48 protein-coding genes (1 of these 48 only partly in view) are annotated in these 56,347 nt (G+C 73.3%); 22 read left to right on the top strand and 26 right to left on the bottom strand.

Annotated elements, in window-relative coordinates; genetic code table 11:
• Positions 1-306: 306 nt before the first annotated feature.
• Entirely contained in the window at positions 307-1,110 is an 804-nt protein-coding gene (locus DCW30_RS31860) for an alpha/beta fold hydrolase (RefSeq protein WP_076686639.1), read from the bottom strand.
• The gene (locus DCW30_RS31855; protein ID WP_076689401.1) at positions 1,107-1,802 is read right to left on the bottom strand and encodes a DUF998 domain-containing protein; all 696 of its coding nucleotides are present in this window, start codon (positions 1,800-1,802) and stop codon (positions 1,107-1,109) included. Before DCW30_RS31855 ends, DCW30_RS31860 begins: the two co-directional genes overlap by 4 nt.
• A 218-nt stretch (positions 1,803-2,020) precedes the next feature.
• Between DCW30_RS31855 and DCW30_RS31850 the strand changes: the two genes are divergently transcribed.
• Positions 2,021-3,787: an NAD+ synthase gene (locus DCW30_RS31850; RefSeq protein ID WP_076686638.1), complete on the top strand. Its 1,767-nt coding sequence runs from the start codon at positions 2,021-2,023 to the stop codon at positions 3,785-3,787.
• An 87-nt stretch (positions 3,788-3,874) separates the two neighbouring features.
• Here DCW30_RS31850 and DCW30_RS31845 read toward each other — a convergent pair whose 3' ends face one another.
• From DCW30_RS31845 to DCW30_RS31830, 4 genes are all read right to left on the bottom strand, one after another.
• Positions 3,875-5,089, bottom strand: coding sequence for an MFS transporter (locus tag DCW30_RS31845; protein ID WP_076686637.1), 1,215 nt, complete (start codon positions 5,087-5,089; stop codon positions 3,875-3,877).
• 351 nt (positions 5,090-5,440) lie between these two features.
• A complete protein-coding gene (locus tag DCW30_RS31840; protein WP_076686636.1) occupies positions 5,441-6,472 on the bottom strand; it encodes an endonuclease/exonuclease/phosphatase family protein in 1,032 nt (343 codons plus the stop codon).
• Positions 6,473-6,880: 408 nt separating this feature from the next.
• Positions 6,881-7,426, bottom strand: a complete 546-nt coding sequence (locus DCW30_RS31835; RefSeq protein WP_079107423.1) for a TetR/AcrR family transcriptional regulator — start codon at positions 7,424-7,426, stop codon at positions 6,881-6,883.
• A 126-nt stretch (positions 7,427-7,552) separates the two neighbouring features.
• Positions 7,553-9,148 carry an MFS transporter gene (locus DCW30_RS31830; protein ID WP_076686635.1) on the bottom strand — a complete coding sequence of 532 codons (1,596 nt, stop codon included), beginning with the start codon at positions 9,146-9,148 and terminating at the stop codon, positions 7,553-7,555.
• Positions 9,149-9,488: 340 nt separating this feature from the next.
• On the opposite strand from DCW30_RS31830, the gene panB reads away from it, so the two are divergent.
• From panB to DCW30_RS31815, 3 genes are all read left to right on the top strand, one after another.
• Complete coding sequence (panB, locus tag DCW30_RS31825; RefSeq protein ID WP_076686634.1) at positions 9,489-10,370, top strand: 3-methyl-2-oxobutanoate hydroxymethyltransferase; 882 nt, start codon at positions 9,489-9,491, stop codon at positions 10,368-10,370.
• Positions 10,371-11,499: 1,129 nt separating this feature from the next.
• Positions 11,500-12,519 carry an ATP-binding cassette domain-containing protein gene (locus DCW30_RS31820; RefSeq protein WP_076686633.1) on the top strand — a complete coding sequence of 340 codons (1,020 nt, stop codon included), beginning with the start codon at positions 11,500-11,502 and terminating at the stop codon, positions 12,517-12,519.
• Positions 12,516-13,343, top strand: coding sequence for an ABC transporter permease (locus tag DCW30_RS31815; protein WP_062777041.1), 828 nt, complete (start codon positions 12,516-12,518; stop codon positions 13,341-13,343). Before DCW30_RS31820 ends, DCW30_RS31815 begins: the two co-directional genes overlap by 4 nt.
• 144 nt (positions 13,344-13,487) lie before the next feature.
• Here DCW30_RS31815 and DCW30_RS31810 read toward each other — a convergent pair whose 3' ends face one another.
• Positions 13,488-16,826: an AfsR/SARP family transcriptional regulator gene (locus DCW30_RS31810; RefSeq protein ID WP_076689399.1), complete on the bottom strand. Its 3,339-nt coding sequence runs from the start codon at positions 16,824-16,826 to the stop codon at positions 13,488-13,490.
• A 91-nt stretch (positions 16,827-16,917) separates the two neighbouring features.
• Positions 16,918-17,640 (bottom strand): DUF6578 domain-containing protein, encoded by a 723-nt coding sequence (locus DCW30_RS31805; protein WP_076686632.1) that lies wholly within the window; start codon positions 17,638-17,640, stop codon positions 16,918-16,920.
• 104 nt (positions 17,641-17,744) lie between these two features.
• Here DCW30_RS31805 and DCW30_RS31800 point away from each other — a divergent pair, with 104 nt between their 5' ends.
• On the top strand, positions 17,745-18,548 hold the full coding sequence (locus DCW30_RS31800) for a site-2 protease family protein (RefSeq protein ID WP_076686631.1): 804 nt from the start codon (positions 17,745-17,747) through the stop codon (positions 18,546-18,548).
• Here the strand turns inward: DCW30_RS31800 and DCW30_RS31795 are convergent.
• The 3 genes from DCW30_RS31795 to DCW30_RS31785 all read right to left on the bottom strand — a co-directional run bounded on the left by DCW30_RS31795 (position 18,545) and on the right by DCW30_RS31785 (position 20,722).
• Positions 18,545-18,742: a hypothetical protein gene (locus DCW30_RS31795; protein WP_062777047.1), complete on the bottom strand. Its 198-nt coding sequence runs from the start codon at positions 18,740-18,742 to the stop codon at positions 18,545-18,547. The genes DCW30_RS31800 and DCW30_RS31795 overlap by 4 nt on opposite strands.
• 133 nt (positions 18,743-18,875) lie before the next feature.
• A complete protein-coding gene (npdG, locus tag DCW30_RS31790; RefSeq protein ID WP_076686630.1) occupies positions 18,876-19,592 on the bottom strand; it encodes an NADPH-dependent F420 reductase in 717 nt (238 codons plus the stop codon).
• 38 nt (positions 19,593-19,630) lie between these two features.
• Positions 19,631-20,722: a sialidase family protein gene (locus DCW30_RS31785; RefSeq protein WP_076686629.1), complete on the bottom strand. Its 1,092-nt coding sequence runs from the start codon at positions 20,720-20,722 to the stop codon at positions 19,631-19,633.
• Positions 20,723-20,801: 79 nt separating this feature from the next.
• On the opposite strand from DCW30_RS31785, the gene DCW30_RS31780 reads away from it, so the two are divergent.
• Together DCW30_RS31780 and DCW30_RS31775 are read left to right on the top strand one after the other, a co-directional pair.
• Complete coding sequence (locus DCW30_RS31780; protein ID WP_062777054.1) at positions 20,802-21,404, top strand: hypothetical protein; 603 nt, start codon at positions 20,802-20,804, stop codon at positions 21,402-21,404.
• Positions 21,405-21,455: 51 nt separating this feature from the next.
• Complete coding sequence (locus tag DCW30_RS31775) at positions 21,456-22,742, top strand: MFS transporter (RefSeq protein ID WP_076686628.1); 1,287 nt, start codon at positions 21,456-21,458, stop codon at positions 22,740-22,742.
• 45 nt (positions 22,743-22,787) lie between these two features.
• Here DCW30_RS31775 and DCW30_RS31770 read toward each other — a convergent pair whose 3' ends face one another.
• Positions 22,788-23,009 carry a hypothetical protein gene (locus tag DCW30_RS31770; protein WP_062777058.1) on the bottom strand — a complete coding sequence of 74 codons (222 nt, stop codon included), beginning with the start codon at positions 23,007-23,009 and terminating at the stop codon, positions 22,788-22,790.
• Between the two features lie 74 nt (positions 23,010-23,083).
• Here DCW30_RS31770 and map point away from each other — a divergent pair, with 74 nt between their 5' ends.
• The gene (gene map / locus DCW30_RS31765; protein WP_062777059.1) at positions 23,084-23,941 is read left to right on the top strand and encodes a type I methionyl aminopeptidase; all 858 of its coding nucleotides are present in this window, start codon (positions 23,084-23,086) and stop codon (positions 23,939-23,941) included.
• 140 nt (positions 23,942-24,081) lie between these two features.
• Positions 24,082-25,068: an SCO2278 family lipoprotein gene (locus DCW30_RS31760; RefSeq protein ID WP_076686627.1), complete on the top strand. Its 987-nt coding sequence runs from the start codon at positions 24,082-24,084 to the stop codon at positions 25,066-25,068.
• 22 nt (positions 25,069-25,090) lie between these two features.
• On the opposite strand, the gene DCW30_RS31755 is transcribed toward DCW30_RS31760, so the two are convergent.
• Together DCW30_RS31755 and DCW30_RS31750 are read right to left on the bottom strand one after the other, a co-directional pair.
• Entirely contained in the window at positions 25,091-25,816 is a 726-nt protein-coding gene (locus DCW30_RS31755) for a bifunctional DNA primase/polymerase (protein WP_062777063.1), read from the bottom strand.
• A gap of 127 nt (positions 25,817-25,943) precedes the next feature.
• Positions 25,944-26,582, bottom strand: coding sequence for a TetR/AcrR family transcriptional regulator (locus DCW30_RS31750; RefSeq protein ID WP_076686626.1), 639 nt, complete (start codon positions 26,580-26,582; stop codon positions 25,944-25,946).
• 219 nt (positions 26,583-26,801) lie between these two features.
• On the opposite strand from DCW30_RS31750, the gene ddaH reads away from it, so the two are divergent.
• Both ddaH and DCW30_RS31740 read left to right on the top strand, forming a co-directional pair.
• Positions 26,802-27,635, top strand: a complete 834-nt coding sequence (gene ddaH / locus DCW30_RS31745; RefSeq protein ID WP_335755788.1) for a dimethylargininase — start codon at positions 26,802-26,804, stop codon at positions 27,633-27,635.
• A 118-nt stretch (positions 27,636-27,753) separates the two neighbouring features.
• The gene (locus DCW30_RS31740; RefSeq protein ID WP_232626666.1) at positions 27,754-28,260 is read left to right on the top strand and encodes a hypothetical protein; all 507 of its coding nucleotides are present in this window, start codon (positions 27,754-27,756) and stop codon (positions 28,258-28,260) included.
• Positions 28,261-28,270: 10 nt separating this feature from the next.
• On the opposite strand, the gene DCW30_RS31735 is transcribed toward DCW30_RS31740, so the two are convergent.
• The 4 genes from DCW30_RS31735 to DCW30_RS31720 all read right to left on the bottom strand — a co-directional run bounded on the left by DCW30_RS31735 (position 28,271) and on the right by DCW30_RS31720 (position 33,759).
• Positions 28,271-29,275 carry a small ribosomal subunit Rsm22 family protein gene (locus DCW30_RS31735; protein ID WP_076686623.1) on the bottom strand — a complete coding sequence of 335 codons (1,005 nt, stop codon included), beginning with the start codon at positions 29,273-29,275 and terminating at the stop codon, positions 28,271-28,273.
• A 180-nt stretch (positions 29,276-29,455) separates the two neighbouring features.
• Entirely contained in the window at positions 29,456-30,628 is a 1,173-nt protein-coding gene (locus tag DCW30_RS31730) for a serine hydrolase domain-containing protein (RefSeq protein ID WP_076686622.1), read from the bottom strand.
• Positions 30,583-31,872: a multidrug effflux MFS transporter gene (locus tag DCW30_RS31725; RefSeq protein ID WP_103557499.1), complete on the bottom strand. Its 1,290-nt coding sequence runs from the start codon at positions 31,870-31,872 to the stop codon at positions 30,583-30,585. Before DCW30_RS31725 ends, DCW30_RS31730 begins: the two co-directional genes overlap by 46 nt.
• 252 nt (positions 31,873-32,124) lie before the next feature.
• On the bottom strand, positions 32,125-33,759 hold the full coding sequence (locus DCW30_RS31720) for an alkaline phosphatase D family protein (RefSeq protein ID WP_076686621.1): 1,635 nt from the start codon (positions 33,757-33,759) through the stop codon (positions 32,125-32,127).
• Positions 33,760-33,892: 133 nt separating this feature from the next.
• Between DCW30_RS31720 and DCW30_RS31715 the strand changes: the two genes are divergently transcribed.
• The 3 genes from DCW30_RS31715 (at position 33,893) to DCW30_RS31705 (ending at position 36,333) form a co-directional block, all read left to right on the top strand.
• Complete coding sequence (locus DCW30_RS31715; protein ID WP_076686620.1) at positions 33,893-34,699, top strand: SDR family oxidoreductase; 807 nt, start codon at positions 33,893-33,895, stop codon at positions 34,697-34,699.
• 172 nt (positions 34,700-34,871) lie between these two features.
• The gene (locus tag DCW30_RS31710; protein ID WP_062777169.1) at positions 34,872-35,336 is read left to right on the top strand and encodes a lamin tail domain-containing protein; all 465 of its coding nucleotides are present in this window, start codon (positions 34,872-34,874) and stop codon (positions 35,334-35,336) included.
• A gap of 103 nt (positions 35,337-35,439) precedes the next feature.
• Complete coding sequence (locus DCW30_RS31705; RefSeq protein ID WP_076686619.1) at positions 35,440-36,333, top strand: PhzF family phenazine biosynthesis protein; 894 nt, start codon at positions 35,440-35,442, stop codon at positions 36,331-36,333.
• 40 nt (positions 36,334-36,373) lie between these two features.
• Here the strand turns inward: DCW30_RS31705 and DCW30_RS31700 are convergent, their stop codons facing one another.
• Positions 36,374-36,700, bottom strand: a complete 327-nt coding sequence (locus tag DCW30_RS31700; protein WP_076686618.1) for a hypothetical protein — start codon at positions 36,698-36,700, stop codon at positions 36,374-36,376.
• 150 nt (positions 36,701-36,850) lie between these two features.
• Between DCW30_RS31700 and DCW30_RS31695 the strand changes: the two genes are divergently transcribed.
• Genes DCW30_RS31695 through DCW30_RS31680 form a run of 4 tightly spaced genes read left to right on the top strand, consistent with a single transcriptional unit; the run spans position 36,851 to position 39,229 of the window.
• Entirely contained in the window at positions 36,851-37,384 is a 534-nt protein-coding gene (locus tag DCW30_RS31695) for a DoxX family membrane protein (protein WP_062777090.1), read from the top strand.
• Positions 37,385-37,406: 22 nt separating this feature from the next.
• Positions 37,407-37,847, top strand: coding sequence for a MazG-like family protein (locus DCW30_RS31690; protein WP_237283445.1), 441 nt, complete (start codon positions 37,407-37,409; stop codon positions 37,845-37,847).
• Between the two features lie 19 nt (positions 37,848-37,866).
• On the top strand, positions 37,867-38,634 hold the full coding sequence (locus tag DCW30_RS31685; RefSeq protein ID WP_076686617.1) for an SAM-dependent methyltransferase: 768 nt from the start codon (positions 37,867-37,869) through the stop codon (positions 38,632-38,634).
• Positions 38,635-38,686: 52 nt separating this feature from the next.
• A complete protein-coding gene (locus DCW30_RS31680; RefSeq protein ID WP_076686616.1) occupies positions 38,687-39,229 on the top strand; it encodes an MOSC domain-containing protein in 543 nt (180 codons plus the stop codon).
• Positions 39,230-39,260: 31 nt separating this feature from the next.
• Here DCW30_RS31680 and DCW30_RS31675 read toward each other — a convergent pair whose 3' ends face one another.
• Positions 39,261-40,190: an aminoglycoside phosphotransferase family protein gene (locus tag DCW30_RS31675; RefSeq protein ID WP_076686615.1), complete on the bottom strand. Its 930-nt coding sequence runs from the start codon at positions 40,188-40,190 to the stop codon at positions 39,261-39,263.
• Positions 40,191-40,332: 142 nt separating this feature from the next.
• Here DCW30_RS31675 and DCW30_RS31670 point away from each other — a divergent pair, with 142 nt between their 5' ends.
• Complete coding sequence (locus tag DCW30_RS31670; RefSeq protein ID WP_076686614.1) at positions 40,333-41,061, top strand: YqeB family protein; 729 nt, start codon at positions 40,333-40,335, stop codon at positions 41,059-41,061.
• A gap of 36 nt (positions 41,062-41,097) precedes the next feature.
• Here the strand turns inward: DCW30_RS31670 and DCW30_RS31665 are convergent, their stop codons facing one another.
• From DCW30_RS31665 to DCW30_RS31650, 4 genes are all read right to left on the bottom strand, one after another.
• Complete coding sequence (locus DCW30_RS31665) at positions 41,098-41,562, bottom strand: SIMPL domain-containing protein (RefSeq protein WP_062777111.1); 465 nt, start codon at positions 41,560-41,562, stop codon at positions 41,098-41,100.
• Positions 41,563-41,739: 177 nt separating this feature from the next.
• Positions 41,740-49,080 (bottom strand): non-ribosomal peptide synthetase, encoded by a 7,341-nt coding sequence (locus tag DCW30_RS31660; RefSeq protein ID WP_076686613.1) that lies wholly within the window; start codon positions 49,078-49,080, stop codon positions 41,740-41,742.
• Positions 49,077-52,400 (bottom strand): type I polyketide synthase, encoded by a 3,324-nt coding sequence (locus DCW30_RS31655; protein ID WP_076686612.1) that lies wholly within the window; start codon positions 52,398-52,400, stop codon positions 49,077-49,079. Before DCW30_RS31655 ends, DCW30_RS31660 begins: the two co-directional genes overlap by 4 nt.
• Positions 52,397-53,740, bottom strand: coding sequence for an MFS transporter (locus DCW30_RS31650; protein ID WP_079250164.1), 1,344 nt, complete (start codon positions 53,738-53,740; stop codon positions 52,397-52,399). The genes DCW30_RS31655 and DCW30_RS31650 overlap by 4 nt, the downstream gene beginning before the upstream one ends.
• Before the next feature lie 294 nt (positions 53,741-54,034).
• On the opposite strand from DCW30_RS31650, the gene DCW30_RS31645 reads away from it, so the two are divergent.
• Positions 54,035-54,274, top strand: coding sequence for a response regulator transcription factor (locus tag DCW30_RS31645; RefSeq protein WP_062777120.1), 240 nt, complete (start codon positions 54,035-54,037; stop codon positions 54,272-54,274).
• A gap of 85 nt (positions 54,275-54,359) precedes the next feature.
• Positions 54,360-55,046, top strand: a complete 687-nt coding sequence (locus DCW30_RS31640) for a GNAT family N-acetyltransferase (RefSeq protein ID WP_079250163.1) — start codon at positions 54,360-54,362, stop codon at positions 55,044-55,046.
• A 27-nt stretch (positions 55,047-55,073) separates the two neighbouring features.
• On the opposite strand, the gene DCW30_RS31635 is transcribed toward DCW30_RS31640, so the two are convergent.
• Together DCW30_RS31635 and DCW30_RS31630 are read right to left on the bottom strand one after the other, a co-directional pair.
• The gene (locus tag DCW30_RS31635; protein WP_076686611.1) at positions 55,074-55,280 is read right to left on the bottom strand and encodes a DUF397 domain-containing protein; all 207 of its coding nucleotides are present in this window, start codon (positions 55,278-55,280) and stop codon (positions 55,074-55,076) included.
• Positions 55,277-56,062, bottom strand: a complete 786-nt coding sequence (locus tag DCW30_RS31630; protein WP_076689394.1) for a helix-turn-helix domain-containing protein — start codon at positions 56,060-56,062, stop codon at positions 55,277-55,279. Before DCW30_RS31630 ends, DCW30_RS31635 begins: the two co-directional genes overlap by 4 nt.
• Before the next feature lie 227 nt (positions 56,063-56,289).
• Between DCW30_RS31630 and DCW30_RS31625 the strand changes: the two genes are divergently transcribed.
• Positions 56,290-56,347 carry the start of an ATP-binding protein gene (locus DCW30_RS31625; RefSeq protein WP_079250162.1) on the top strand. Its footprint extends 446 nt past the window's final position, so the window shows 58 of its 504 coding nt (coding positions 1-58); the start codon lies at positions 56,290-56,292; its stop codon lies beyond the right edge, outside the window.

Here is a 56,347-nt window from a genome sequence, read left to right as displayed (position 1 = left end):
GGGCGGGGTCGCGACGGGGCGGGGCGGGCCGCGACGGGTCGTGATGGGGGCGGGGCCGCGACGGTATGTCCGTCCTCGCTATCACGGTGTCGGCGAATTGCCGCTTCGGCGCCCTGGGCCGTGCCACTGTGCTCCGGGCGGACATACCGACACGTCCCCCTTCGGTCTCGATCGCGTCTGCGGGACGGCCCTCCCACTCGCCCCCCTTCCCGGTCCCTGCGCCCACCGCTCGCGCGGGGTGAACGGGTGGGCCGGGTGTTAGGCATACGCCGCGGAGCGGCGGTCCAGGGCAGGCCGCGGAGCGGACTAGAAGCACCCGCCTTCGAGGATCGCCTTCGCCACCTCAGCGGGGCGGTCCCGCATCGCCAGGTGGCCGCTGGGGTGGAGTACCCGCAGGGTTCCTCCCAGGTCAGAGGCCAGGTCTCGCTGGCGGGCGACCCATTTCCGGTCCCGTCGCCCCGCGGCAGCCGCCAGCACCGTCACCGGCAGCCCTGGCTCCAGGGGGGTGTCGCGCCGGAGGCGGGCGAGTTCCGTGGCCACGTCGCCGTACGTCACGTACTCCATGAGCGAGGCCCGCCACACCCGCCGGCTGCCGTACAGCGAGGCCCAGGGAGTGGGCGCCAGGCGTCGGCGCAGCGCGGGTCCGAGCGCCCGTGGGACGCCCGCCGCGCCCAGCAGTGCCCCGCACATCCGCGCGCCCCCGGTCCTCATCCCGCGCGGCACGAGCACCCGTGGCCGTTCCTCCACGCTGGAGTCGACCAGTACGAGCCCGGCCGTCTGCTCCGGGTACAGCCGCGCGAACGCCTCCGCGTGGAATCCCGCGAGCGAGTGCCCGACGACGGTCGCCCGTGGCGTTCCGCCGAGCGCGGCGGCGAGGACTCGTGAGATCCGTCCCGCCTCCGCCCGCAGGGAGGGCGCCACGCGCGCGTGGCCGCTGAGCCCGAGGCCCGGCCGGTCGAAGCGGACGACGGTGCGGCGGGGCGCGAGCAGCGGTACCACCGGGTCCCAGTCGAACCAGCCGAGGCCGAGCCCCGCGCTCAGGACGCACACCGGGCCGCTGCCCGTCACCCGGACGTGGTGCGGTACTCCCCCGATCCGCACGAAGGTCACGTCCGCCGCTCCCGCGCGGTCATCAGCGACCAGGCGAGGACCGCGATCCACACCGCGACGACCAGCACCTGGAGCCGCTGCCCCGCCCCGAGCCCCCACGTCCCCCGCCCGGCGGAGAAGGCGGCGACCGCTGCCAGCGTCCAGGCCGTGGCCACCGCCTGCGCGACGAGCAGGGCAGGGCCCGCCGACGCGAGGACCAGCCAGCGGTCGGCGCTCCGCCGCGCGGCGAGCGTGCAGGCCGCCATGGCGAGCAGCGCCCCCGCGACCGCCAGGCCGCTGCTGAACGCGTGGGCGGCGTGCGTCCACGGCACGTCGCCCGCCGCCTCCCTCGCCGCGCACCCGGCGGACGCGGTCGGCGCGCAGCTCAGCGGCAGCCGCGAGTCCGCGGCGGTGGCCGCCCCGAACAGGGCGAGTCCGGCCCAGCCCGCCAAGGCCCACCCCCGCGGCGCTTGCCGCAGGAGTGCCGTCAGCGCGCCCGCGAGGAAGAGCAGCCCCGCGAGGAGGTCCGCCGTGCGGAAGAACGCCCCGTACGGCTCCCCCTCGGCGGCGAGTTCACTCACGTACGAATCGAGGGGGGAGAGCCCGGTGGGCAGGACCGCCTCGGCCGTCCAGCTGGTGTAGAGGAGCGCGCCGAGCAGCAGGAGGACGGGCGCGGTGCGCGCGGCGGCGCGGGGCTCCTGCTGAGGGGGCATGGACACCGTCGGGGCCGGGGAATCGGGCAGGCCCATGCTATGCGGCCGCCGTCCGGGACGGCAGGCCGCCGGTGGCGTTCCGCGCCGGTTCGTCCGTGGTCGTCATGCGTTCATGATCGGCGTCGTGGCGGGCGCCCGCATGTCGGCCCTGACACGCGCGGCAGCCGCCTCACCCGCCCGGCCAGGCATCGCGTCGCTCTGACGATTACACTGGGCGCGTGCCTCAACTACGCCTCGCCTTGAATCAGATCGACTCGACCGTCGGCGATCTCGCCGGGAACGCCGAGGCGATCGTCCGCTGGACCCGGCACTCCGCCGAGCAGGGAGCGCACTTGGTGGCGTTCCCCGAGATGGCGCTGACCGGGTATCCCGTCGAGGACCTCGCTCTGCGGTCGTCCTTCGTCCACGCCTCGCGCGCGGCGCTGCACGCGCTCGCCGCCCGGCTGCGGGACGAGGGCTTCGGCGAGCTGCCGGTCGTCGTCGGGTATCTCGACCGCACCGAGGAGGCCAAGCCCCGCTACGGCCAGCCCGCGGGCGCGCCGCGCAACGCCGCGGCCGTGCTGCACCGCGGCGAGGTCGTGCTGACGTTCTCCAAGCACCACCTGCCCAACTACGGCGTCTTCGACGAGTTCCGCTACTTCGTGCCGGGCGAGACCCTGCCGATGGTGCGGGTGCACGGCGTCGACGTCGCCCTCGCCATCTGCGAGGACCTCTGGCAGGACGGCGGCCGCGTCCCCGCCACGCGTACGGCGGGTGCGGGTCTGCTGCTCTCCATCAACGCCTCGCCCTACGAGCAGAACAAGGACGACCAGCGGCTCGAACTGGTCCGCAAGCGCGCCCAAGAGGCCGGCTGCGTCACCGCGTATCTTGCGATGATCGGCGGGCAGGACGAGCTGGTCTTCGACGGCGACTCGATCGTCGTGGACCGGGACGGCGAAGTCATCGCGCGCGCCCCGCAGTTCGCCGAGGGCTGTGTCGTCCTGGACCTGGAGCTGCCCGCCGCCGCCCCGACGCCGCCGTCCGGCGTCGTGGACGACGGCCTGCGCGTCGAGCACGTCACGCTGTCCGAGGAGCCCCTGCCCCGTTACGAGGCCGAGCTGACCGGCGGGTACGCCGAGCGGCTCGACGACGACGAGGAGGTGTACTCGGCGCTGGTGGTGGGCCTGCGGGCGTATGCCGCGAAGAACGGTTTCAGCAGTGTCCTGATCGGCCTCTCCGGCGGCATCGACTCGGCGCTCACGGCCGCGATCGCCTGCGACGCGCTGGGCGCGCAGAACGTGTACGGGGTCGCGATGCCGTCCCGCTACTCCTCCGAGCACTCCATCGGCGACGCGGAGGAGCTTGCGCGCCGCACCGGCTGCAACTTCCGCACGGTGCCGATCGCGCCGATGTTCGACGCCTACATGGGCTCACTCGGGCTGACCGGCCTCGCCGAGGAGAACCTCCAGTCGCGGCTGCGCGGCACGATGCTGATGGCGCTCTCCAACCAGGAGGGCCACATCGTCCTCGCGCCGGGCAACAAGTCCGAGCTGGCGGTGGGCTACTCGACGCTGTACGGCGACTCGGTGGGCGCGTACGGGCCCATCAAGGACGTCTACAAGACGGCGATCTTCCGGCTCGCCCGGTGGCGCAACCGCGCCGCCGAGGAGCGCGGGCAGACGCCGCCGATCCCGGAGAACTCCATCAGCAAGCCGCCGAGCGCGGAGCTCCGTCCCGACCAGGTCGACACGGACTCCCTGCCCGACTACCCGGTCCTCGACGGCATCCTGGAGATGTACGTCGACAAGGACCAGGGCGCCGACGCGATCGTGGCCGCCGGTTACGACCGGGAGCTGGTCACGAAGACGCTGCGGATGGTGGACACCGCCGAGTACAAGCGGCGCCAGTACCCGCCGGGCACGAAGATCTCCGCGAAGGGCTTCGGCAAGGACCGGCGTCTGCCGATCACCAACCGCTGGCGCGAGAGCGCCGACACCGAGGGCTGAGCCGAGGGCTCTCCCGCGACGGACCGGCCCGTGGGCCCGTCCCGCTTCGACGCCTCGGCGCCGCGGTGGGGCGGGCCCACTCGGCTCTCAGCGGCCGGACGGCTCGTAGGCGCGGGTCGAGCCGGAGGCGACCAGGCGCTCGGTGCCGTGGGCCGGGGCCTTGCGGTCCACGAGGTACGCCGCCGCGGCGACCGCGAGGCCGAGGACCGCGAGGATCGCGCCCGTGACCGCGGGCGAGGTCACGCCGAATCCGGCCGCGAGGGCGAGCCCGCCGATCCAGGCGCCGCCGGCGTTGGCGAGGTTGAACGCCGCCTGGTTGGCGGACGAGGCCAGCGACGGGGCCGCCGACGCCTTCTCCATGACCATGAGCTGCAGCGGCGAGCCCGTCGTGAACGCCGCCATGCCGAGCAGCGCCACCGCGAGGGCCGCGCTCCACCCGGCGCTCATCAGGAGCGGGAAGAGGGCGAGCACGACGGCCAGCGCGATGAGGCCGCCGAAGAGTGTGCCGCGCAGGGAGTGGTCGGCGAGCCGGCCGCCGAGCAGATTGCCCGCGGTGGCGCCCACGCCGAACAGCGCGAGCAGCACGGTGACGCTCGACTCCGCGTAACCGGCGGCGTCGGTGAGCATCGGCGTGATGTAGCTGTACGCGGCGAAGAGCGCGCCGAAGCCGGCGACGGTCGTGCCGAGGGCCAGCCACACCGGGCCGCTGGCGAGCGCCCGCAGCTCACCGCGGACGCCGACCGCGTCGCCGTGGCCGTGGTCGGCGGGGACGAGCAGGGCGAGCGCGGCGATGGCGACGAGCCCGATGGCGCTGACCGCGAGGAACGTGGCGCGCCAGCCGAGCTGCTGCCCCATCGCGGTGGCGACGGGCACGCCGACGATGTTGGCGACGGTCAGGCCGAGGAACATCAGGGAGACCGAGCGGGCCTTGCGTTCCGGGCCGACGAGCCCGGTGGCGACGACCGCGCCGACGCCGAAGAAGGCGCCGTGCGGCAGGCCGCTGACGAAGCGGGCGGCCAGCAGCGAGGTGTTGTCGGGGGCGACCGCGGAGAGCGCGTTGCCGACGACGAAGAGCGCCATGAGGCCGATCAGGACGCGGCGGCGCGGCAGCTTCGCGGTGACGGCGGCGAGCAGCGGGGCGCCGATGACGACGCCCAGCGCGTACGCGGACACGAGGTGACCGGCGGTGGGGATGGATATGTGCAGGTCGTCGGCGACGTTGGGCAGCAGGCCCATCATCACGAACTCGGTCGTGCCGATGCCGAAGGCGCCCACGGCGAGGGCGAGCAGGGCCAGGGGCATGAAGAAGTACCTCTCACGGAAGCGGGGGGAGCGGGCCGAGGGCCGGGGGTGACCGGCGCGGGCCGCGCGGGGCGGGGACGGAGGAGCGGACGCGCATCTATAAGTTTACGTACGGAACAAACTCGCGCGCACCCAGTATTCCGTGCGGTCTCAGTGCGGTGCCCCGACCGGCGTGCGGTATTCCGTGCGGCGTGGTGTCCCGACCGGTGCGCGGCGTCCCGTGCGGTGTGCGGTAGTCCGTGCGGTGTCGGCGGGTCGTCGGCCGACACCGCCTCCCCCTGGACCGGCCCTCGCTCACGAGGAGAGGTCGCGTCTGCGACGAGAGCCCGCGTCTACGTCGGAGAGCCCGGTCTACGAGGAGAGGTCGACGCGCGCCGCGATCGGCAGATGGTCGCTGCCCGTCTCCGGCAGCGACCAGGAGGAGACCGGCTCGACGCCCTTGACCATGATCTGGTCGATGCGCGCCATCGGGAACGACGCGGGCCAGCTGAAGCCGAAGCCGTCGCCCGCCGCGCCCTGCGTGGAGCGCATCTGGGAGGTGACGGCGTTCAGGGCGCGGTCGTTCATCGTGCCGTTCAGGTCGCCGAGCAGGACGACCTTGTCGAGCGGCTCGTCGGCGATGGCCTCGCCGAGCGCGTCGGCGCTCTCGTCACGCTGGTTGGCGGTGAAGCCCGCGTCGAGCTTCACGCGCACCGAGGGCAGGTGGGCGACGTACACCCCGACCTCGCCCTTGGGGGTGTCGACCGTCGCGCGCATCGCGCGCACCCAGCCCAGCTTGATGTCCACGGGCCTGCTGTCGGTCAGCGGATACTTGCTCCACAGGCCGACCGTGCCCTTCACCGAGTGGTACTTGTACTGCCCCGCGAGAGCCTTCTCGTACGTGGGGACGGCGGCCGGGGTGAGCTCCTCCAGCGCGATCACGTCGGCGCCGGACGAGGCGACGTCCTGGGCGGTGCCCGTCGGGTCGGGATTGTCCGCGTTCACGTTGTGCGTGGCCACGGTGAGGTCGCCGCCGGCGCCGGACTTGTCGCTGATCAGGCCGCCGAAGGAGTTGAACCAGATGATGGTCGGCAGCAGCAGGGCGATCAGCGCGGTCGCCGACTTGCGGACCACGGCGACCACGAGCAGCACCGGCACGAAGACGCCGAGCCACGGCAGGAACGTCTCGGTCAGGCTGCCGAGGTTCCCCACGTCGTTGGGGATCTGCGCGTGGAACAGCATCACCAGGGCGATGAGGACCGCGGCGCCCGCCGTGACCAGGCCTCGCCGCCAGATGCCCGGGTCACCGCGCCAGCCGTCGAGCGCGCGCCGCAGCCGGGAACCCGGGCGCTCGGGCGCCGGGCCGCCGCTGTCCGTCTCCGTCACATACGCCTGCTGCGCCATGCCTAGTCGCCTCACTGACTGCCGTGCACACCGTCACTCCCGCCCCGGGAAACCCTAGGCGATGATCGGCGCCGTTCCTGCCGTCCGCGACGGCCCTACTGGCACAAGGACGAGCGGGGCGACGCGCGAGGTTCCTGAACCGTACGCGGGACCGCCTCCTGTGACGAAACGCGCACACTCGCCGCACGCTCTCCCCTGACGCAGGGGCCCGGCCCTTCCGGGTTTTGGGGGCGCAGCTCTCCCCGGGTTCGGGGGCGGCTCTCCCGGATCGCGGGACGCGGCCCTCCCCGGGCTCGGGGGCGCAGCCCTCCCGGATCCAGGGAAGCAGCCCTCCCCGGGTTCGGGGGCGCAGTCCTCCCGGATCCGGGGAAGCAGTCCTCCCGGTTCAGGGACTCAGCCCTCCCCGGTTCAGGGACGCAGTCCTTCCAGGACGGTGTCCACGATGCGCTCGGCGAGATCGTCGTCGAGCGGCGCCTCGGGCCGCATGACCGTGCGCAGCAGCATGGGGCCCACGAGCAGGTCGTTCGCCATCTCCAGGTCGACGTCCGTGCGCAGCTCACCGTTGGCCGCGCCCCGCCGCAGCACGTCCAGGGTGAGGCGGCGGCGGGGGTCGATGACGGTGGTGTGGTACGCCTCCCAGAGCTTGGGGAGCGCCTTCATCTGCGCGAAGACGTTGTGCAGCAGGGCCGAGGAGCGCATGGTCAGGCCGCGGCGGCGCAGCCCCTCCAGGAGGCAGACGAGGTCGTCCCGCATCGAGACGCCGGGCAGCTCCTGGTCGGGCTCCTCGAAGGCGCGCAGGACGTCCACGAAGAGGGCCTCGCGGCCGTCCCAGCGCCGGTAGATGGTCGCCTTGCCGACCCCGGCGGTGCGGGCGATCCGCTCGATGGACAGCTCGGTGAGCGGAACGCCCTCGTCCACGAGCCGCAGGACTCCCTCGATGATCGCCTGCTGCACGGCCTCGCTCCTGGGGCGCCCGGGGCCCCCCTTGGGCACCGGGGCCCCTTCCGCGGGATGTGCGCCCTTGGCGATGTGGACCACGTCGTCTCCGTCTCTCCCGGCACTGCGGCCGGGCTGATTCTCTCAGTGTCCGGCGCCCACGGGCTCCGCCTCCTTCTCCCGCGGCTCCGGCTCCTGCGGCACGCGGCCCGGCAGGAAGAGGAAGACGACCACGGCGCCGATCACGGCGACACCCGCGCCCCACAGCGCCGTCACGTGCATGGCGTGCAGGAACGAGTCGTTGGCCGCGGTCACCAGGTGCTCGCCCCGGGGCCCGAGCTTCGCCGCGACGCCGAGGGTCGCCTCGATGGACTCGCCCGCGGTGTGCCGGGCCCCCTCGGGCAGCAGGGTCAGCTCGTCCTCGACGCCCTTGCGGTACGCGGTGGAGAGCACCGAGCCGAGGACCGCGATGCCGAGGGCGCCGCCGACCTGCCGGAAGGTGTTGCTGAGCGCGGAGGCGGAGCCCGCCTTCTCGCGCGGCAGGGCCTGCATGATCACGACACTGGTCGGCGTCATGATGTGCGCCATGCCCGTGCCCATCAGGAAGAAGATGACCTCGAGGATCCAGATCGGCGTATCGGCGTCCAGGATCGTGAAGAACGCGAGGGTGGCCATCACCAGGAGCAGCCCGCCGGTGCAGACCGCGCGGACGCCGAAGCGGTCGACGACGAGCCGCGCGCGCGGCGCGAAGATGAGCTGGGCGACGGCGAGCGGCAGCATCAGCAGACCGGTCTGGAGCGGCGAGTAGCCGCGCACGCTCTGGGTGTAGAAGACCGCGAAGAAGGTGACGCCCATCAGCGCGAAGAAGACGAGCGCGATGGCGCTGATCGCCGCCGAGAAGACCTTGTTCTTGAAGTACGTGACGTCGACGGACGGGTGGTCGCTGCGCTTCTCGTAGAACACGAAGGCGACGAGGACGGCGAGGCCGCCGAGGGCGGTGCCGAGGACGGCGGGGTCGGTGAAGTCGGCGAGCTGGCCGCCCTTGATGATGCCGTACACCAGCAGGACGAGGCCGACCACGGAGAGCACGACGCCCACGAGGTCGATCCGGCCCGGCTTCGGGTCCCGCGAGTCGGGCACGAGCCAGATCATCAGCGCGACGGCGACGACCACGATCGGCACGTTGATCAGGAAGACCGAGCCCCACCAGAAGTGGTCGAGCAGCACACCGCCGGTGATCGGGCCGATGGCGATGGCGAGGCCGACGCCGCCGGCCCAGATGCCGATGGCCTTGGGCTGCTCCTCGCGTTCGAAGACGTGCATCAGGACGGCGAGCGTCGCCGGCATCACGAAGGCGGCGCCCAGGCCCATCACCGCGCGGAAGGCGATGAGCTCCACGGGCGAACCGGACTGCGCGGCGAGCGCGGAGCCGATGCCGAAGACGACGAGCCCGGCGAGCAGGACCTTCTTCCTGCCGAGGCGGTCGCCGAGCAGGCCCGCCGTGAAGAGCAGCCCCGCGAAGACGAGCGTGTAGGAGTTGATCGCCCACTCCAGCTCGCTCTGGGTGGCGCCGAGTCCGGTCGGCTCGGGGGTGGAGATCGTCTTGATGGCGACGTTCAGGATCGAGTTGTCGAGCACCACGATCAGCAGGCTGAGCATGAGCACCCCGAGGATCGCCCAGCGGCGCCGGTGCACGGCTTCGGGGATGCGGGGTGGGGTGGGCAGGGCTGAGGTTGACATGTGGCGAGCGTAACCCTATTTCGATACGAGACCGTCTCGTATTGGAACGACTTTACTCAGTGGTCCGGTGGCCTTTACCCGGTGGTCTGCCCAGGTAGGTGTGGGGTGCGGGACGTTTGCCGCCGCACGGCTTTCGGGTGGACGGTTTGCGTCGGACGGCTGCGGACGGCGTCGTTCCGTCGGACGGTTTGCGTCGGACGGCTGCGGACGACGTCGTTCCGTCGGACGGTTCGCACGGGATGTCGGACGCACTAGCCCCGGGGTGGTTGCTGGTGCCACCATGGAAGTGGTCCGGGGACGCCGTCAGGGCGCCTCGAGATGACATGAAGGAGCCGTTGCGATGACGCAGCTTTCGGCTGCCCAGACGAGCGCCGACGCCCCGCGGAACCCCGACAGCAGCAAGGCGCTGTACGGCGGCAAGGGCACCCGGCGCATCACTGTGCGCGACATCACCGCCGCCAAGGAGCGCGGCGAGAAGTGGCCCATGCTCACCGCCTACGACGCGATGACCGCGTCCGTCTTCGACGAGGCGGGCATCCCCGTCATGCTCGTCGGCGACTCGGCGGGCAACTGCCACCTCGGGTACGAGACGACCGTGCCCGTCACCCTCGACGAGATGACCATGCTGTCGGCGGCCGTCGTACGGGGCACGAGCCGTGCCCTGATCGTCGGCGACCTGCCGTTCGGCTCGTACCAGGAGGGCGCGGTCCAGGCGCTGCGCTCGGCGACCCGGCTGGTGAAGGGGGCGGGCGTCGGGGCGGTGAAGCTGGAGGGCGGCGAGCGTTCCCTCGCCCAGACCGAACTCCTCGTCCAGTCCGGCATCCCCGTCATGTCGCACCTCGGCCTGACCCCGCAGTCCGTGAACACCATGGGCTACCGGGTGCAGGGCCGCGGCGACGAGGCGGCGCACCGGTTGCTGCGGGACGCCAAGGCGGCGCAGGACGCGGGCGCGTTCGCGGTCGTCCTGGAGCTGGTCCCCGCGGAGCTCGCCGCCGAGGTCACCCGCTCCCTGCACATCCCGACCGTCGGGATCGGCGCGGGCTCCGAGTGCGACGCGCAGGTCCTGGTCTGGACGGACATGATGGGCCTGACCGGCGGCAGGATGCCGCGCTTCGTGAAGCAGTACGCGGAGCTGCGGAACGTCATGGCCGGGGCGGCGAAGGCGTTCGCGGAGGATGTCGTGGGCGGGGCGTTCCCGGCGGCGGAACACGCGGTCCACTAGGCCTCCACGTCGACCTGCCGGTGCCGGCAGCCTGGCCTGGGTCCCGCCGGGGCCTCGCGTGGGGTTCCGCCGGGGCCTCGGCGATGGCCTTGCCCGGGGCCCGTCGGCCTGGCGCTGGCAGGGGCCTTGCCTGGGGTCAGATCGCGCCGGCCTGGCCTGGCGGCAGCCTTGCCCCGGGTTACGCCGCCGCCGTGTGAACCATCGCGGCACCATGGCAGCCCGCCGATTTCCCCCGTCGGCGGGCTGCCCGCGACGTCCCTCGGGGTGCTCGCCCTGCCCCGATAGCCCTCGGGGGCCTCTCCTGTCCCGCCGCTCCGCGGCGGATCCTCTCCCACCCACCCGCCCGATACTCCGCAGCGGAACGGCTGGGTAGGGACGGAACGGGAGACAGCGGACGGGCGAACGGAGACACCCGCCGCGAAGCGACGGGCCAGGGAACAGCCGCCGAGAAACGGGCGGGCGGGCGGGAAACACCCGACGCATCGCCACGGACCAGCGGCAGCACACGAGCAGCCGCGGCGAGCGGGAGACCGCCGACGCGAAGCGGCGGAACAGGGAACGGCCGCCGAGATACGGGCGGGTGGGCGGGAGACATCCGGCGCGAAGCGACGGGCCAGGGGGCAGCCGCCGACAAACGGGCAGGCGGGAGACACCCGACGCGAAGCGACGGGCCAGGGAACAGCCGCCGAGAAACGGGCGGGCGGGCGGGAAACACCCGACGCATCGCCACGGACCAGCGGCAGCACACGAGCAGCCGCGGCGAGCGGGAGACACCCGACGCGAAGCGGCGGAACAGCGAACAGCCGTCCAGGCACGGCACGGGCGGGCCTCGGGGAGACACCCGGCGCGAAGCGGCGGGACCAAGGGCAGCCGCCGCGAAACAAGCAGACGGACGGACGGCACTCGGCGAAGCCGCGGGGCGGGAAACAGCCACCGGGCGACACAGGAACCCGCCGCACAACAGCGCACGGCCAGCTCCGAGGCCCCACCGAGGAACGGCCCCGCCGCAAGGAGGCCAGGTCCCTGCCGAGGCGGAATCCACCCGAGGCACGGCCCCGCCCGGGGCGGGACGCCGGCCTGTCGGTGGGATGTCGGCCAATTGTCGGTGCCGCATGGCATCTTGTGCGACATGACACGAATCGACAAGAACCCCGGCAGCGCAGGGAGCGCGGTCACCGTAAGGGGACTGGTCAAGCACTACGGCGAGACCAAGGCACTGGACGGCGTGGACGTCGACGTACGCGAGGGCACCGTCCTCGGCGTGCTCGGTCCGAACGGCGCCGGCAAGACCACCCTCGTACGCTGCCTGTCCACCCTGGTGAAACCGGACGCCGGCACGGCCGTCGTCGCCGGTTACGACGTGGTGAGGCAGCCCCGCCAGCTCCGCCGCGCGATCGGCCTCACCGGGCAGTACGCGGCGGTGGACGAGAAGCTCTCCGGCCGCGAGAACCTGTACATGATCGGGCGCCTGCTCGACCTGTCCCGCAAGGAGGCCAGGGCGCGGGCCGACGGCCTGCTCGAAAGGTTCTCCCTGACCGAGGCGGCCAAGCGCCCCGCGAGCACGTACTCCGGCGGTATGCGCCGCCGCCTCGACCTGGCCGCCTCGATGATCGGCAGCCCGGCCGTGCTCTATCTGGACGAGCCGACGACCGGCCTCGACCCCCGCACGCGCAACGAGGTGTGGGCCGAGGTCAAGCGCATGGTCGGCGACGGCGTGACCGTGCTGCTCACCACGCAGTACATGGAGGAGGCCGAGCAGCTGGCCTCCGAGCTGACGGTCATCGACCGCGGCAAGGTCATCGCCAAGGGCGGCATCGAGGAGCTCAAGGCCAAGGTCGGCGGCCGGACGCTGCGGATCCGCCCGGCCGACCCGCTGGAGCTCAGCCCGCTGGCGGACGCCCTGGACGACCTGGGCCTGACCGGCATTGCCACGTCCACGGTGGACACCGAGACCGGCACGGTCCTGGTGCCGATCCTCAGCGACGAGCAGCTGACCGCGGTGGTCGGCGCGGTCACCGCGCGCGGCATCACGATCGGCTCGATAGGCACCGAACTGCCCAGCCTGGACGAGGTGTTCCTCTCCATCACCGGCCAGAAGGCCAGCGCACCGCAGGAAGTCCGTCCCGAACTGGAGGAGGTCGCCGTATGAGCACCACCACTCTCACGCCGCCCCTCGCCAAGGGGGACGCGGACGCCCGTATCGGCCTGCGCGGCCATGTCCGCCACACCAGCGCGCTGGTCCGCCGCAACCTGCTCTGGATCCGCCAGGACCCGGAGTCGATGTTCGACGCGGTCCTGATGCCGATCGTCTTCACGCTCCTGTTCGTGTACGTCTTCGGCGGCTCCATCGGGCAGGCGCTCGGCGGCGGTCAGGACCAGTACGTGCAGTACGTGGTGCCGGGCATGATGGCGATGATGAGCATGAACATCGCGATGGCGGTCGGCACGGGGTTCAACCAGGACTTCCAGACCGGCATCATGGACCGCTTCCGCACCCTGCCGATCGGCCAGGGCTCGGTCCTCTTCGCCAAGATCGTGGTCGAGCTGATGCGGATGCTCATCGCGACGACGATCATGATGATCGTCGGTGTCCTGGTCGGCTTCGACATCACGAACTGGGGCGGTCTGATCGCCGCCGTGGCCCTGTCGGCGCTCTTCGGCTCGTCGATCATGTGGATCTTCCTGGTCCTCGGCGTCACCATGAAGAGCGCCCAGTCGGTGCAGGCGATGGGCTTCCTGGTCCTGATGCCGCTGCAGTTCGGCTCGTCGATCTTCGCTCCGACCCAGTCCATGCCGGGCTGGCTCCAGGCCTTCACGGACTACAACCCGCTGTCCTCGCTCGCGGACTCCGCGCGCGGCCTGATGGTCGGCGGCCCCGTGGCGCACGACGTGTGGGTGACGGTCGGCTGGTCGGTGGTGCTCACGCTGGTGATGGCGCCGATCGCGATCCACAAGTTCCGCACCAAGAGCTGACCCCGGCACGCACCGCGCGCCCCCGTGGCTGCGCCCCGGTGCGGAGCCCTGGTCCTGTGCACGGAGCATGGACGGCTGCGCACGGGGTCAGCCCCGGCGCCCAGGGTTGGCCCCTGTGCGCCGGACCAGCCCCTGTGCGCAGGTCTACGGCCCGGTGCACAGGACCACGGCGTCCTCCACCGACAGCCCGGCGCCCTCCGCGTACGCGGCCTCGTACCGCGCGGTGCCCAGTGCCGCGCGGGCGAGGCGTTCCGCGGAACCGCGGATGTCCCGCTCGGTGGCGTTGGAGGAGTGTCCCGGCGGCAGCTCCCGTGCGGCGGCCGCCAGGAGACGCGCGGCGTCCTCGGCCCGGGCGCCGTCGTCCAGGCTCGCCATGGCGAACGCGGCGATCCACAGGTGGACGGCGGCGCCCTGCGGGGCGATGATCCGGGCCAGCGACTCGCGGCTGCCCGCGAGGGCCTCGGCCGCCATGGCGAGCCCCTGCGCGGGCCGGCCGTCGAGGGTGGCTATCCAGGACTCGATGCCGAGGACGAAGCTGTCGAAGACCCCGTAGCCGATCAGGCTGAACTCATCGCGCAGCAGCGCGAGCTGTTCGCGCGCCTCGGCGATCCGGCGGGCCCTCCCGAGGCCGCTGATGAGGAAGAGCCTGGCCGCGGGGAGCGCCTCGCCGGTGATCGTCCGGCCGCTGTTGTCCAGGATCTCCCGCAGCATCGCCTCGCCGCGCGCGAAATCCTCCGTCTCCATGAGGGCCGAGCCGAGGCGGGCCTTGAGGACGGCGACCTGCGCCTGGGCGCCGATCCGGGCGGAGTACTCGGCCGCGGCCTCGAAGTCCGCGGCGGCCAGGGCGAACTCTCCCCGCTGCTCGTGCGATTCGCCGCGCGCCGAGAGCGCCTCGGCGATGCCCCACATGTCCCCCAGCTCCTCGAAGCCCCGCAGCGCCTCGTCCGCGTCGCGCCGGGCGTCGCCCGCCCAGTCACCGCGGTTGGCGAGGAGGTTGGCGCGGGTCTGCAGGGCGGCGGCCAGCTCCCACCGGTAGCCGAGGACGCGGCAGGCGGCGACGGTCTCGTCGAGGGTGACGCGCAGCAGGTCCGGGTCGCCGCCGAGGAGCACCGCGAAGAACCAGAGGTTGCCCGGTGTGCGGCAGGTCTGCGGCAGGCCGGGGCGGTACACCGTCCTGATGCCGCGCAGTTTCTCCTCGGCCTCCGGCGTCTGCCAGTCGTCCATGTCCAGGTCCATGCAGGACAGCCGGAGCAGATGGGCCCCGCGGCGCGCCTCCCGCAGGACTTCGGGGAGCATCGGCGGCGGGGCGGCCGTGCACGGCTCGTACAGGGGCGGCGCGGGGACATGGGGCGGCGCGAAGGGGTCGGGGCCGAGGGCGGTGACGTCGCGGGACCAGTTGCGCGTCTCCATGCGCAGGCCGCGGATCTGCCAGTACCAGGAGAGGGAGAGCACGAGGCAGAGCGCCTCCTGTTCGTCCTCGGCGGCCACGGCGTGCCGCAGGGCGGTGCGGACGTTCTCGTACTCGGTCTCCAGGCGTTCGACGGCGGCGTGCTGCCCGTGCCCGCGCAGTTCGGGGTCGGTGGTCCTCGCCACCTCGCGGTAGTGCGTGAGGTGGGCGCGTTCGGCCCCGGTCCGGTCGCCGGCCTCGTCGAGCCGCTCGCCGGCGTACTCGGCGACGGTCTCCAGGAGGCGGTAGCGCATGCCGGCGTCGGACAGGGGTGAGGGGGCGGCGACGACGAGGGACCTGTCGACGAGGGAGCCGAGCACGTCGGCGACGTCGTAGGCGCCGTCGGCCGTGGCGCAGACCGCCTCGGCGGCCGGCAGGTCGCAGCCGCCGGCGAAGACGGAGAGGCGGCGCAGCACGGTCCGCTCGGCGGCGTCGAGCAGTCCCCACGACCAGTCGACGACCGCCCGCAGGGTCTGCTGGCGGGGCAGGACCGTGCGGGCGCCGCTGGTCAGGAGCCGGAAGCGGTCGTCGAGGCGGTCGGCGATCTGCCGGGGGGTGAGCAGCCGCAGGCGTGCGGCGGCCAGCTCGATGGCGAGCGGGAGGCCGTCGAGGCGCCGGCAGATCTCGGCGGCGGCCTCCGGGTCGTCGTCGACGGTGAACCCGGGGCTGGCGGCGGCGCCGCGCTCGGCGAGCAGGCGCAGCGCGACCGGCTCGGGCAGCGGCTCGACGGGGCGCAGCGATTCGCCGGGGACGCCGAGGGGTTCGCGGCTGGTGGCGAGGATCCGCAGGTCGGGACAGCGGGCGAGGAGTTCGTCGGCGAGGCGGGCGGCGGCTTCGACGACGTGCTCGCAGTTGTCCAGGATGATCAGCATGCGGCGCCCCGCGCAGTGCTCGACGAGGCGGACCACGGGGTCCTCGCCGTGCCGCTCGGAAAGGGCCCGCATCTCCTCGGCGCCGGCGCCGCGCAGCACGGTCTCGCGGGCGCCGAGCGCGGTGAGCAGGGTCTCGGGTACGTCGGCGGGGTCCTCGACGGGGGCGAGTTCGGCCAGCCACACGCCGTCCGGCAGGTTCTCCGCGACGACTTCGGCCGCTTCCTGCGAGAGCCGCGTCTTCCCGGCCCCGCCGGGGCCGAGGAGCGTGACGAGCCGGGCCCGCGCGAGGTCGCCCCGCAGCGCGTCGATGTCGGCCTCGCGTCCGACGAAGGAGGTCAGGCGGGCGCGGAGGTTGCCGGGCCGCCGCGGGCCGCGGGCCGTGCCGGGCCGCCGGGGGTCCCGTCCCGTGCCGGGAGGTTCGGGTGCGCGGTCCGGCGGCGGGCCGGGGCCGCGGAGCAACTCCTCGTGCAGTGCGCGCAGTTCGGGGCCCGGGTCGGTGCCGAGCCGGTCCGCGAGGAGGCGTCGCACGCCGTCGTACGCGGCCAGTGCCTCCGCCGCGCGTCCGGCGTCCCTGAGCGCGCGCAGCCGCAGGGCCTGCAGCGGCTCGTCGAGCGGATGGGTGTCGCACAGCGCGCCCAGCTCGGGCAGCACCTGTTCCGCCCGTCCCAGGGCGAGGGCGGCGGCGGTCCGGGTGCGCAGGGCGTCGAGGCGCCGCGCCTTCCAGCGGGCGGCTTCCGCGGTGCGGTCGGGCAGATCGGCGAGGGGTTCGCCGCCCCACAGGGCGAGCGCGTCGTCCAGGAGCGCGGCCGCTTTCGTCGCGTCCCCGTCGGCCAGCGCGCCCGCGCCCTCGCCCACCAGCCGCTCGAAGCGGAACACGTCCACGTCGTCGGGGTCCGCGCTGAGCCGGTACCCGCCGTCCACGGAGGCGATGACGCCCGCGCCCAGCGCCCTGCGGAGCCTGCCGACCAGCGCCTGCAGCGCGCCGGGCGCGTCGGCGGGGGGCTCGGCGGCCCAGACCTCGTCGACCAGGGCGGCGACGGGCACCGCGCGGCCCGCCCGCAGGGCGAGCACCGTCAGGAGGGCGCGCAGGCGGGGGCCGCCGACCGCGACGGGGGAACCGTCGGGGCCAAGGGCCTGGGTGGAGCCGAGAAGCCGGTAGCGCACGGCCCCATTGTCACCTCCGCGCGCCGCGCCGCCGTCACGCACCCGTCCGCCCACCCGCGGCCCTCCCCCGTACCTGCCGCCGCCTCGCCCTCTACACCTCCGCGACCTCCAGCTCCACCAGGACGCCCGTCTCCCCGCGGCGGCTCCCCGGGTGGGCCGAATCCTCCCACCGGAACCACTTGGGGCACTGCTCGACGGGGCGCAGCTCGCGCTCGCCGGGCACCACCTCGTACGCGTCCGCGGAGGTTTCGGCGAACCGTCGCGTCACGACGTGGATGGCGCGGACCCGGCCGGCCGTGTCCGGCCGGCGGTCGCCGTGCCGCTCGACGGTGAGCAGCCCGGTGAGCCGCGCCCGCTCGGGCCACGGCTCGGGGCGGCCGTAGGGGACGGTCACGCCGCGGTCCCGCACGACGGAGGGCTCGAAGGGCTCCTCGAAGTCTTCTCCGCCGTCCTCGAAGCCCTCCCCGTCGTCCTCGAAGTCGCCCCCGTCGTCACCCCCGTCCTCGGCTTCGAAGTCCTCCCCGTCGTCGTCGAAGTCCTCCGCATCGTGCGCGAAGTCACCCCCGTCCTCGGCCTCGATGTCACCCCCGCCGTCGGCCTCGAAGTCCTCTCCGTCGGACCGGTCCCCCTCGATACCGGCCAGCGCCTCCACCGGCCCTTCGAGGTCGCTGAGGTCGGCCGCCCAGGCCGGGTCGCGGCACTCCTCGTCGAGCCGCAGCGGCCACGCCACCTCGTCGCCCACCGCGAACGGAGTGCCGCAGCACTCCATCTGCCAGTCCTCGTACAGCACCTTCCACACCGTGCTCCGCGTCATGGGTCCAGGCTCCCCGGAACTCGCCGCACGGCGCGAGACGTTTTCGCCGTACGAGCCGGTACGGTCGGGCTCGCCCGGCCGTCAGACCCCTGGAGCACCGCCCCATGACCACCGCACCTGCCCGCAGCAGTGACCGGCGGATCAGCCCCGTCTTCCTGGGGATCGCCGCCGTCACGGCGGTCTCCGGCTGGGCCGCCTGGACAGGATTCGCGGACAATGCCGGGCTCGCCGTCTTCCTCTTCGTGACGGCCGCCTGGATCGTCTCGCTCTGCCTGCACGAGTACGCGCACGCCCGCACGGCCCTGCACAGCGGCGACATCTCGATCGGCGCGAAGGGCTATCTCACCCTCGACCCGCTGAAGTACACGCACGCGCTGCTCAGCATCGTGCTGCCCGTGCTGTTCGTGATCATGGGCGGCATCGGCCTGCCGGGCGGCGCGGTCTTCATCGAGCGCGGGCGCATCCGGGGCCGCTGGCGGCACAGCCTGATCTCGGCGGCGGGCCCGCTGACGAACGTGGCGTTCGCCGTGGTCTGCACGGCGCCGTTCTGGCTGGACGCGCTGGACGGCGTCCCCGACGCGTTCCGCTACGCGCTCGCGTTCCTCGCGCTCCTCCAGGTGACCGCCGCGATCCTGAACTTCCTGCCCATCCCCGGCCTCGACGGGTACGGCGTGATCGAACCCTGGCTCTCGCGCGGAATCCGGCGGCAGGTGGAGCCGTTCGCGCCGTTCGGGCTTCTCGCGGTCTTCGCCGTCCTGTGGATCCCGTCCGTCAACGCCGTCTTCTTCGACGCGATCGACGCGGTCCTCGGGGCCCTCGGCGTGGAGGAGTGGGACACGTACTGGGGCCGGGAGCTGTATCAGTTCTGGGAGGGTTCCCAGGAGGCGCCGCCGCGGCCGGCCTCCTAGGAGGTGGCGCCCGCGGCCCGCTGCGCGTCACGGCCGGCCTTGGCCCGGCGCAGGTAGAACCACGCCATGTTCGACGAGAGCCCCGCGAGCAGCACCCAGACGACGCCGAGCCAGCTGCCCCGCGCGAAGGAGATCACGGCCGCGGTGACGGCGAGCGCACAGACCACGAGGGCGTAGAGGGCGAGGCGGGGCATGGGGGTCGGCTCCTGTCGGGTGCGGCGCGGGCGCCTGGGCGTGGTGCGGACGTACCCGTCCAGTGTCCCCCATGCCCGCCCGCGCCCCGCACGGCCCCGCGCCGACCCCGCGCCCACGGGGACCGGCCCCGTCCTACACGTCCGTGACCCGCAGCCCCGCGTGCGCCTTGTAGCGGCGGTTGACGGAGATCAGGTTGGCGACCAGGGACTCGACCTGGTGGGCGTTGCGCAGCCGTCCGGCGAAGACGCCGCGCATGCCGGGGACGCGGGCGGCGAGCGCCTGCACCACGTCGGTGTCGGCGCGCTTCTCGCCGAGCACCATGACGTCGGTGTCGATCTCCTCGATGTCGGGGTTCTGGAGCAGCACCGCCGACAGGTGGTGGAAGGCGGCCGTGACGCGGGAGTCCGGCAGCAGCGCGGCGGCCTGCTCGGCGGCGCTGCCCTCCTCGGGCTTGAGCGCGTAGGCGCCCTGCTTGTCGAAGCCGAGCGGGTTCACGCAGTCGATGACGAGCTTGCCGCTCAGCTCCTCGCGCAGCGCTTCGAGGGTCTTGCCGTGGCCCTCCCACGGCACGGCGACGATCACGACGTCGCTGCGCCGCGCGCACTCCGCGTTCTCGGCGCCCTCGACTCCGAGGCCCAGCTCGTCGGCGGCCGTCCGCGCCCGGTCCGCCGCGCGGGAGCCGATGATCACCTTCTGTCCGGCGCGGGCGAACCGGTAGGCGAGGCCGCGCCCCTGGTCGCCGGTGCCGCCGAGGACACCGACGATCAGCCCGGAGACGTCGGGCAGCTCCCAGGGGTCCTTGGCCGGGGTCTTCGCGGGGGCGTTCTGCGCACTGTCTGTAGAGGTCATGGGGCGACCTTACTCACCGGTCACGGCCGGTCACGGGGTTACGTCAGTTCCCCGAGCGGAATCCGCCGGAACGTGATCGTCTCGTACGCGCCGAAGTCCCCCGTCTCGTAGAGCAGTCCGACGGTGTCCGCGTCGAGGCGTACGAGGTCGGAGTAGGCGGCGGGCAGTCCGTCGACGGTGTGGGCGCTCTGCCAGGTGGTGCCGGAGTCGGTGCTGCGGCGCACGGTCATCAGGGCCCGGAAGCCGGGGTCGGCGGGTCCGGAGAAGAGGAGGACGTCGGGGTCGCGGAGCTGAAGGACGCTGCACTCCACGACGGGGCCGGTGAGGGAGGCCTGCGGGCGGAACGGTCTGACGAGGGTCTGGCCGCCGTCCCGCGAGTGGGCGTCGGCGCGGTTGCCGGGGGCCGGGGAGTCGTTGCGGGTGTTGAGGTAGAGGCGGCCGTCGGGGAGTTCGGCGGCGGTGGTCTCGTTGACGTTGATGTAGCCGTTGGTGTTGTCGTCGACGTAGCCGATGCGCCAGGTCGCGCCCGCGTCGTCGCTGAGCAGGCAGTGGCCGCCGTTGTACTTGCCCTCGGTGCCGTTGTCCGTGCCGGTGGGCGGCAGGGAGTGGTTGGCGGGGACGACGACGCGGCCGGGGTGGCCGGAGGCCTCGGTGAGCTGGATGGCGTGGCCCGGCGTGGTGGCGTACCAGCGCCAGTTCGGCTTCTTCACCTGGCCGGTGATCTCGCGCGGGGCCGACCAGGTGAGGCCGTCGTCGTCACTGTGCTGCACCCAGACGCGCCGTCCGGCGGCGGCGGAGACTTCGCCGCGGCGGATGGCGTCCTCGGTGGCCGCGGCGGCGTTCCGCACCTGCACGAGCAGGACGCGGCCGGTGTCGAGGACGACGGGGGCGGGGTTGCCGGCGAGGTCGGCGCCGTTCCGGCCGACGGCCTGGAGCGGGCCCCAGGTGCGCCCGCCGTCGGTGGAGCGCTTGAGGACGACGTCGATGTCGCCGAAGTCCTCCTGCGAGCCGACGCGGCCCTCGCAGAAGGCGAGGACGGCGCCGGACGCGGTGGTGACGACGGCGGGGATGCGGAAGCTCGCATAGCCCTCGCGGCCGGCCCGGAAGGGAACGGATGTCTCAACAGTCATCCCCCGGCCTTCCCCGTCCCGGGGGAATTCCGGGTGAACTCCGGGTCACGAGTGTCCCGCTCGGGCAGGATGCGACGCCATGGACGCCGTACGGGTCGCGCTGCTGCGCGAAGTGCTCGCCGGGACCGAGTGGCTGGGCGCCACCCGGCGCTTCGCGGGCTCGCTGCGCTCCAGCGTGGTGCCGCACGGCGGCGGGCTGCTCCTCGTGGGCACGGAGGCGTACGAACCGTGGCACCTCGCCGCGCACCTGGTGGACGAGGCGGCCTGGTCCGGTACGCCGGAGCTGACCCCCACGCTGGTGCGCCACCGGGTCCTCGCCTCCGACCCGGCGCACCTGTCGACCGGGCTCGGCAGGATCGAGGCGGCGCGGCGCGGCGAGACGCTGCTCGTCGTAGCGCCGGACGCGCCGGACGGTGAGCTGCTCACGCGCGTGCACGACGCGCGGCGGGCCGGCGCGACGGTCCTCGCCCTCGGTTCGGGCGACCGTGACCTGGCCGCCCTCTCGCACGAGGCCCTCGCCGTCCCCGAGGGGCCCGACCTGGACCTGGACACGGTGCAGCACCTGGTGAGCGCGGCGGCCGGCGAGAACGCGCTGCCCGAGGCGCGGGGGCGCCGACGCCTGCGGGACCGGCTCTCGCGCCTCGCGGACCAGCTGACGTCGCCGCCGCCGACGCGGTGGTAGCGGGGAAATTCGGTTGCCGGGGGTACCCGGCGGCGCTGAGCATGGGCTTTCGTGTCTCTCTCCGCGATCCTGCCCGATCTCTCCCCCTGGCGCTCGACCCGTGACTTCCGGCTGCTGTGGGTGCAGGGCCTCGTCACCTATTTCGGCAGCTTCATGGCGATGGTCGCGCTGCCGCTCCAGATCAAGGAGCTGACCGACTCACCGCTGGCGGTCGGGGCGATGGGCGCGGTGGAGCTGGTGCCGCTGGTCGTCTTCGGGCTCTACGGAGGTGCGCTCGCCGACGCGGCCGACCGCCGCAAGGTGATCCTCCTGAGCGAGGCGGCGCTCGGCCTGCTGGCGGCGATCCTGCTGGTCAACGCGTTGCTGCCGGAGCCGATGCTCTGGCCGCTGTATGTCGTCGCGGCCGGTGTCGCCGCGCTCTTTGGGCTGCAGCGCCCCGCCCTCGACTCGCTGATGGCGCGGATCGTGCCGCACGACCAGCTGACGGCGGCCGCCGCGCTGAACTCCCTGCGCTGGAACGTGGGCGCCATCGCGGGGCCCTCGCTCGCGGGCCTGGTCGTCGCGTACGCCGGGCACGCGTCCGCGTACGCCGTGACGGTCGTCGGCTTCGCGGTCTCGGTCCTGCTGTGCACCCGGCTCTCGCCCGCGCCCGCCGCGCGTCAGGCGGAGAAGCCGTCGCTGCGCGGCATAGCGGAAGGCGCGCGGTACGCGTGGTCGCGTCCCGTCCTGCTCGGCACGTACGCGGTCGACATGGCGGCGATGTTCTTCGCCTTCCCGAACACGATCTTCCCGTTCCTCGCGGACGACCTCGACGCGGAGTGGGCCCTCGGTCTGATGTACGCGGCGGGGGCCGTCGGCTCGCTGGCGCTCAGCCTCACCAGTGGGTGGACGTCGCGGGTGCGCAGGCACGGGCTGCTCGTGGTGTTCGGCGCGGCCGGGTGGGGCCTGGCGATCACGGCGGCCGGCTGGTCCGGCGACGTGTGGGTGGTCCTCGGCTGCCTGGCGCTCGCGGGCGCCGGCGACATGCTGAGCGGACTGGGCCGCTCCACGATCTGGAACCAGACCATCCCCGACGAGTTGCGGGGACGCCTGGCCGGCATCGAGGTCCTCTCGTACAGCGTGGGCCCGCAGCTCGGCCAGATGCGGGCGGGCGCGGCGGCGGGCTGGACCGGCACACGCCCCGCCATCTGGTCGGGCGGGCTGGCCTGCGTGGCCTCGGTGGCCGTGCTGGCGGCGGCCCTGCCGCGCCTGGTCTCCTACGACGCGACGACGGACCCCGACGCGCGGCTCCGCCGCGAACGGGAGGGGACGACCGCGGCGCCCGAGGCCCGGCCGTAGCCGGCCCCCGCGGCTCAGGAGGCCGCCCCCGCCGGTCCCGGGCGGCTACTGGCCGGGCCCGGCGGGGTCGTGCCACCGGGGGTCGTTCTCCCACTCCAGGTTGCGTTCCGCGGCGGTCCGCATCGCCTGTTCCGCATCCGCCCGCGACGCGTAGGGGCCCATGCGGTCCTTGCCGGGGCAGTCGGGGCCCTCCTCGACCTTCTTGTGCTCCAGGCAGTAGAACCACTCACCGGGCTTGCCGACCGTGCGCTTCTTGAACAGTGCCATGACTCACGTCCTCCTCGTCCCGCCACGTCCTCTGCCGCCATGCTGCCCCACCGGGGCTGGCTAGACTCGCTGGCATGTCTGGCCAGTCACTGCTCGTACCCGGGGAGCTCTCCCCCATCCGTTCCGTACCCGGCAACATCCGGCGCCCGGAGTACGTGGGGAAACCCGCCCCCACCCCCTACACGGGGCCGGAGGTGCAGACCCCCGCGACCATTGAGCTGATGCGCACCGCGGGTCGCATCGCCGCCCGTGCCATGGAAGAGGCCGCGAAGCACATCGCACCCGGTGTCACCACCGACGAGCTGGACCGTGTGGCGCACGAGTACATGTGCGACCACGGCGCCTACCCCTCCACGCTCGGCTACCGCGGCTTCCCGAAGTCGCTGTGCAGCTCGATCAACGAGGTCATCTGCCACGGCATCCCCGACTCCACCGTCCTGCGGGACGGCGACATCATCAACCTCGACGTCACGGCGTACATCGGCGGCGTGCACGGCGACAACAACGCCACCTACCTCGTCGGCGACGTCGACGAGGAGTCCCGGCTGCTCGTCGAGCGGACCCGCGAATCGCTCGCCCGCGCCATCAAGGCCGTCAAGCCCGGCCGCCAGATCAACATCATCGGCCGGGTCATCGAGTCGTACGCCAAGCGCTTCGGCTACGGCGTGGTGCGTGACTTCACCGGCCACGGCATCAACTCGGCCTTCCACTCCGGTCTGATCGTGCCGCACTACGACAGCCCGCACGCCACGACCACCATCCAGCCCGGCATGACGTTCACGATCGAGCCGATGCTGACGCTCGGCACGCACGAGTACGACATGTGGGAGGACGGCTGGACCGTCGTCACCAAGGACCGGAAGCGGACGGCGCAGTTCGAGCACACGCTGGTCGTCACGGACACCGGGGCGGAGATCCTCACGCTGCCCTGAAGCCGGTGTCGTGGCCCCGCTCGGACCCCGCTCCGGCGGCCGAGCGGGGCGTCGTGGCACGGGAGTTGCGACCCGGCGCCGACGCCCGCGCGGGCCCCGGTAGGGTTCGGGCCCGGGAAGGGCGAAGGTGAAGGGACCCCATGAGTAAGGTGCGCAGGCCGCACGGCCTCAGCCGTCCGCTCGCGACGGCGGCCGCGGCGACCGCCCTGGCGGTGACGGTGACGGGTTGCGTGACGGTGCACGGCGAGCGGGAGATCGTCCCCGCGGCGACGAAGGCCGAGGCACGCCGCGCGCTGAAGGACTTCCTGACCGCGTACAACAAGGCGGACGAGGAGCTGGACCCGGCGCTCGACGCGGGCCGGATCACGGGTCCGCTGGGCGCCATCAACCAGGCGGGCCTGCAGGCACGGCGCGTGCAGAACCCGGACGGCAACAAGAACCACGTGCCGCTCGAACTCACCGACGCGAAGTACGCGATACCGAAGAAGGCGGGCTGGCCCCGCTGGTTCGTCGCCGACACGCGCGCCAACCGCCGCGAGGACATGCGCTGGCTCCTGGTCTTCACCAAGGGCGGCCCGGACCAGCTCTGGGAGGCGTCCTACCTGAACCTCGTGGCGCCCGACGACGTGCCGCGGCTGAAGAAGGACGAGGACGGCTGGGCCGAGCCGGTGACGGCGGGCGAGGCGGCTCTCGCGATGGCGCCGAAGGACCTCGGCGAGAAGTACACGGCGTTCCTGAAGTCGGGCGGACCCGGCTTCGAGCCGGGACCGCACACCACGAAGTGGAAGGCGTTCCGCGACCGCAACACCAAGCGGCTCGGGGTGGGCGTGCAGTACCTCGACTACCCGATGAACGAGGGAACGTTCGCGCCCGTGGGCCTGCGCACCGAGGACGGGGGCGCGATGGTCTTCTTCTCCACGCACCACTACGAGAAGCAGACGGCGGCCAAGGGGACCGACCTCAAGCTCGACCCGGACGTGAAGGCCCTCCTCAAGGGCGACGCCAAGCAGGCGGTGACCCTGGAGCGCGTGTCGAACCAGGTCGTCGTCGACCCCGCGGAGTCCGACGGGGGCAAGGTCGCCTTCATCGGCCGCATCCAGGGCCTCACCGGGGCCAAGGGCGAGTAGCCCCGCCGGGCCGCCGGCGCGGTCAGCCCCGCAGCGGCCAGGCCGCGGAGTCCTGCTGCGGCTCGCCCGCGACCCGGGCGCACTCGTCGGTGAGCGTCTCCAGGAGCGTCAGCGGGTCCGGCAGCGGGTGCTCGGGGCCGCGCACCCAGCGCATCCCCAGGTCGCCGGGGAGCGCGGCGGGCGGCACGAGGACGTACGAGCCGCGGCAGTGCCAGCGCAGGCCCGGGTGCTCGTCCATCGTCTCGGGGTGGCAGTCCAGCTCGCAGGGCCACCACTCGTCCTCGTCCTCGGGGGTGCCGCGGGTCGCGGTGTAGAAGAGCAGGCGGCCGTCGTCGGACTCGGCGACCGGGCCGACCTCGATGCCCGCGGCGAGGAGCCGCTGGAGGGCCTCGCGGCCGGCGTCCAGGGGCACGTCGAGGACGTCGTGGATCATGCCGGTCGCGGTGATGAAGTTGGCCTGGGGCTGGTGGCGGGCCCAGCGCTCGATCTGGCCGGGGTCGGTCGTGGACTGCGTCTGCCAGGCGAAGGAGACCGGATGCCGGGCGGGTGTGGGGCAGCCGATGCGGTCGCACGAACATCGGTACCCCGAGGGATACGCGGCCGGGGCGAGCGGGAATCCGGCCGCCGCGGCGGCGAGCAGCAGGTCCTCGCGGGCCCGGTCATCCCCCGCCGTGTCCTTGGGGCGCCGGCGCAGCCACTGGGAAAACCTGCCCTGTCCACCGGACCGGCTGCCGAACTCCGCGCCCATCTAGCCCCTCACCTCGCCGTTGTGCCGAAAGCATGACCCATGGTCCCACCATCCTGCGCTTCAGGGGGCCGTAGCTCACAACCGGGGTGACCGGGACGACACCAACGTCGGGTGACATTCCGCCGCATTACGGACGAGAGCGGGTGATGCCGTACAGCGCGTACTCGACGATCTTGTCCACGTACTCGTGGGTGAGGGGGCCCGAGCGCATCAACCAGCGCTGGGCCAGCGGGCTCGCCCACAGCTCCAGGGCGATGCGGGGGTCGACGTCGGGCAGGACGTGCCCGGCCTCCTGCGCCTTGCGGATGCGCCTGACGAAGAGCTGGAGCTGCGGTTCGAGCAGCTTCTCCACGAATTCGGCGCCCACCTCGGGGTTGAGGAGCCCCTCGGCGGCGAGCGCGCGGTAGGGCGCGTCGTACTTGGGGTCGTTGAACTCGTCGACGGTGGCGCGCATCACGTGCTTGAGGTCCGCCTCCAGGTCGCCGGAGTCGGTGATCTCGGTCTGGACCACGTCGTGGCCCGCCTTCTCGCTGGCCTCGGCACTGGCCTGGTCGGCGAGGTCGAGGAAGGCGTCGAGCAGGACGGCGCCCTTCGACGGCCACCAGCGGTAGATCGTCTGCTTGCCGACGCCCGCGCGGGCCGCGATGGCCTCGATCGTCAGCTTGGCGTATCCGGTCTCGTGGACGAGGGCGAGGGCGGCGTCGTAGATGGCGCGGCGCGAGCGTTCGCTGCGGCGCGTGGAGTCGGGAACGGTCTTCTGGGCCATGTCCTCGAATGTAGCAGCGCCGAGCCGAGACGTACCGTCTTGACAATACGTGGCGTCTCGTTCGAGGTGGCGCAACCACCCGTTCGGTGCACAGCGCGGAGACTTCTCACACCCCACTATGGGCAGCAACTGCCCCGCGACGGGCGGCTCCTGCCTCACCATGGGCAGAGCTGACCCAACCCGGGCAGCACCTGACCCTGCGGTCGTGAGGAGCCTTCCTTGTCCCGTAGTCCTCGCTCTCCTCGGCGCGCCACACCCAGGCGCTATCTGATGTGCCCACCGGCACACTTCAAGGTCACGTACTCCATCAACCCCTGGATGGACCCCGCCAAGCCCGTCGACGTACCGCTGGCCGTCGCCCAGTGGGAGGACCTGCGCGACCGCTACCGCGCGCTCGGCCACACCGTCGAGGAACTGACCCCCCGGCGGGAACTGCCGGACATGGTCTACGCGGCGAACGGCGCGACCGTCGTCGACGGCCGGGTCCTCGGCGCCCGCTTCGCCCACCGCGAGCGCGAGGCGGAGGCCGCGGCCCACCTGGAGTGGTTCCGCGCGCACGGCTTCACCGAGGTGCACGAGCCCGTCCACATCAACGAGGGCGAGGGCGACTTCGCCGTCACCTCCTCCTACGTCCTGGCCGGGCGCGGCTTCCGGGCCAGCCCGCTCTCGCACGGCGAGGCACAGGAGTTCTTCGGCCGCCCGGTCATCGGGCTCGACCTGATCGACCCCCGGTACTACCACCTGGACACCGCGCTCGCCGTCCTGGACGACGCGGCGGACGAGGTCATGTACTACCCGGCGGCCTTCTCGCCGGGCAGCCGGGCGGTCCTGCGGCGGCTCTTCCCCGACGCGCTGATCGCCGAGGAGCCGGACGCCGAGGCGCTGGGGCTCAACGCCGTCTCCGACGGCCGCCACGTGCTGCTCCCCCAGGCCGCCGTGGGGCTCTACGAACCGCTGCGGGCCCGCGGCTTCGAGCCCATCGGGATGGACCTGAGCGAACTGCTCAAGGGCGGCGGCAGCGTGAAGTGCTGCACACAGGAGCTGCGGGCGTGATACCAATACGGGCGCACGGCCGCACGGACCCATTTGTGAGGCCGTGTCACGACAACCAAACAGTCGGGCCCGGCGCCGGCCGGGTCCAGGGGGAAGAGGTATCAGCGCAGTGAACCGTATGCGCACGTCCGCAGCGATACTGGCGACCGCGGGGGCACTGACCGCCGCACAGCTCGGCGTGGCGGGGGCCGCGTCCGCGTCGGAGAAGCCGACCGCGCGGACCGAGTCGGCCGCTCCGAGCGCCGCGCCGCGGAGCTCGGGCTGCCCGATCGACATCGTCTACACCTCCCGCTTCCAGATCGACCGGAACGGGTGGGTGACCAACGGGGGCCTGTACTTCGGGCTGAAGAGCAAGAGCACCAAGACCTTCAAGAAGGTCAGCTTCACCGTCACCAACGTCAAGAACATCCGCTTCGGCAGGGCGACGCCGACCGGGGGCAAGGTGACCCGCAAGACGTCGCAGACCGTCAAGGTCTACGACAAGAGCCTCGCGCCCAAGGCCAAGCTCGGCGTCAAGGTGCGCACGCACCTGCTCAACACCCGCACGTACCGGGTGAAGTTCACCGTGCGCGGCGAGGGCTGGAGCTGCGCCGTCAACCAGGGCACGTGGGGCGCGGGCTCCTAGCGGCCCGGCGTCACCCGGCGGACCGGGGCGGCCACGCGTCGCCCCAGTCCGTGTCGCGCGCCGCGCGGTAGAGGGGGCCGTGGCGCTTGGTCACGGTCTCCCTGCGCAGCTGCTCCTCGGCCGCACACAGGTCGAGGAGCACCTGGCCCTTGCGGATCTGGGGCCGCCGCACCACGCGTGCCGCCGGCGGCACGGGATCCAGGCGGGTCGCCGCCACGTAACCGAACTTCTCGTCCTCGTACGCGAGCGAGCCGCCCTTGACCTGGCGGTGCAGCGACGACCTGCTGACCCGCGCCGAGAAGTGGCACCAGTCGGCGCCGGGCTCTATGGGGCAGGGCGCGCTGTGCGGGCAGGGCGCGGCGACGCGGAACCCGGCGGCGATCAGCCGGTCCCTGGCCTCGATGATCCGGGCGTAGCCGTCCGGGGTGCCGGGCTCCACGACGACGACGGCTCCGGTGGCCGCCTTCGCCGCGGCTTCGACGACGGAGCGCCGGTCGGCCTCCGTCAGCTCCTTCAGCACGTACGACACGGTGACGAGGTCGGCGTCCTCGATCGCGAGCGAGCCGCCGATCCTGGCGCGCTCCCACCGCACGGACCCCAACTGCGGGATGCTCCCGGCGAGTTCACGCCCCAGGGCGAGTGCGGGCTCGGCCCAGTCGAGCACGGTGACGGGCCGCTCGCCCGGCCAGGTCTCGGCGACCGCCCAGGTGGCGGCGCCGGTGCCACCGCCGACGTCCACGTGGCTGCCGGGCGCCCACCCCTCGGGCACGGCGCCCGCGAGCGCGTCGAGCGCGGAGCACACGGCCTCGAAGGTCGCGGGCATCCGGTACGCGGCGTAGGCGGCGACGTCGGCGCGGTCCCGCAGGATGGGCGCGTCGGTGGGCGTCTGCCCCCGGTAACTGGCGATGAGCCGGTCGACGGCCCGCGCGGCCTGCGTGGGCGGCAGCCCGTCGAGCAACCCGGCGAGCGCGGCACGCAGGGCATCGGCGGGACGGACGGAGATCGGCACGTTCACCCCGAGAGTCTACCGGGACCGACGCCTCCGGATGTGGCACGAGAACGGCACCCCGCAGGGGACGCGGAGAACCACGAGAGCGCTCAAGGCCGCCCCACGGGCGCGGGGAACTGCGCGAGCGACCGCACACGGCCCGCGCCCGCGCAGACAACCGGAGGTGGGCAGACGCGTGGGCGGGGCCTACCCCGCGGCGGCCCGCGCCAGCCGCGTGGCCGCCCGCGCCCGCGGGGAACTGTCCAAAGCCCCACGCCGCGGATGCACCGCATTGCTCAGGAGCACGAGAAACGTGTCGGTGGCCGGATCGAGGACGAGGGACGTCCCGGTGAACCCGGTGTGCCCGGCAGCACCCCGCCCGGCCAGCTCCCCCATGAACCACGGCTGGTCGATCCCGAACCCGAGCCCGCCCCCCATCAGCATCAGCTCGACGAAGTCGGGCCCGAGGACGCGGGCCCTGCCGTACGCTCCCCCGCAGAGGATCGTCCGGCAGAAGACCGCCAGGTCACGCCCGGTGGAGAAGAGACCGGCGTGCCCGGCCACGCCCCCCAGCGCCCAGGCGTTCTCGTCGTGGACGACGCCCCGCAGCATCCCCCGGTCGGCCTTGGCCCACGGTCTGCGCTGGTCCTCCGTGGCGGCGGCGTCCGGACGCGGCCCGAAGCCGGTGCCGCTCATGCCGAGCGGCCGGGTGATGCCCTCGCGCACGAGGTCGGCCAGGGAACGCCGGGTCAGGCGCTCCAGGATGTGCTGGAGCAGGAGCATGTTCAGGTCGGAGTAGACGTACTCGCCGGGTTCGCCGACCGGCTCCTCCGCCCGCAGCGCCGCGAGCCGCGAGGCGTCGTCGGGACAGTCGTACAGCGGCAGCTCGGGCCGGAACCCGGAGGTGTGGGTGAGGAGCTGGCGCACGGTGACGCCGTGCGCGGCGGCGCCGCGGAACTCGGGGATGTACGCGCCCACGAGCGCGTCGATGCCGAGGGTGCCGCGCTCCAGTTGCTGCATGGCGGCGACGGTCGTGAAGAGCTTGGTGAGCGAGGCCAGGTCGAAGGGCGTGTCCACCCGCATGGGGACACGCCACTCGTGGGGCAGCTCGACGCCCCGGCCGGCCTCCGGGTCGTACGAGGCGTAGCGCACCGCCCAGCCCGCGGCCGCCTCGGCGGCGATGACGGGGCCGCGGCCCACGACGACCACGGCGCCCGAGCACCAGGGGCGGGGGCCGCGTGTCAGCTCGCGCACCTCGGCGACCAGACGGCCGATCTCGTCCGGGTCGAGGCCCGCGCGCTCGGGGGTGCCGGCGCGCAGGGTGCGTGGTGAGCTCAGTGTTCCGCCTCCTCCGTGGGCGTGTGCTGCCAGGGGCGGCACAGTCCCACGAAGCAGGCGATGGCCGCCAGCGCGCAGACCAGTTGGACGACGGCCATGGGGACGGCGGTGTCCTCCCCCGCGATGCCGACGAGCGGCGAGGCGACGGCGCCGACGAGGAAGGAGGAGGTGCCGAGGAGCGCGGAGGCGGACCCGGCGGCGTGCGGGGTGCGGATGAGGGCGAGGGACTGGGTGTTGGGCATGGCGAGACCCATCGCCGACATCAGGACGAAGAGCCCGGCGGCGACGGGGAAGAGGCCGATCTCGCCGAAGACGCCGGTGGTCATGAGCAGCAGGGCGGTGGCGGCGACGGCGATGGTGGTGAGGCCGAAGGCGAGCGCCTTGTTGAGGCTGACCCGGCCGACGAGGACCTTGCCGTTGATCTGGCCGACGACGATCAGGCCGACGGAGTTGACGCCGAAGAGGAGGCTGAAGGTCTGCGGCGAGGCGCCGTAGATCTCCTGGATGACGAAGGGCGAGGCGGAGATGTAGGCGAAGAGGGCGGCGAACGCGAAGCCGCCCGCGACCATGTAGCCGGTGAAGACGCGGTCGGCGAGGAGGGAGCGCATGGTGCGCAGCGCCTCGGCGGTGCCGCCGCTGTGCCGCTTGTCGGGGGCGAGGGTCTCGGGCAGGACCCGCCACACCAGGAAGGTCAGGGCGATGCCGACGCCGGTGAGGACGACGAAGATGCCGCGCCAGTCGGTGAAGCGCAGGACCTGACCGCCGATGAGGGGTGCGACGACCGGGGCCACGCCGGAGATCAGCATCAGGGTGGAGAAGAAGCGGGCCATCTCCACGCCGTCGTACAGGTCGCGGACGATCGCGCGGGCGATGACGATCCCGGCGGCCCCGGCGAGGCCCTGGAGCAGGCGGAAGCCGATGAGCAGTTCCGCGGTGGGGGCGAACGCGCAGATCGCGGTGGCGACGATGTAGACGAGCAGCCCGACGAGGAGCGGCCTGCGGCGTCCCCACTTGTCGCTCATGGGGCCCACCACGAGCTGGCCGAGGGCCATGCCCATGAGGCAGGCGGTGAGGGTGAGCTGGACGGTCGCGGCCGGGGAGCTCAGGGCGTCGGTGACCTCCGGCAGGGCCGGGAGGTACATGTCCATGGAGAGCGGCGGGACGGCGGTGAGGCCGCCGAGCACCAGGGTCACCAGGGCTCCGGTGCGGCGGAGGGCGACGGGGCTCTTCGGCTCCGCCGCCCCGGTTATCTCGTGCTCTGCGGTTGTCTGCCCGCGCTCAGGCATCTAGCCCCTCCCATGTCTCTTCGTTTCCCCCCATGGTCGCAGCTCCGGGCAGGTGGTTCCTCCCCCCGAACCCGCCCCCTTCCCGGGGCCGGGGGCCCCGCCCCGGCCTCCGCTCCTCAGATGCCGGAGGGGCTGGGAACCAGAGGTCGGAGGGGCTGGGAACCAGAGGTCGGAGGGGCTGGTCCCCAGACTCCGGACGGCTGGAAGGTCCTGCCGTCCGGCGTCCGAGGACCCACTCGGCTCAGCCGGTGATCACGCCGGGCGGAGCCCCGGCGAGCCCGCCTCGGTGACGAAAGAGGCCGCTGTCTTCAGGGACGCCCCCGGCTTCGTGACGGCGTCGAGCGTCTTGAAGTCGGCCCGCGCGGAGTCCCGGCCGTAGGCCACCGTCACGTAGCCCCGCCGCCCGTTGTAGAACTTCAGGTGCGGGTTGGCCCTGGTGTAGGTCTCCCAGTTGGCCGGCTTGTCGGCGCCGTCCTTGCCGCTGGCGATGGACGTGGCGACGATCTCCGTGCCGAGGGTCTTGGAGGAGGGGTCGTCGAAGTCGGCCTTGATGTCGAAGGCGTAGCCGACGTGCACGTCACCGGTGAGGACCATGAGGTTGTCCAGGCGTGCGGCCCTGGCGCCCGCGAGGACCCGCTGCCGGGAGGCGCGGTAGCCGTCCCAGGCGTCCATGGAGAGCTTCGGCTGCTCGGTGAGGTCCAGCCGGCGCTGGGAGAAGGTGACCTGCTGGGGGACGACGTTCCACAGGGCGCGGGAGCGGCGCCAGCCGTCGATGAGCCAGCGCTCCTGCGTGGCGCCGGTGATGGTGCGCGCCGGGTCGTCCGTCTCGGGGCCCGCGGGGTGCGCTTTGTCGCCGTACGCCTGGTCGGAGCGGTACTGCCGGGTGTCGAGGATGTCGAACTGGGCGAGGCGGCCCCAGACCAGGCGGCGGTAGAGCTGGGCGTCGGGGCCCTTGGGGAGCTGGGGGCGGCGCAGCGGCAGGTTCTCCCAGTACGCGCGGTAGGCGGCGGCGCGGCGGAGCAGGAACTCCGCGGCCGGGTCGCCGTTCTCGGAGATGTCGTCGGCGTAGTTGTTCTCGGCCTCGTGGTCGTCCCAGGTGACGACGAAGGGGTGCGCGGCGTGCGCGGCCCGCAGGTCGGGGTCGGACTTGTAGAGGCCGTACCGCAGTCGGTAGTCCTGGAGGGTCTTGGTCTCCTTGTTGTAGTGGGCGGGCAGGGTGCGGTCGGTGTAGTTGCGGGCGCCGCCGACGGCGTTCACGGCGTACTCGTAGAGGTAGTCGCCGAGGTGGAAGACGACGTCGACGTCGTCCTGCGCCAGGTGCTTGTGGGCGGTGAAGTAGCCGTCGTGGTAGGCCTGGCAGGAGACGGCGGCGAGGGTCAGGGAGCCGGGGCGGCTGCCCGCGGCGGGCGCGGTGCGGGTGCGGCCGGTCTCGCTCACCCACTGACCGGCGCGGAAGCGGAAGTAGTAGCGGCGGCCCGGGTCCAGGTGGTCCGCCTCGACGTGCACGGAGTGGCCGTACTCGGGGTGCGCGGTGGCGGTGCCGCGTCTGGCGATCCGGCGGAAGCGTGCGTCGTGGGCGAGTTCCCAGCGGACGGAGACGCGCTCCTGGGGCAGGCCGCCGCCCGGCTCGTAGGGGGCGGGTGCCAGGCGGGTCCAGAGCAGGACCGAGGTGGGCTGCGGGTCACCGGAGGCGACGCCGAGCGTGAAGGGGTCGTCCTTGATGCGGCGGGCGTCCAGCTCGGCGGCGGCCGCGACGCCGGCGCTCGGCAGGTTGGTGGCGAAGGCGAGGGCGGCGGCCGCTCCGGTGACGGTGAGGAAGCGGCGGCGCCCGAGGTGCTGGGCAGCGGCGCGGAGCTCGGGTGCGTGGTGCGTGCCTGCGGGTGTCATTGGACCCTTCCCTGACGATTGGTGTCAGGTGCATGGAAGTAGCGGGGGACGACGGCCGCCTGTCGCGTACACAACAGCCATATGGCGGGCGGATGATGTCCGCGTGGACGGCCCTCCCGTACGCTGCGGGGCCATGAACGCTGAGCCAACTCCCCGGCCGAACTCCTCCCCCGCCACCCCGCGGACCGCCGCGAAGACCGCCGTGGTGACCGGGGCGGGCTCCGGAATCGGCCGCTCCGTCGCCCTCGAACTCCTGGCCGCGGGCTGGTCCGTGGCGCTCGCGGGCCGCCGCGTCGAGACCCTGGCGGAGACGGCCGCCCTCGCCTCCGCGCCGGACGGCGCCGCCCTCACCGTACGGACGGACGTGTCACGGCCGGACGACGTGGCCGCGCTGTTCGCCGCCGTCCGCGAGCGCTTCGGGCGGCTCGACCTGCTCTTCAACAACGCCGGCACGTTCGGCCCCGGTGGCGTCCCGGTCGAGGACCTGTCCTACGAGGCGTGGCGGCACGTCGTCGACACCAACCTCAACGGCGCCTTCCTCTGCGCGCAGGCGGCCTTCCGGCAGATGAAGGAGCAGGAGCCGCACGGCGGCCGGATCATCAACAACGGCTCCATCTCCGCGCACGCGCCGCGCCCGGACTCGGTGGCGTACACGGCGACGAAGCACGCGCTGACCGGCCTGACGAAGTCCCTTTCCCTGGACGGGCGTCGCCACCGGATCGCCGTGGGGCAGATCGACATCGGCAACGCCGCGACCGACATGACCGAGCGCATGCAGTCGGGCGTCCTCCAGGCCAACGGCGAACTGGCGAGCGAGCCGGTGATGGACGTGGCCGACGTGGCGCGCACGGTGCGGCACATGGCGGAGCTGCCCCTGGAGGCGAACGTCCAGTTCGCGACGGTCCTCGCGACCGACATGCCCTACATCGGACGGGGTTGAGGGGCCGTTTCGCGGCACGGCGGGCCGGGGGCGGCGGCCGGGGCGGGTCGGCGGAGAACCGTCCCGACGTCCGGATCTCCACAAGTGGAATGGGGCCTGCCGCACCAATCCGGGTCAGCACGCACCGTATGCTCGGCTTCTCTCCACGAGAACTTCACACTTGGAGCATCTCTTGCGCATACGCACCGCCGCCCCCGCCGTCCTCACCGCCACCGCTCTGGCGGCGGCCCTGCTCGCCGCGTCGCCCGCGTCGGCGGCGAGCCACCAGGGCGGACTGCACCTCGGCCACATCCAGTACGACAGCCCCGGCCGCGACACCCGGTCGAACGCGTCGCTGAACGCCGAGTGGGTCAACATCCACAACAACACCCGGTCCCCGATCCAGCTCAAGGGCTACAAGCTCAAGGACAACACCGGGTACACCTACACCTTCGGCAGCTACAAGATCGGCGCCGGCAAGACCGTCAAGGTCCGCACCGGCAAGGGCGCCGACGCCTCCGGCGTGCGCTACTGGGGCCGGGGCGGCTACGTCTGGAACAACACCGGCGACAAGGCCCGCCTCCTCAAGCCGAGCGGTGCGCTCAAGGACTCCTGCTCCTGGTCGCGCGCCGGCTCCGGGCACGTCAGCTGCCACTGACCGCCGTCCGAGGGGGGTGGGGGGGCGGCCGCTCCGTGACGGGGCCCCGGCGGTCGGGGCCGCGGGGGAATGAACCCGCGCCGCGGAACGGTTGCCCTGCGACATGACGACGAATGACACCGCCGGCTCCCCCGCCCCCGAAGTGCTGCGCTACGCGGCCTTCACCACCGACCCCGCGGGCGGCAACCCCGCCGGGGTCGTCCTCGACGCGGCCGGACTCGACGACACGGCGATGCTGACGATCGCGGCACGGCTCGGCTACAGCGAGACCGCCTTCCTCACGGCCAGGGACCCCGGAGCCGCCGAACCGGTCTACGACGTGCGCTACTTCGCCCCCAAGGCCGAGGTCCCGTTCTGCGGGCACGCCACCGTGGCCGCCGCGGTGGCGCTCGCCGAGCGGGACGGGACCCGTGCCGGCGCCGGGGGCTATCTCTTCGCGACACCGGCGGGCGAGGTGCCGGTCGCCGTCGACACGGGCGAGGGGACGCCGCGGGCCACGCTCACCAGCGTCGTGCCGCACGTCGAGGCCGCCGGGGCGGACGACGTGGCCGAGGCGCTCGCCGCGCTCGGCTGGTCCGCGGCCGAACTGGACGCCGCCCTGCCGCCGCGGATCGCCTTCGCGGGCGCCCGCCACCTCGTCATCGCCGCGGCGACCCGGGACCGCCTCGCCCGGCTCGACTACGACTTCCCGCGCCTGGAGGCGCTGATGCGACGCCTCGGCCTCACGACCGTGCAGCTGGTCCGGCGGGCGTCGGCGGACGTCTTCCACGTACGCGACCCGTTCCCGGTGGGCGGCGTCGTCGAGGACCCGGCGACGGGCGCGGCGGCCGCCGCCTTCGGCGCCTACGCGCGCGAACTCGGCCTCGTCCCCGCCTCCGCCGTCCTCACCCTCCACCAGGGCGAGGACATGGGCAGGCCCGGCGTCCTGACGGTGACGCTGCGGGAGGGCGACGAGCGGGTGCGGGTCAGCGGGACGGCGGTACGGATTCCGGCGTGACGCCCGCGCGGGCGTCACGGCCCGCCCGGCCCCTGACGGCTCAGGCCTGGCCCGTCTCGAAGTGGGTGATCCTGCCCGCGTCGTCCGGGACGAAGCGCCACTTCGTGCGCATCTCGCCCCAGGTGTCGTTGCGGTAGGTGACGAGCAGCACGCGGCCCCCGTCCGACTCCGACATGACGTCCATGTGGCCGCGCGAGGAGAAGATCTCCCGCTCGGTCCACTCGGCGACGTCACGGTCGGAGCCGTCGTCGGACATGGTCGCGCCGGGCGCGAGCAGCGCCTCGAAGGCGTGCCTGTCATGGGCGTTGACCGCGGTCACGAAAGCCCGGACCGAGGGGTCGCCGAGCCGGTTCACCTGGATGCTCATGGGCACACGCTCACACCGGGCGGACGCCCGCGCCACCGGGACGCCGGCGCCCCTCACCCGTACGGCCGCCCGGACCGGGTGCCCGGCGCCGGTCCGTCGGACGGTGGGAGAGGACCGATTCCGTTTCCGCCCACCGCTGGGGAGCCCGCGATGACCTGTTCCTGCCTGGACCGACGTGACCTCGGACTGCTGCTCCTGCGCGCGGGGACCGGAGGGGTGCTCGCCGCGCACGGCGCCCAGAAGCTGTTCGGCTGGTTCGGCGGCCACGGCCTGGAGGGCACCGGCGCCTTCTTCGAGTCCATCGGCTACGCCCCGGGCAAGCGCAACGCCCTGGTCGCCGGGCTCGCCGAGGCCGGCGGCGGCGCCCTCCTCGCCCTGGGGCTCGCCACCCCGGCGGCGGGCTCCGCGGCGGCCGGCGCCATGGCGGGCGCCGCGGCCGTGCACGCGCCGAGCGGCTTCTTCAGCCAGGGCGGCGGCTACGAGTACCCGGCGTTCCTCGGCCTGACCGCCGCCGCCCTCGCCGTCACCGGGCCCGGCCGCTACTCCGTCGACCACGCGGTCGGCCACTCCCTCAACCGCGCCTGGATGGTCCCCGCCGCGCTCGCGGGCACCGCGGTCGGGGTGCTCGTGACGCTGGCCGCGCGCCGGAAGAACGTACGCGAGAGCGCCTCGCCCGAGGAGTAGCCCGCGTGGCAGGCTGCGGGCCATGAACGACCGACCGGACCCGCCGCGGTCCGCCCCGCGCCCGCCCGCGCCCCACCCGGACCCCTGGGACACCGTCGACCGCCTGTACGACTGGCTGGAGTCCCACAACCGGCGCGCCCCGCGGGAGGCCCTGCTCCTGCGCATGCTGAAGCTCTCCGAGGAGGTCGGCGAGGTCTCCGAGGCGGTCATCGGCGCCATGGGACAGAATCCGCGCAAGGGCGCCAGCCACACCTGGGACGACGTCCGGGCCGAGCTGTGCGACGTCATCGTCACGGCCATGGTGGCGCTGCGCACCCTGACCCCCGACGCGGAGGCCGTGCTCGCCGCACATCTGCGCCGCGTCGCCGACCGCTCGGAGATCCCTGTCCCGGAGGGCGACCGCCCCGAAAGGGCTGCCCCCGGCGGCGACCGCTCCAAAACCGGTTTACCCGAGGGCGGTTGAGCACCTACCCTCCGCCCTCATGACCCTTTCCTCCGATCACCCCCCGCGCCTCGCGAGCCTCACCTTCCACGGCCCGTTCTCCGAGGCGCGCGCCGAGCGCCTCGTCGGCCGGCTCGCGGCGACAGCCCCCCGCACGGTCCTCGACATCGGCTGCGGCTGGGGCGAGTTGCTGCTGCGCGTCCTGGGTGCGGCGCCCGGGGCCACCGGCGTCGGCGTCGACCTCAACGGCGAGGACCTGGCCCGCGGCCGGGCCGCCGCCCGGGAGCGCGGCCTCGCCGACCGGGTGCTCTTCGCCGAGGAGTCCGCGCGCGACACCGGCCGCGGCCCCGCGGACGTCGTGCTCTGTCTGGGCGCGAGCCAGGCCCTCAGCGCCGCCGAGCCGCCCCGGTCGGCCGTGGAGGCGCTGCACGCGCTGCGCCGGCTGGTCCTGCCGGGCGGCCGGGTGGTGCTCGGCGAGGGCTTCTGGCAGCGCCCGCCCACCGCGAACGAGCTGGCCGGGATGTGGCCGGACGCGCGGGCCGACGAGTACTTGCCGCTCGGCGACCTGGTGGACGCGGCGATCGACGCCGGGTTCCGTCCCCTGTGGGTGGAGACGGCGAGCGAGGAGGAGTGGGAGGAGTTCGAGTCCGGCTACCGCTGCGACGCCGAGGAGTGGCTCGCCGCGCACCCGGACCACCCGGAGGCCGCCGGGACGCGGGCGCGCGTCGACGCCCAGCGTGCCACCTGGCTGCGCGGGTACCGCCGGGTGCTCGGCATCACGTATCTGACCTTGGTCCCGGTGGGCTGAGGCGGGTTAGGGTCGGGCGGTAACGGCGTCTCGGACAAGGGAGCTGCGCGCGATGGGCGCGAGGGTCACTGCGGTCAGCAGCAACGGAACGTACTCCTTCACCAAGCCGAACCGCGAGAGCGTCACGCTCCTCGCGGGCCTCGGCGTCGAGGGCGACGTCCACGCCGGGGAGAAGGTCAAGCACCGCTTCCGGGTCCGGCAGGACCCCGACCAGCCGAACCTGCGCCAGGTCCACCTCATGCACGAGGAACTCTTCGACGAGCTCGCCGCGGACGGCTACGCCGTGGCCCCCGGCGAGCTGGGCGAGAACATCACCACGCGCGGCCTCGACCTGCTCGGCCTGCCCACGGGCGCACGGCTGCGCCTGGGCGCCGACGCCGTCGTGGAGATCACCGGGCTGCGCAACCCGTGCCGCCAGATCGACGCCTTCCGCGCCGGGCTGATGAAGAAGGTCGTCGGCCGCGACGCGTCCGGCGCGGTCGCCCACAAGGCCGGCGTCATGAGCGTGGTCCTGCACGGCGGCGAGGTCCGCCCCGGGGACGCCGTCGAGGTCGTCCTGCCGGAGGGGCCGCACCACCCGCTGAAGACCGTCTGAGGCGCGCGGCCGGGGTGGTGGCCACCGGCTGCTAACGCCCGAACCACGCCTCGGCGAGCGCGTCGAGCGTCGGCTCGGGCGGGGCGGGCAGCTCCTTGAGGTACCAGGGCAGGTTGCTGTAGACGTGCAGCAGCGCGTACGCGAGGAGCAGGCGGGGCGGGAACGTCTCGCCGTACGCCCGCATGAAGCGGGCGAGGAGGCCCGGCTCGCCGCGGGTGACGAAGAGGCCCACGCCCACGAAATCGTACGCCCGGTCGCCGATCATGGCGGGCTCGAAGTCGATGAGCCCGGTGAGCCGCCGGCCGTCGGGGTCGACCAGCAGGTGCTGGCGCATGAACTCCGTGTGCAGCAGGGCGCGTCGGTCCGGTGTGCCCGCGCCGTCGAACGTGACGGAGTCGAGGAAGCCGGGTATCTGCTCCAGCCAGCTCTCCGGCAGGCCGTGGGCGCGCTGCTGCTCGACCGTGCGCGCGCGCCTGCGTCCGAGGAACGCCTCCCAGTCGCCGGGGCCGAGGACGTCGGCCAGCGGCTCGTGGTCGAGGGCGTGCAGCGCGGCGAGCGCCTCGGCCGCTTCGGTGACGACGCGCTCCCGGTCGGCGTGCGGCATGCGCGGCCAGGCGACCGCCAGGTCCTCGCCGGGCAGCCGGTCCATCAGGACGTAGCGCCAGCCGTTCTCGTACGGGCCGACGCCGTGGACGCCCGGTGTGGGGACGGGCAACCTGCCGTGGACGTGGCTCAGGACGCGGCCCTCGGCGATGCCGTCGTCGGCCGCCGCGCCGGGGAAGAGCTTCAGCACGTGCGCGTCGCCGACCGCGTAGACGGGCTGCGACCCTTCCGGGTAGCGCACCAGGGGCGCTCCGGCGAGGCCGAGGCGTGCGCAGAGGTCTTCGGCGGCGGGCCGCACGACCGCCTCGTCGGGCACGACGCGGTCCCACTCTTCGTCCGTGTTCACCTCGGGCAGCATGATCGGCACCGTAATGCCTACCGAAGTCGGTCCGCGACCGACTTTCGGCCGCTGCGGGGCGTCGCGCCCGGCTCCTAGCGTGCTCCGGGCATGACGTTCGACGGCGCGTCCGCCGTCACGGAGGGAACGGAGCACCACCACGATGCCGAGCGAGCAGTTCGACAAGAGGAGCGGGGCCGCGACGCCGCGGACGACGGCCCTCGGCCACCCGAAGGGCGATCTGTGGCTGCTGCTCGCCGGGCTGCCCGTGCTCGGCCTGCTCGTCGGTCTCGCCCTGCCTCGGCTGGCCCGCTGGGTGTCGGGCTCGCCGGTGCTGCCCTGGCGGGACGGCATCGCCTTCGTCGGCAGGCTCGACGCGCCCTGGCAGACCGGGCTGGTGATGGCGGCCGGGCTGGTGGCCGGGCTGGCGCTCGCGTTCACGGCGATCGCCGAGGCGATGCGCCTCGAACTGACCGACGATCAGGTGCGGATCGAGCAGCACGACACGGTCCGGGTGCTGGAACGCGCGGACGTCTCGGCCGTGTTCCGCGACGGCAAGCACTTGGTGATCCTCGGCAGGGACTCGGCGGAGCTGGCGCGCGGCGAGCACGGGGCGTCCGCCGCCGCGCTGGCCGACGCGTTCCGCGCGCACGGCTACCCCTGGCGGGACGCCGACCCGCACGCGGCCCTGTTCCGGCGCTGGATACCCGGCGCCCCCGGCCTGCCCGCCGAGGTCCACGCGCTCCTCAAGGCCCGCGAGGCGGCGATGAAGCGGGACTCCGGACGCGACGCCAGGGACCTGGCCGAGGCGGTGCGGGAGGCGGGCTTCGTCGTACGGGACGAGAAGGGCGAGCAGTACTGGCGGCCGTTGGCCGGGGGTGGCGGGGCGTAACGCGTCCGTGGGTCGGCGCGGCCGTGCGTCGGCGCGTCAGAAGACGAACGGGCCCGGTGTCTGCCCCGACGTGGCGTCGCACGTCACGGTGAGGCCGAAGACGACGATCTTCAGCGATGTGCCTTCGAGGCTGTCGCCCGCGGCGACGGTCCCGGTGAGCGGTCCCGTGGAGACCGGGCCGCCCGCGGGTATGGCCGGGTTGGAGCCGCCGGTGAACTCGGTGGTGCCCGAGCCGTTCTTGGTGAGGGTGAGCGTGGAGTCGACCGCGCCCGCGCCGATGGGGATCGGGGCGGTGACCGCCGAGGTGGACACCTCGATGGTGGCGTCGGCGCCGTCCTGCGTGGCGGTGAGGGTCGCCGTGCCGGAGCCGTAGGAACCGCAGTCGAACGAGAGGGTGGCGCTCTGCGGTTCGACCGCGGTCGCCGCCGGCGCGAGAACGAGCGCGCCGACGGCGAACGCCGATCCGATGACCGTCCCGATGCCGAGTCTGCCGTGTCGCATGGAGGCCTGCCTTCGTGGTGGGGGGGGAGGACGTGTCCGGCCTGGCCCGACGACGTTACTGACGAGTCGTCAGACGACCGGATCGCCGCCCATTGAGGCACACGCCACCAGAGGTGGCAAGGCAGGCCTCCATGATTCTTGACATGCCACGACCAATTCAGGCCGCTCGGTCACGGGTCAGGCATCACCCTCCAGCGCCTCGGCCACACCCTCGGCCAGGAGATCGGCGTACGCGGCCGTCCAGCTCTCCACCGTGGCGCGGTCCCACAGGTCGGTGGAGAACTCCACGTAGCCGGAGAGCACGTCGCCCGTCGGGATCAGACCGAAGTTGAACTCCGACCGCGCGCCGGGCACGGTCAGATCCTCGACCGCCGTCGTCAGACCCGGCAGCTCGATGTCCGTCTCCAGGGAGTTCTGGTACTGGAAGCCGAGCGGCAGCTTGTCGGGCACCTCGACGCCCAGCGCCTCCCCCAGGTCGCCCGCCACCGCGCGCAGCGGCGCCGCGTGGTCGATCGCCTCGACCGCGCGGCGCGCCACCTGGTCGACCAGCGCGCCGAACGAACCGGCCCGGTCGCCGCGGACGCGCAGCGTGAAGGACGAGACCGTGCAGGCGGCGAGGGCCTCGAACTCCCGCCGCTCGCGGTTGGCGTAGGAGATGGCGAGCAGCACGTCCGGCTCGCCCGTCACCTTCCCGACCAGGCGGGCCATGGCCGCCGCCGTCACCGCGAAGGGCGTCGTGCGGTGCCGGCGGGCCAGGCTCTCCACACCGGTGCGCACCTCCTGCCCCACCGTGAACAGCACCACGTCACCCGCGCCGCTCAGCTCGGCCGGGCGCGGCCGGTCGAGCGGCAGTGTGCCGGAGAAGGGCGCGCCGTCGAGCTGCCGTGCCCAGTAGTCGACCAGGCGACCCTTGTCCCGCGTACGGTCGTGTTCGCGCTGCCAGCGCGCGTACGCGCCGGGCTGCGGCGGGTCCGCCGCCAGGCCGTCCGGCTCCCCGGTGACCGCCGCCCGGTACAGCGCGGCGAGCTCGCGGAGCAGGAGGGTGACCGACCAGCCGTCGCAGGCCGCGTGGTGCAGTACGAAGACCAGGGCCCAGCGGTCGCTCGCGGTGCGCAGGAGGCGGAACGCGGGGGCCAGTTCGGCGCGGATGTCGAAGGGCGTCGCGGCCGTCCGCGCCGCCAGGCGCTCCGCCTCCGCCTCGGCCGCCGGCACGGAACCGAGGCGCGCGAGCAGATCCTCCTCGGGCAGCTCGACCGGCCGGGGGCGCAGCGCCTCCTGCTGCCACTCCCCCGTCGCCGTGTCCTCCACGAGGCGGGTGCGCAGCGCCTCGTGCCGCGCGACCAGCCGGGTCAGGGCCGTGCGCAGGGCCGGTACGTCGAGCTGCCCCGTCAGCGTCAGGCGCATCGCCACGTTGTAGATCTGCGGGCGGGGGTGGGTCAGATGCCGGGTGATGAAGGCGCTCTGCTGGACGGTGGCGGGGGCGCGGCTCCCGGCCGGGGCGTCGGCGGGCGCCTGCTCCTCGGCCCCCGGCACGGCCTCGGTCGCGGCCCCGGCCGCCGCCTCCTCCGCCGTCTCCGCCTCCGCCTCCGCCTCCGCGAGGAACGCCGCCATGGCGCGGAGCGTGGGCTCCTCGTAGAAGCGGGCGACGGGGTACTCCGTGCCGAACTCCTCCCTCACGCTGTTGGCCAGGCGGATCGCCGTGATGGAGTGTCCGCCGAGTTCGAAGAAGGAGGCCTCGGGGCCGACCGCGTCGGCGGTGAGACCGAACTCCTCGGCCCACAGCGCCCGCAGCCTCGCCCCGATGTCCCCGGAGGCGGGCACGGGAGCCTCGGCCGTCCGCGCCGGCCCCTCCGTCGTGGTGATCAGCGACGGCTCGGGGAGCGCGGCCCGGTCCAGCTTTCCGTTGCCGGAGAGCGGGAGCGCGGGCAGCAGTGCCCAGGCGCGCGGCACCAGGTGGTCGGGGAGCCGTGCGGCCAGCTCCCGCGTGAGGCGGTCGGCCGTCTCCTGCTCCCCCGCCGTCGCCGTCGCCGTGGCGGGCACGGCGTAGGCGGCGAGCCGGGCCTCGCCCCGCCGGTCGCGGCGGGCCAGGACGACCGCTTCGGCGACGTCCGGCAGCGCGGTGAGCGCCCGCGTGACCTCCTCGGGCTCGACGCGGTAGCCCCGGATCTTCACCTGGTCGTCGGTCCTGCCGCGGAACTCCAGGGCGCCCGTCGCGGTCCAGCACACCAGGTCGCCCGTGCGGTACAGCGTGTCCTCGCCACCGAGCGGGTCGGGGACGAAGCGCTCCGCCGTCAGGTCCGGGCGGCCGAGGTAGCCGGTGGCGACCCCGGGCCCGCCCACGTACAGCTCACCCACCTCACCGGCGGGCACCTCGCGCCCGTCGGGGCCGAGCACCCGCAGCGTGACGTTGTCGACGGGGCGGCCGATCGGGATCGGGGCCGCCGCCTCCCCCGCGCCGGGCGGCTCCACCGACTGGGTCGTGCAGAGCACGGTCACCTCGGTGGGCCCGTAGACGTTGACGGTCTCGTACGGGGCGCTCGCGCGCGGCCTGGTGCGCAGCACGTCGCCGCCGAGCAGCAGGTGCCGCAGCGGGGGCTGCGCGTCGTCCGGCAGCGTGAGGACCGCCTCGCCGAGTGCCGTCGGCAGGATGGAGAAGGTGACGCGGTGCCGCCCGTACCAGCGGGCGAGGGCCGCGGGGTCCTTGCGGACCGCCTCGTCGGCGACGACGACCGTGGCGCCGGCGGTCAGGGCGGGCCAGATCTCCAGGGCGGCGGCGTCGAAGCTCTGGCTGCACACGGCGGCGGCGCGGTCGTCCGCGGTGAACCCGAAGCGCTCGTGGTGCCACTGGCACAGGTCCACCACGGCCCGGTGCGGCACGGCGACGCCCTTGGGGGCGCCGGTGCTGCCGGAGGTGTAGATCGCGAAGCAGAGGGCGTCGGGGCCGGGGTGCACCGGGGGCGCGGCGTCGCCCGTGCCCGTGGGCGCGGCCGTGGCGTCGACCACGGCCACGCCCGTCGGCGCCTCGGGCGGCTCGGTGCCGCCGTCCACCACGAGGGCCCCGGCGCCGCTCTCCGCGAGGACGGTCGCGGCCCTGGCGCGGCCCTGCCCGGGGTCCAGCGGCACATAGCCGTGGCCGGACTTGAGCGCCGCGAGCATGGCGACGATCAGCTGGGCGCCGCGCGGCAGCCACAGGGCGACCGGCGCCCCCGCGCGGCCCCGCTCGCGCAGGACGGCCGCCAGGCGTTCGGCCCGCTCGTCCAGCTCGCGGTAGGTCAGCGTGGTGTCGCCGCTGATCACGGCGGTGCGGCCGGGGGCCGCCTCGGCCCAGCGCGACGCCAGGGCGTGGACGGTGCTGCGGGTCCGCTGCCGGGTGCGTCCGCGCCGCCAGGCGTCGGGGACGGCGGCCGGGGCGTCGGTGACGGGCTCGACGCCGGTGGCCTCGGCGAGCACGTCCCTGAACGTCCCGAAGAGCGCGTCGATCGTCGCCTCGTCGAACAGGTCGGTGTGGTACTCCAGATGGCAGCGGATGCCGTCCGGCTGGTCGGTGAAGTACACGCTCAGGTCGGTCAGCGCCTTGTCGGGACCGGAGTCGAGCGGGGTCGCCCGCACCCCGGGCAGCTCGAAGCGGAACGGATCGCCGCTCTCGAACTCGGCGAGCGTCTGGAAGACCGGCGTCCGGTCGAGCGCCCGCGCGGGGTCCAGCTCCCGGACGACCGCCTCGAAGGGCACGTCGGCGTGGTCGTAGGCGTCCAGGGCGACGGCGCGCACCCGGTCGAGGAGCGTGCCGAAGTCCGGGTCGCCCGACAGGTCGAGGCGCAGGGCCAGGGTGTTCACGAAGAAGCCGACGACGTTCTCGTACTCGGGCGTGCGGTCCGACATCGGGGTGCCGATGACGAGGTCGTCCTGCCCGGTGACGCGGTGCAGGGCGGCGGCGTAACCGGCGAGCAGCGTCATGAACAGGGTGCTGCGCCGCTCACGCCCCAACTTCCTGACCGCGTCCGAGAGTTCCGGGCTGAGCGTACGGAACAGGGCGCGGCCGTGGGACGTCATCCGCGCGGGGCGCGGCCGGTCCGCGGGCAGGGCGAGGACGGGCAGGTCGCCGTCGAGGGCCTTCTTCCAGTACGCCAGGTCGTCGGCCGCCTTCGCGCCGCCGAGCGAGCCGAGCTGGGCGCGGGCGTGGTCGGCGTAGGTGCGCGGCAGGCCGGGCAGTCCGACGGGCGGCGCGCCCGTGACCTCGGCGCGGTAGAGGGCGGACACGTCCCGTGCGAGCACGGCGGCCGACGCGGCGTCCATCACGATGTGGTGCAGGGAGACGACGAGCACGTGCCGCCGCTCACCGAGCCGGACCAGGCGCGTGACGAACAGCGGCCCCTCCGCCAGGTCGAAGCGGCGCTCGCTCTCGGCCTTCAGGGTGGCGGCGACCACGTCGCTTTCCGTCCCCGTGCCGTCGACGACCGCGAAGTCCACCTCGCCCGGCGGCTGCGCGAACTGCCGGGGTTCGCCGCCGACCTCGCGGAAGACCGTGCGCAGCTGCTCGTGCCGGGCGGCGAGGGCGGACAGCGCCGAGCGCAGCGCGGGCACGTCGAGGGGGCCTTCCAGCTCGATGGCCTTGACCTCGTTGTACGCGGTGCGCCCCGGCAGCATCCGCTCCAGGAACCACACCCGCTGCTGGCCGGGTGACAGGGGCGCCCCCGGGTCGGCGGTCGCCGGGGCAGGGGCGGACGCCCGCTGGACGGCGGCCGTGGCCGCGGCGGTGGTGGTGGTCGCGGCCGTGCACGTGCGACGCAGCGCGTCCAGGTGTACGAGGCCTTCGCGCATCGCACCGGGCGGCACGCCGAAGTCGACGAGCGCGACGACCTCGTCGGCGCCGGCCGCGCGCACCTCCTCCACGACCGGGCGCACGCTCTCCGGGCTGCCGATGAGGGCGCGCTGGTCGCAGTAGCGGTCGTAGGCGCGGCGGAAGACGACGTCGAGGTCGTCCTCGGTCATCGCCGAGAGGTCCACCTTCTGGCCGAGGCTGCCCGCGACGTTCCCGAAGAGCGACAGGGACGCCCGCATGTACCGGGACAGCGGCTCACGGGCCTCGGCGCGCGCGGTCGCGTGGTCCTCGGCGAGGTAGGTGTGCAGGAGCACGGAGACGTGCCCCGCGTCGGGGTCCAGGCCGTGGGCGGCGCGGGTGCGCCGGTAGAGCGCGATGTTCTCGCTCAGCTGCTCGACGCCCTGGGTCATGAGATTGGTGACGATGCCCAGGTCGTGGCGGGCCGCCAGCTCGTACGACGCCGGGTTCCCGACGACCGCCGTGTACATGGGCGGGGCGTCCTGGACGGGGCGTGGGAAGAGCCGCAGGTCCGCCTCGCCGGCCCCCGTGGTGCGGCGCAGCGGCTCGCCGCGCCACAACTGCCGCACCTGCTCGACCTGTTCGTACATCAGCTCCTTGTGGGAGCCGAAGCGGTCGGGGAAGAAGGCGAAGTCGTTGGCGTGCCAGCCGCTGGCGCAGCCGATGCCGACGCGGCCGCCGGAGAGGTTGTCGACCATCGACCACTCTTCGGCGACGCGGATCGGGTCGTGCAGCGGCAGCACGACGGAGCCCGCGTTGATGCGGACCCGATCCGTCTCGCGGGCGAGCGCGGCGGCGAGCACGACGGGGTTGGGGAAGAGGCCGCCGAAGGAGTGGAAGTGCCGCTCGGGGATCCACAGGGAGTGGAAGCCGTTGCGGTCGGCGAAGCGGGCGGTCTCCAGGAGGTGGTCGTACTTGCCGTGCTGCGGGGCGCTCTCGTCTTGGGGGTAGTCGCCGAAGAAGTAGACGCCGAAGTCGAGGGGGCGGGTGGCGGCGGGCTTCTCGGCGGGCTTCTCGGCAGGCGCGGGTTCGGGTGCGGGGGCCCGGCGGACCGTGGCCGCCGCGGTGTTCCAGGCGACCGCCTGCGACGTGGGCTCGGGAGCGACGGCACGCGGCTTCGGCACTGTCACACCCGGCGTGGCCTTCGCCTTCGTACGGAAGAACCCGGCGTCCCGCAGCTCCCGCAGCGAGCCCCGCACGGCGTCGGCGATGAACTCGACGTCACCGTCGGAGTGCTCGGTGGAGAGGAAGAAGTTGCGCCACTCCCACACGTGCACGCCGCGCAGCATGAGGTGGTGGTAGAGCAGTTCCATGTCCGCCCGGTGCTCGAACCGGAACTGCGAGCCGAAGTGGCTCAGGCTCAGCGCGAACTCCTCCGCCTCGAAGAAGGCGTTGAGCGTGGCGGCCAGCTCGTCGGTGCGGGCGTTCAGCCGCTCCTGGAGGCGCGGGCTGTGCTCCTTGAGGTGGCTGAGCACGGCGCGGGCGGCGACCATCGACACCGGGTGCTGGATGTAGGTGCCGCCGAAGAACGTGGTGTCGGCCTGCGGGTAGCTGTCGTCGCCGTAGTTCCAGTGGCCGCCGTCGACGCCGTCCATGATGTCGGCGCGCCCGGCGATGGCCCCGATGGGGAAGCCGCCGCCGAGCAGCTTGCCGTAGGTGGCGAGGTCCGGGGTCACGCCGTACAGCTCCTGGGCGCCGCGCGCGGCGGGGCGGAAGCCGGTCAGCATCTCGTCGAAGAGCAGCACGATGCCGTGGCGCCTGGTCAGCTCGCGCAGGCGGCGCACGAAGCCCGCCGGGCGGAGCGAGGGGTGGCGGCTCTGCACCGGCTCGACGACGACCGCGGCGATGTCGCCCGCCTGCTGCTCGATGAGGGCGAGGCTCTCCTCACTGCCGTAGGGCAGGACGAGCAGGTCGGCGACGGCGTTCTGCGGGATGCCCGCGGACATCGGGACGGTGGTGAGGCCCTCGCCGCCGGTGCGCGGGGAGCGGCCGAGGACGTTGTCGTTGTGGCCGTGGTAGGCGCCCTCGAAGGTGATGATGCGGCTGCGGCCGGTGGCCGCGCGGGCCAGGCGGATCGCGGCCGAGTTCGCCTCCGTGCCGGAGTTGGCGAAGGCGACGCGCTCCATGCCGGTCAGCTCGGCGAGCAGTTCGGCGGCCTCGCCCGTCTCCACGGTGCGGGGGCCGAGCTGGATGCCGCGCGAGAGGTGTTCGCGGACGGCCTCGGCGACGAAGTCCGGCTCGTGGCCGAAGAGCAGCACGCCGAAGCCCATGGTGATGTCGACGTACTGGTTGCCGTCGATGTCCTCGAGGCGGGAGCCCTTGGCCCGCCGCCCCGCGATCGGGTACAGCATCTCCTTCGTGCTGCTGCGGAATCCCACCGCCGCCCGGCTGTCGGCGAGGACGCGACGGTACTTCTGTGCGATCCGCTTCGAGGTGGGCGTCTTGGCGGTGTAGCGGCGCACCAGGTCGTCCAGGTGCGCCCGCTGCGACTCGGGCGAGCCGCCGCGCACCATGCCGGAGCCGCGGGCCACCTCCAGGCGGGGGCCGTGCTGGGTGGTGCGCGGCGCTTCCGGCGCGGCTTCGGGCGTGCCCAGCTGGCTCGCGATGCGGCGCGACAGCTCCCGCATGGCGGCGAGGTCCGCGTCGACCGCCGCGGAGACGGAGCTCTGGTGCGCGGTCATCGGCCCACCTGCGCCTGCGCGGCGAGCAGTTGGGAGAGCTGGGTCATCAGCTGCAACTGCGTCTGCGTGAGCTGGTGGATCTGCCGTTGCAGGTCCTCGATCTCCTGGCGCGTGGCGTACGCGGGGGCCGGCGCCGGTTCCGGGGCGGTGACCGGCGGCGTCACATGGGCCACCGGCTCGGGCGCGGCCTCGCGGACCGGCGGCTGGGGAAGCGCCTGGGCGGGCAGCGGTGGTGCGGGCAGCGGCTGGACGGGCGCGGGGTGAGCCGGCTGGGGCGGTGCGGCCGGCGGCTGGGCCGGAAGCGGCTCGGCGCGTCCCGGCGCTGCGGTCGCCCCCATCTTCCCCGCGATGATCACGGCGAGCCCCTTCGCGGTGCCCGCCTCCTCGAAGAGCTCCCGCATCGACACCTTGACCCGGTGCTCCTCCTCCAGCTCGCGCAGCACGCCGATCATCTGCAGCGAGTCCGCCCCGAGGTCGAAGAAGGAGGCGTCCTCGGCTATCTCGCTGGTGTCGTAGCTGAGGTGCTTCGCGGTGACCTTGATGATGTGCTGGAGCACACGCTCGACGGCTGCTTCGTCCTGTGCCACTTCGGTTACATCCCTCGCAGGTCGTGCGGGCCGTGGAAGGTGGTTCTCCGGCCCTGTCCAGTAGTACTTGTGCTGGAAGCGGTAGCCGGGCAGCGCAATCCTGCGCCCCGCCCCGCCCATGAAGGTCCGCCAGTCGAGCGGCGCCCCGTTCCGGTAGAGGCCCGCCGCCGCGTCCCAGAGGGGTTCGAGGCCGGCGCCGCGCCGCAGCGTCGGATACGCCGTCCGGTCCGGCAGCTCCCGCCGCGCGAGCCCGCTGAGTGTGGTGTGCGGGCCGAGTTCCAGGAGCGTGGCGGTGGCCTCGTGCGACGTGCCGAGGTGGTGCAGGGCGTCGGCGAATCTCACCGGGTGACGCGACTGTCGTACGAGGTAGTCGGTGTCGGGGAGCCAGCCCGCGGGGCGGGTGCGCCCGTCCAGGGTGCTGACGAACGGCACGTCGCAGGGGGTGAGCGCGGCCTCGGAGCAGAGGTCGCGGAGCCCCGGGAGTACGGGGTCCATCAGCGCGGTGTGGAACGCGTGGCCCACCGGGAGCCGCCGGGCGGCGATGCCGCGCTCGGCCAGCAGCCCGTCCAGGCGCTCCACCGCGGCGGCCGGGCCCGCGAGGACCTGGCTGCGGGCGCCGTTGACCACGGCGAGCTCGATGCCGGGCGTCTCGGCGGCCAGCTCCCGGGCCGCGTCCTCCGTCATCGGCACGGCGACCATCGCCCCCGGCGCGCAGAGGTCGCGCATCAGCCTGCCGCGCCCCGTTGTGAGGCGCAGCCCGTCCTCGACGCTGAGGGCCCCGGCCGCGTGCAGCGCCGCGTACTCGCCCACGCTGTGCCCGGCGACCACGCGCGGCGTGATCCCTGCCTCGCGCCACAGCCGCACCAGCGCGCACTGGAGGGCGAAGAGCGCGGGCTGCGCCAGTTCGGTGGGCCAGGGCGGCTCGGACTCCCCCTCGGCCGCGAGCAGCGGGGTGAGGAGGCTTTCGCCGCCGGTGAGTTCCGCGTACTGCCGCTCGCAGGCGTCGAGGACGTCGCGCACGGCGGGAAAGCGGTCGTAGAGCGGACGTGCCGCGCTCCGGTACAGGCTCCCCTGCCCGGTGAAGAGGAACCCGGTGTCGGCCCCGTCCGTGCCGCCACCGCCCGGCCGCGGGTCCGCGAGCCAGGCGTCGAGGGCGTCCGTGAGCGCGGCGACGGTGTCCCCGCGCAGCGCGACCCGGTGCCTGCGGTGGGCGCGGCCGAGCGCGAGCGTCGTCACGAGGTCCGCGTGGCGCGTGCCGGGATGGGCCCGCAGGTGGTCGCGGAGAGCCGTGGCGTTGTCGGTGAGCGCGGCCTCGGTGTGGCCGGCGAGCACCAGGACGCCGGGCGGTTCGGGCGCCTCGGCGCGGCGGGGCGGAGGCGCGGGGGCCTCTTCGAGCACGACGTGCACATTGGTCCCGCCCACCCCGAACGAGCTGACGCTCGCCCTGCGCGGCCCGTCCCCCCGGGGCCACGGGCGCGCCGAGTCCGGGATGTAGAAGGGGCCGGCGTCGAGGTCGAGGGCGGGGTTCGGGCGCCGGAAGTTGGCCATCGGCGGAATGACGCCGTGCCGCAGCACCAGCAGCGCCTTGATCATGCTCGCCAGGCCCGAGCAGACGTCGAGGTGCCCGATGTTGGCCTTGACCGAGCCGAGCGCGCAGTAGCCGGTGCGGTCGGTGTCGGCGCGGAACGCGGCGGTGGCGCCCTCGAACTCGATCGGGTCGCCCTTGAACGTGCCCGTCCCGTGCGTCTCCAGATAGCCGATGCTGCCCGCGTCGACGCCGGCCCTCTCCAGGGCCCGGCGGATGGCGCGCCGCTGCCCGTCGGCGCTGGGCGCGGTGAACGCCCGCTTGTCCGCCCCGTCGTTGTTCGCCCCCCAGCCGCGCAGGACGCCGTGGATGTGGTCGCCGTCCGCGAGCGCCCGGTCGAGCCGCTTGAGCACGACGGCGGCGACGCCCGTACCGCCCACGGTCCCGTCGGCGTCGGCGTCGAAGGGCCGCAGGTAGCCGCTCTTGGAGAGGATGGACCCCTTCACGTACTGGTAGCCGAGCACCTGCGGCACATGGATGGCGGTGGCGCCCGCGACAGCGATGTCACATTCGCCGTGGACGACGGCCTGCGCCGCCTGGTGGACGGCGGTCAGCGAACTGGAGCACGCCGTCTGGACGTTGACGGCGGGCCCGGTCAGGTCGAGCCGGTAGGCGGCCCGGTTGGCGGTGAAGTCGCTGAAGTTCCCGACGGTGACCTGGAGACCGGCCACCCAGTCGGCGACGCCCTCCGTGAGGACGTTGTTCCGGAGGTAGTGCTGGAGGGAGTAGAGGTGGTAGCCGGTGCTGGCGTAGACGCCGACGTCACCGGCGCCGTTCCTGCTGGTGTCGCCCGCGTAGCCGGCGTTTTCGAGGGCGTGGTGGACGCACTCCAGGAACAGCCGGTGCTGGGGGTCGGTGATGCGGGCCTCGTGGGCGCTCATCCCGAAGAAGCTCGCGTCGAACCCGGCGATGTCGTCCAGGACACCGCTCGCTCCCACGAAGTCGTCGGCGGAGTACTGCTCCTCGGTGATCCCGGCGGCGGTCAGCTCGGCCTCGGTGAAGCGGCGGATGCGGTCGGCGCCGTCGTGGATGGTGCGCCAGAACTCCTCCGGGGTGTCGGCCCCGGGCAGCCGGAAGTCCATGCCGACGACGGCCACGGCGTCCGGGGCGGGTAAGGGGGCGGCGGCGGCTGTGCGCACTGCGGTCATCGGGCCTCGGCCTCGCTTTCCACGGACGGCGGGTCCTGTCGTACGGGGGGCTCGGGCTTGGCCTCTGGCTTGGGCTCTGTTTTGGTCTCTGCCTCGGCTCCGGCGGCCTTGGGGGTGGTGTCGTGCCCGGCGGCGCTCTTGCCGCTCCGTGCCTGCCGTATGAGAACGACGAACATCCCCGCGCAGAGCACGATGGCGAACCCGTGCAGCAGCCCGACCACGGTCAGCGGCGAGTACAGGTCGAGGAGCGCGCCACTGACCAGCATCCCCAGGCCGAAGCCGGTGTTCTCGACCGAGGCGGAGAGGCCGAAGAGCCGCCCGCGCTGCTCGTCGGGCGCGGCCTGGAGGCGGGTGACGTAGGCGATCTCGGTGAGCCCGTCGGCCATGCCCGCGACGAGGGCCGCCGCGACGGCCACGCCGGTCGGCAGCCCCGCGAAGACCACGATGAACGCGGCCGACATGACGCAGGCCCCGATCGCGAAGGCCCGCTCTCCCGGCCCCTGCCGCCCGCCGCGCCCGGCCCAGCGGCCGATGACCTGCTGCATGACGATGTTGCCGATGGCCCAGGTGGCCCAGAACTGGCTGACGAAGGTGGCCGGATGGGACGGATCGAGGGAGCTGGAGTAGACGGGCAGGGCGACGTTGTGGGAGGACGACCCGAGCCCGTCGGCGGCCCTGACGACGATCATCACGGCGAGCACGGGGGTGGCGCGCAGCAGGAGCATGGCCCCGAGGCGCCGGGGCTTCTCGCCGGCGTCCGCTGCGCCGTCGGCGGCTTCCTTCTCCCCCCGCGTACGGAGGGGAAGGGAGAGGAGCACGCTCGCCGACACGGCGAAGGAGGCGGCGTCGAGGGAGATGGCGGCGACGTAGCCGAGCTGGGCGACGACGACACCGGCCGAGGCGAACCCGGCGATCATGGCGAGCGAACGCCCGATGGCGAGCAGCGAGTTGGCGCGGAGCCGCAGCTCCGGCCCGACGATCTCGGGGATGGCGCTGCGCAGGGAGACACCGGAGAGGGTCGAGCAGAACCCGGTGACGACGGCGAGGACGTACAGAAGCCCCGCGCGGCCGGCATCCGGGGCGATCAACAGCGCTACCATGGCGACGCACTGTGTGAGATCGGCGCCGACCATCAACCTCTTGCGGTCGTACGCCGAGACCAGCCGTCCGCTCACAAAGCCGGATACGACGCTGGTCAGCAGCCGCACGGCCATGAAGATCCCGGCGGCAAGCGCGCTGTCGGTCACCTCGTAGATGAAGACGTTGAGCGCGACCATGTTCAGGTAACTGCCGTACGCCGAAACGCCGTTGCCCACGACGAGCAGGCGAAAGTGCCTCAAGCGTGCCCCCTGATCAACCGCTGCTCCACTGACTGCCGGATCGTCACGCACAGTGATGTGTGGCTGCGCTGTGCCGCGACGGCCTTCACACTCACGCGCCCCGCAGCGCGCCCACAGTCCCCCGAACTGGTGACTTGACAAGTCCAACTAGACGCCGAGGCCCAGGGTTTCCCCCTGAATTGGCCCAGGTCAGGGCCGTGTCCCCTGGCATTCCTTTCTGTTTCCGCGGGACCGTGGTTAGATCAAGTTGTGGTCACGCCTTCGTAGAAGTTGACAGTCCCTCCCGGAGGGAAGATGCCAGTAACCAGCCGCCCCCAGAACGCACCAGCCCTGTCCCACAGGGAGCGCCAGGTGCTGGCCCACATCGCGGCAGGCCTCTCCCACAAGCAGATCGCCCGCCGCCTCGGCATCAGCGTCCACACGGTCGGCACGTACCTCCGCCGCATCCGCACCAAGCGCACCGCCCCGACGGTGGCCCACCTGATCCGCCTCGGCGTGGCGGAGGGCGTGGCGACTTCGGGCGGGACCAATTGAGGCACCTGGCGGTGCCTTGAGCGCGGCGCGGTGGCTCGTGGCCGGGAGTTGAGACTCCCCCGGGGGGAGACCCGAGACTGACGGCATGACCACATCGCACACGCCCGGCACGCCCGGCACGCCCGGTGAGACCCATACGCCCGGTGAGACCCGTACGCCCTGCCCGACCACCGTCCTGCGATGCCCGGTGGCGACCGTCACCGCCACCGCCACGACCCCGGCCCTCCTGCTCCGCTCCTGGCGCGAGGACGACGCCGCCGCGCTCGCCGAGGGCCACCGCGACGACCCCACGGAAGCCCCGCCGGGCGCCCCCGCCATCCGGAACGAGACCGAGGGCCTGCGCTGGATCCACCTCCAGCAGCAGGCATGGACCGCCGGCACGCGCTACGCCTTCGCAGTACTGGAAACCCGCCCGGACGACTCCGAGGGCGCTCTGCTGGCCCACGTGGTCCTCAAGGACGCCGCACCCGGCAGCTCCTCGGCGGAAGTCGGCTACTGGACAGCGCCCCGAGCCCGAGGCCGCGGCATCGCGCCCCGGGCCTTGGAAACCCTGACGACGTGGGCCTTCACCACGTTCGCCCCCACGGGCCTGACCCACCTGAACCTCCTCCACCAGGTCACGAACCTGGCCTCATGCCGGGTGGCCCAGAAAACGGACTACGCCTACTCCCACACGCTGCCGCCGTGCCCGCCGATGTATCCGCAGGAGGGACATGTACACGTGGCCCGCGCCCCGGCCCGGCCGGGTGGTGCGCAGCCCCGGAGGGCATAGTGGTGACGTCCTGAGCGGCCGTCGCTGTCAGCACATGGCCGCGAACCCGACGAACACGGTCCACGCGGTCGCCCCTACGGTCAGTGCGGTGCGGGTCGTGTCCTTCGAGTCACGGACGTGGACCTTGCCGGGACGCGCGGCGACCTCGACGCATTCGCCACCTTCCTCGCTGCTGTAGCTGCTCCTACGCCATACCAACTGACCTATGTACGGCTGACGTGCATGCGCGTTCATGGCTCTCCCAGCAACTTCTGTACGTACGCCAACGATTCGCGAGGCGGCAGGGCCTGCGCCCGGATGATCCCGTACTTGGCCTCCAGCACACGGACGCGGTCCCGCTCCGTCTGCACACGGCTCACATTCTGTACCTCGGCGTACGCGATCCTCCGCCCTTCCTTGGTCTCGATCAAGGTGAAGGGACCAGCCATGCCGGCGTTCTCCTCACGGTCGAGCGGCATCACCTGGATCTCGATGTTCCGCCGCGCCCCCATCAGCAGGACATACTCAAGTTGCCCACGCAGGATTGCCCGGCCCCCGATGGGACGCCTCAACACGGCCTCGTCGATGACGAAGCTGGCGAGTGGCGCATCACGACTGGTCAACACCTCCTGACGGGCCAGGCGTGCGCCCACCCGCTGTTCGATCAGTCCGTCATCCACGGGCGGCCGCATCATCATGAAGACAGCCCGCGCATACTCCTCGGTCTGGAGGAGTCCAGGCACCGCCTGGTTCGCGTACACGTGCAGTTCGACGGCCTCCGCCTCCAACCGCGCCGCATCCCGAAAGAACGCCGGATAATGGGCCCGCGCAACCTCCTCCTTGCTCGCGGCCAGCACCCCGCCCGCCCCCAGTACGTCATCCGCCTGGTCGATGAACTTCGGCGGCGGAATGCGTCTGCCCTGCTCGAACGACGCGATGGTCGATGCCGAGTAACCACTCAGCGCCCCGAGCCTCGCGCGGTCCATCCCCGCCCGTTCCCGCAACAGCTTCAGCTGCCGTCCGAACACGCACAGCATGCCCGCGCCGACCCTGATGTTCCGTCTCCCGCACCTCGTCGTCCACGCCACGACTCCTCCCGTACGCCCCACAGCCACCGGACACCTGACACCGCCCGCACAACGCAAGAGCCGGAAACCGGTCACGCCCGACACCACGTACAAGCCCACGGCGCACGGGTACAGCCCGCACTCGTCAGCGCAACGCTCCTGTTCAACGCTACGCACAGTCCGAGACCGTTGACCGCATGAAGTCACCGGTTCCCCCCGACAGGCACGTGCCACGACCCGCCGCGCGCGAACGCG

It is taken from the genome of Streptomyces alfalfae (assembly GCF_004127445.1).
Classification (GTDB): Bacteria; Actinomycetota; Actinomycetes; order Streptomycetales; family Streptomycetaceae; genus Streptomyces; species Streptomyces alfalfae.
This window is presented reverse-complemented; position numbering and strand designations above follow the sequence as displayed.

Excerpts from the sequence above, each read along its gene's own strand:
- DCW30_RS31795 (WP_062777047.1), bottom strand. The coding sequence starts at position 18,742 with ATGCCCCGCCTCGCCCTCTACGCCCTCGTGGTCTGTGCGCTCGCCGTC.
- DCW30_RS31760 (WP_076686627.1), top strand. The coding sequence starts at position 24,082 with ATGAGTAAGGTGCGCAGGCCGCACGGCCTCAGCCGTCCGCTCGCGACG.
- DCW30_RS31640 (WP_079250163.1), top strand. The coding sequence starts at position 54,360 with ATGACCACATCGCACACGCCCGGCACGCCCGGCACGCCCGGTGAGACC.
- DCW30_RS31660 (WP_076686613.1), bottom strand. The coding sequence starts at position 49,080 with ATGACCGCGCACCAGAGCTCCGTCTCCGCGGCGGTCGACGCGGACCTC.
- DCW30_RS31685 (WP_076686617.1), top strand. The coding sequence starts at position 37,867 with ATGACCCTTTCCTCCGATCACCCCCCGCGCCTCGCGAGCCTCACCTTC.
- DCW30_RS31695 (WP_062777090.1), top strand. The coding sequence starts at position 36,851 with ATGACCTGTTCCTGCCTGGACCGACGTGACCTCGGACTGCTGCTCCTG.
- DCW30_RS31750 (WP_076686626.1), bottom strand. The coding sequence starts at position 26,582 with ATGGCCCAGAAGACCGTTCCCGACTCCACGCGCCGCAGCGAACGCTCG.
- DCW30_RS31700 (WP_076686618.1), bottom strand. The coding sequence starts at position 36,700 with ATGAGCATCCAGGTGAACCGGCTCGGCGACCCCTCGGTCCGGGCTTTC.
- DCW30_RS31715 (WP_076686620.1), top strand. The coding sequence starts at position 33,893 with ATGAACGCTGAGCCAACTCCCCGGCCGAACTCCTCCCCCGCCACCCCG.
- DCW30_RS31770 (WP_062777058.1), bottom strand. The coding sequence starts at position 23,009 with ATGGCACTGTTCAAGAAGCGCACGGTCGGCAAGCCCGGTGAGTGGTTC.
- DCW30_RS31800 (WP_076686631.1), top strand. The coding sequence starts at position 17,745 with ATGACCACCGCACCTGCCCGCAGCAGTGACCGGCGGATCAGCCCCGTC.
- DCW30_RS31815 (WP_062777041.1), top strand. The coding sequence starts at position 12,516 with ATGAGCACCACCACTCTCACGCCGCCCCTCGCCAAGGGGGACGCGGAC.
- DCW30_RS31645 (WP_062777120.1), top strand. The coding sequence starts at position 54,035 with ATGCCAGTAACCAGCCGCCCCCAGAACGCACCAGCCCTGTCCCACAGG.
- npdG (WP_076686630.1), bottom strand. The coding sequence starts at position 19,592 with ATGACCTCTACAGACAGTGCGCAGAACGCCCCCGCGAAGACCCCGGCC.
- DCW30_RS31635 (WP_076686611.1), bottom strand. The coding sequence starts at position 55,280 with ATGAACGCGCATGCACGTCAGCCGTACATAGGTCAGTTGGTATGGCGT.
- DCW30_RS31820 (WP_076686633.1), top strand. The coding sequence starts at position 11,500 with ATGACACGAATCGACAAGAACCCCGGCAGCGCAGGGAGCGCGGTCACC.
- DCW30_RS31755 (WP_062777063.1), bottom strand. The coding sequence starts at position 25,816 with ATGGGCGCGGAGTTCGGCAGCCGGTCCGGTGGACAGGGCAGGTTTTCC.
- DCW30_RS31740 (WP_232626666.1), top strand. The coding sequence starts at position 27,754 with ATGCGCACGTCCGCAGCGATACTGGCGACCGCGGGGGCACTGACCGCC.
- DCW30_RS31805 (WP_076686632.1), bottom strand. The coding sequence starts at position 17,640 with ATGACGCGGAGCACGGTGTGGAAGGTGCTGTACGAGGACTGGCAGATG.
- DCW30_RS31665 (WP_062777111.1), bottom strand. The coding sequence starts at position 41,562 with ATGCGACACGGCAGACTCGGCATCGGGACGGTCATCGGATCGGCGTTC.
- DCW30_RS31680 (WP_076686616.1), top strand. The coding sequence starts at position 38,687 with ATGGGCGCGAGGGTCACTGCGGTCAGCAGCAACGGAACGTACTCCTTC.
- DCW30_RS31785 (WP_076686629.1), bottom strand. The coding sequence starts at position 20,722 with ATGACTGTTGAGACATCCGTTCCCTTCCGGGCCGGCCGCGAGGGCTAT.
- DCW30_RS31690 (WP_237283445.1), top strand. The coding sequence starts at position 37,407 with ATGAACGACCGACCGGACCCGCCGCGGTCCGCCCCGCGCCCGCCCGCG.
- DCW30_RS31670 (WP_076686614.1), top strand. The coding sequence starts at position 40,333 with ATGCCGAGCGAGCAGTTCGACAAGAGGAGCGGGGCCGCGACGCCGCGG.
- DCW30_RS31705 (WP_076686619.1), top strand. The coding sequence starts at position 35,440 with ATGACGACGAATGACACCGCCGGCTCCCCCGCCCCCGAAGTGCTGCGC.
- DCW30_RS31655 (WP_076686612.1), bottom strand. The coding sequence starts at position 52,400 with ATGACCGCAGTGCGCACAGCCGCCGCCGCCCCCTTACCCGCCCCGGAC.
- DCW30_RS31630 (WP_076689394.1), bottom strand. The coding sequence starts at position 56,062 with ATGCTGTGCGTGTTCGGACGGCAGCTGAAGCTGTTGCGGGAACGGGCG.
- DCW30_RS31780 (WP_062777054.1), top strand. The coding sequence starts at position 20,802 with ATGGACGCCGTACGGGTCGCGCTGCTGCGCGAAGTGCTCGCCGGGACC.
- DCW30_RS31675 (WP_076686615.1), bottom strand. The coding sequence starts at position 40,190 with ATGCTGCCCGAGGTGAACACGGACGAAGAGTGGGACCGCGTCGTGCCC.
- panB (WP_076686634.1), top strand. The coding sequence starts at position 9,489 with ATGACGCAGCTTTCGGCTGCCCAGACGAGCGCCGACGCCCCGCGGAAC.
- DCW30_RS31855 (WP_076689401.1), bottom strand. The coding sequence starts at position 1,802 with ATGCCCCCTCAGCAGGAGCCCCGCGCCGCCGCGCGCACCGCGCCCGTC.
- DCW30_RS31840 (WP_076686636.1), bottom strand. The coding sequence starts at position 6,472 with ATGGCGCAGCAGGCGTATGTGACGGAGACGGACAGCGGCGGCCCGGCG.
- map (WP_062777059.1), top strand. The coding sequence starts at position 23,084 with ATGTCTGGCCAGTCACTGCTCGTACCCGGGGAGCTCTCCCCCATCCGT.
- DCW30_RS31720 (WP_076686621.1), bottom strand. The coding sequence starts at position 33,759 with ATGACACCCGCAGGCACGCACCACGCACCCGAGCTCCGCGCCGCTGCC.
- DCW30_RS31725 (WP_103557499.1), bottom strand. The coding sequence starts at position 31,872 with ATGCCTGAGCGCGGGCAGACAACCGCAGAGCACGAGATAACCGGGGCG.
- DCW30_RS31830 (WP_076686635.1), bottom strand. The coding sequence starts at position 9,148 with ATGTCAACCTCAGCCCTGCCCACCCCACCCCGCATCCCCGAAGCCGTG.
- DCW30_RS31845 (WP_076686637.1), bottom strand. The coding sequence starts at position 5,089 with ATGCCCCTGGCCCTGCTCGCCCTCGCCGTGGGCGCCTTCGGCATCGGC.